Annotated in this window: 48 protein-coding genes (1 of these 48 running past the window's edge); 24 read left to right on the top strand and 24 right to left on the bottom strand. The window is 60.6% G+C overall.

Translation table 11 applies throughout. The annotated features are described in order from the left end of the window. Positions 1–606: the 3' end of a guanine deaminase gene (gene guaD, locus DYL61_RS18265; RefSeq protein WP_420825077.1), read on the top strand. It extends 693 nt beyond the left edge of the window; only the last 606 of its 1,299 coding nucleotides appear in the window; its start codon lies off the left edge, out of view; the stop codon is at positions 604–606. A gap of 140 nt (positions 607–746) precedes the next feature. On the opposite strand, the gene DYL61_RS18260 is transcribed toward guaD, so the two are convergent. Continuing rightward, positions 747–1,511: a GntR family transcriptional regulator gene (locus tag DYL61_RS18260; protein WP_105697566.1), complete on the bottom strand. Its 765-nt coding sequence runs from the start codon at positions 1,509–1,511 to the stop codon at positions 747–749. 215 nt (positions 1,512–1,726) lie between these two features. Here DYL61_RS18260 and DYL61_RS18255 point away from each other — a divergent pair, with 215 nt between their 5' ends. Next, positions 1,727–2,917, top strand: a complete 1,191-nt coding sequence (locus DYL61_RS18255; RefSeq protein ID WP_135288556.1) for a benzoate/H(+) symporter BenE family transporter — start codon at positions 1,727–1,729, stop codon at positions 2,915–2,917. 36 nt (positions 2,918–2,953) lie between these two features. Here the strand turns inward: DYL61_RS18255 and DYL61_RS18250 are convergent, their stop codons facing one another. Continuing rightward, on the bottom strand, positions 2,954–3,298 hold the full coding sequence (locus DYL61_RS18250) for a YggL family protein (protein ID WP_135309485.1): 345 nt from the start codon (positions 3,296–3,298) through the stop codon (positions 2,954–2,956). Positions 3,299–3,534: 236 nt separating this feature from the next. Between DYL61_RS18250 and dacB the strand changes: the two genes are divergently transcribed. Beyond that, entirely contained in the window at positions 3,535–4,995 is a 1,461-nt protein-coding gene (gene dacB, locus DYL61_RS18245; protein ID WP_135309484.1) for a D-alanyl-D-alanine carboxypeptidase/D-alanyl-D-alanine endopeptidase, read from the top strand. 127 nt (positions 4,996–5,122) lie between these two features. Here dacB and DYL61_RS18240 read toward each other — a convergent pair whose 3' ends face one another. Together DYL61_RS18240 and rlmKL are read right to left on the bottom strand one after the other, a co-directional pair. Continuing rightward, positions 5,123–7,504: a sensor domain-containing diguanylate cyclase gene (locus tag DYL61_RS18240; protein WP_135309483.1), complete on the bottom strand. Its 2,382-nt coding sequence runs from the start codon at positions 7,502–7,504 to the stop codon at positions 5,123–5,125. A 220-nt stretch (positions 7,505–7,724) separates the two neighbouring features. After that, complete coding sequence (gene rlmKL, locus DYL61_RS18235; RefSeq protein ID WP_135309482.1) at positions 7,725–9,989, bottom strand: bifunctional 23S rRNA (guanine(2069)-N(7))-methyltransferase RlmK/23S rRNA (guanine(2445)-N(2))-methyltransferase RlmL; 2,265 nt, start codon at positions 9,987–9,989, stop codon at positions 7,725–7,727. Between the two features lie 532 nt (positions 9,990–10,521). Here rlmKL and rmf point away from each other — a divergent pair. Continuing rightward, positions 10,522–10,737: a ribosome modulation factor gene (gene rmf, locus DYL61_RS18230; protein ID WP_074702867.1), complete on the top strand. Its 216-nt coding sequence runs from the start codon at positions 10,522–10,524 to the stop codon at positions 10,735–10,737. Positions 10,738–10,861: 124 nt separating this feature from the next. On the opposite strand, the gene DYL61_RS18225 is transcribed toward rmf, so the two are convergent. The 4 genes from DYL61_RS18225 to sctC all read right to left on the bottom strand — a co-directional run bounded on the left by DYL61_RS18225 (position 10,862) and on the right by sctC (position 14,441). Next, positions 10,862–11,887, bottom strand: coding sequence for a quinone-dependent dihydroorotate dehydrogenase (locus DYL61_RS18225; protein WP_135309481.1), 1,026 nt, complete (start codon positions 11,885–11,887; stop codon positions 10,862–10,864). Positions 11,888–11,973: 86 nt separating this feature from the next. Further along, positions 11,974–12,435 carry a transglycosylase SLT domain-containing protein gene (locus tag DYL61_RS18220; RefSeq protein ID WP_135309480.1) on the bottom strand — a complete coding sequence of 154 codons (462 nt, stop codon included), beginning with the start codon at positions 12,433–12,435 and terminating at the stop codon, positions 11,974–11,976. Continuing rightward, positions 12,428–12,826 (bottom strand): winged helix-turn-helix domain-containing protein, encoded by a 399-nt coding sequence (locus DYL61_RS18215; protein WP_135309479.1) that lies wholly within the window; start codon positions 12,824–12,826, stop codon positions 12,428–12,430. The genes DYL61_RS18220 and DYL61_RS18215 overlap by 8 nt, the downstream gene beginning before the upstream one ends. 166 nt (positions 12,827–12,992) lie before the next feature. Continuing rightward, a complete protein-coding gene (sctC, locus tag DYL61_RS18210) occupies positions 12,993–14,441 on the bottom strand; it encodes a type III secretion system outer membrane ring subunit SctC (protein ID WP_135309478.1) in 1,449 nt (482 codons plus the stop codon). Between the two features lie 248 nt (positions 14,442–14,689). Between sctC and DYL61_RS18205 the strand changes: the two genes are divergently transcribed. The 5 genes from DYL61_RS18205 (at position 14,690) to cobA (ending at position 20,314) form a co-directional block, all read left to right on the top strand. Continuing rightward, the gene (locus DYL61_RS18205) at positions 14,690–15,916 is read left to right on the top strand and encodes a CmpA/NrtA family ABC transporter substrate-binding protein (protein WP_135309477.1); all 1,227 of its coding nucleotides are present in this window, start codon (positions 14,690–14,692) and stop codon (positions 15,914–15,916) included. 13 nt (positions 15,917–15,929) lie between these two features. Then, a complete protein-coding gene (locus DYL61_RS18200) occupies positions 15,930–16,505 on the top strand; it encodes an ANTAR domain-containing response regulator (protein ID WP_135309476.1) in 576 nt (191 codons plus the stop codon). 158 nt (positions 16,506–16,663) lie between these two features. After that, positions 16,664–17,875 (top strand): nitrate/nitrite transporter, encoded by a 1,212-nt coding sequence (locus tag DYL61_RS18195; protein WP_105697579.1) that lies wholly within the window; start codon positions 16,664–16,666, stop codon positions 17,873–17,875. After that, a complete protein-coding gene (locus DYL61_RS18190) occupies positions 17,875–19,545 on the top strand; it encodes a bifunctional protein-serine/threonine kinase/phosphatase (protein ID WP_135309475.1) in 1,671 nt (556 codons plus the stop codon). Before DYL61_RS18195 ends, DYL61_RS18190 begins: the two co-directional genes overlap by 1 nt. 25 nt (positions 19,546–19,570) lie before the next feature. Next, positions 19,571–20,314 carry a uroporphyrinogen-III C-methyltransferase gene (gene cobA, locus DYL61_RS18185; RefSeq protein ID WP_135309474.1) on the top strand — a complete coding sequence of 248 codons (744 nt, stop codon included), beginning with the start codon at positions 19,571–19,573 and terminating at the stop codon, positions 20,312–20,314. Between the two features lie 60 nt (positions 20,315–20,374). On the opposite strand, the gene DYL61_RS18180 is transcribed toward cobA, so the two are convergent. The 8 genes from DYL61_RS18180 to ppsA all read right to left on the bottom strand — a co-directional run bounded on the left by DYL61_RS18180 (position 20,375) and on the right by ppsA (position 28,473). Next, positions 20,375–21,358 carry an OmpA family protein gene (locus DYL61_RS18180; RefSeq protein ID WP_135309473.1) on the bottom strand — a complete coding sequence of 328 codons (984 nt, stop codon included), beginning with the start codon at positions 21,356–21,358 and terminating at the stop codon, positions 20,375–20,377. Positions 21,359–21,465: 107 nt separating this feature from the next. Then, positions 21,466–22,056: an RNA polymerase sigma factor SigX gene (gene sigX / locus DYL61_RS18175; RefSeq protein ID WP_046382425.1), complete on the bottom strand. Its 591-nt coding sequence runs from the start codon at positions 22,054–22,056 to the stop codon at positions 21,466–21,468. 88 nt (positions 22,057–22,144) lie between these two features. Next, on the bottom strand, positions 22,145–22,969 hold the full coding sequence (locus DYL61_RS18170) for a mechanosensitive ion channel family protein (RefSeq protein ID WP_003175519.1): 825 nt from the start codon (positions 22,967–22,969) through the stop codon (positions 22,145–22,147). 2 nt (positions 22,970–22,971) lie between these two features. Beyond that, positions 22,972–23,217, bottom strand: a complete 246-nt coding sequence (locus DYL61_RS18165) for a hypothetical protein (RefSeq protein ID WP_005790375.1) — start codon at positions 23,215–23,217, stop codon at positions 22,972–22,974. An 86-nt stretch (positions 23,218–23,303) separates the two neighbouring features. Then, complete coding sequence (locus DYL61_RS18160) at positions 23,304–24,299, bottom strand: zinc transporter ZntB (protein WP_135309472.1); 996 nt, start codon at positions 24,297–24,299, stop codon at positions 23,304–23,306. Positions 24,300–24,323: 24 nt separating this feature from the next. After that, positions 24,324–24,815, bottom strand: a complete 492-nt coding sequence (gene rraA, locus DYL61_RS18155; RefSeq protein ID WP_135309471.1) for a ribonuclease E activity regulator RraA — start codon at positions 24,813–24,815, stop codon at positions 24,324–24,326. A gap of 186 nt (positions 24,816–25,001) precedes the next feature. Next, entirely contained in the window at positions 25,002–25,991 is a 990-nt protein-coding gene (locus tag DYL61_RS18150; protein ID WP_135309470.1) for an alpha/beta fold hydrolase, read from the bottom strand. A 106-nt stretch (positions 25,992–26,097) separates the two neighbouring features. Next, a complete protein-coding gene (ppsA, locus tag DYL61_RS18145) occupies positions 26,098–28,473 on the bottom strand; it encodes a phosphoenolpyruvate synthase (protein WP_135309469.1) in 2,376 nt (791 codons plus the stop codon). Between the two features lie 177 nt (positions 28,474–28,650). Here ppsA and ppsR point away from each other — a divergent pair, with 177 nt between their 5' ends. Beyond that, entirely contained in the window at positions 28,651–29,469 is an 819-nt protein-coding gene (ppsR, locus tag DYL61_RS18140) for a posphoenolpyruvate synthetase regulatory kinase/phosphorylase PpsR (protein WP_003193298.1), read from the top strand. A 125-nt stretch (positions 29,470–29,594) separates the two neighbouring features. Here ppsR and DYL61_RS18135 read toward each other — a convergent pair whose 3' ends face one another. Next, entirely contained in the window at positions 29,595–31,019 is a 1,425-nt protein-coding gene (locus tag DYL61_RS18135; RefSeq protein WP_135309468.1) for an aminotransferase-like domain-containing protein, read from the bottom strand. A gap of 160 nt (positions 31,020–31,179) precedes the next feature. Here DYL61_RS18135 and DYL61_RS18130 point away from each other — a divergent pair, with 160 nt between their 5' ends. The 7 genes from DYL61_RS18130 (at position 31,180) to DYL61_RS18100 (ending at position 39,972) form a co-directional block, all read left to right on the top strand. Further along, entirely contained in the window at positions 31,180–32,073 is an 894-nt protein-coding gene (locus DYL61_RS18130; RefSeq protein WP_167497979.1) for a DMT family transporter, read from the top strand. Between the two features lie 26 nt (positions 32,074–32,099). Beyond that, complete coding sequence (gene moeB, locus DYL61_RS18125; RefSeq protein ID WP_135309466.1) at positions 32,100–33,962, top strand: molybdopterin-synthase adenylyltransferase MoeB; 1,863 nt, start codon at positions 32,100–32,102, stop codon at positions 33,960–33,962. A gap of 24 nt (positions 33,963–33,986) precedes the next feature. Next, entirely contained in the window at positions 33,987–34,901 is a 915-nt protein-coding gene (locus tag DYL61_RS18120; RefSeq protein ID WP_135309465.1) for a PLP-dependent cysteine synthase family protein, read from the top strand. A gap of 37 nt (positions 34,902–34,938) precedes the next feature. Further along, positions 34,939–35,931: a serine O-acetyltransferase gene (locus tag DYL61_RS18115; protein WP_135309464.1), complete on the top strand. Its 993-nt coding sequence runs from the start codon at positions 34,939–34,941 to the stop codon at positions 35,929–35,931. Positions 35,932–35,933: 2 nt separating this feature from the next. Beyond that, positions 35,934–36,662 carry an alanyl-tRNA editing protein gene (locus DYL61_RS18110; protein WP_135309463.1) on the top strand — a complete coding sequence of 243 codons (729 nt, stop codon included), beginning with the start codon at positions 35,934–35,936 and terminating at the stop codon, positions 36,660–36,662. Positions 36,663–36,889: 227 nt separating this feature from the next. Next, positions 36,890–38,635 carry an ABC transporter permease gene (locus DYL61_RS18105; protein ID WP_135309462.1) on the top strand — a complete coding sequence of 582 codons (1,746 nt, stop codon included), beginning with the start codon at positions 36,890–36,892 and terminating at the stop codon, positions 38,633–38,635. A 14-nt stretch (positions 38,636–38,649) separates the two neighbouring features. Then, the gene (locus tag DYL61_RS18100; protein ID WP_135309461.1) at positions 38,650–39,972 is read left to right on the top strand and encodes an ABC transporter ATP-binding protein; all 1,323 of its coding nucleotides are present in this window, start codon (positions 38,650–38,652) and stop codon (positions 39,970–39,972) included. Positions 39,973–40,086: 114 nt separating this feature from the next. On the opposite strand, the gene prpD is transcribed toward DYL61_RS18100, so the two are convergent. The 6 genes from prpD to DYL61_RS18070 form a co-directional block, all read right to left on the bottom strand. Continuing rightward, positions 40,087–41,571, bottom strand: a complete 1,485-nt coding sequence (gene prpD / locus DYL61_RS18095) for a 2-methylcitrate dehydratase (protein ID WP_135309460.1) — start codon at positions 41,569–41,571, stop codon at positions 40,087–40,089. Between the two features lie 198 nt (positions 41,572–41,769). Next, the gene (gene prpF, locus DYL61_RS18090; RefSeq protein WP_135309459.1) at positions 41,770–42,960 is read right to left on the bottom strand and encodes a 2-methylaconitate cis-trans isomerase PrpF; all 1,191 of its coding nucleotides are present in this window, start codon (positions 42,958–42,960) and stop codon (positions 41,770–41,772) included. 10 nt (positions 42,961–42,970) lie between these two features. Further along, on the bottom strand, positions 42,971–45,565 hold the full coding sequence (acnD, locus tag DYL61_RS18085) for a Fe/S-dependent 2-methylisocitrate dehydratase AcnD (protein ID WP_135309458.1): 2,595 nt from the start codon (positions 45,563–45,565) through the stop codon (positions 42,971–42,973). 199 nt (positions 45,566–45,764) lie between these two features. Beyond that, positions 45,765–46,892, bottom strand: a complete 1,128-nt coding sequence (prpC, locus tag DYL61_RS18080; protein WP_135309457.1) for a bifunctional 2-methylcitrate synthase/citrate synthase — start codon at positions 46,890–46,892, stop codon at positions 45,765–45,767. A gap of 40 nt (positions 46,893–46,932) precedes the next feature. Beyond that, positions 46,933–47,826, bottom strand: coding sequence for a methylisocitrate lyase (prpB, locus tag DYL61_RS18075; RefSeq protein WP_021491517.1), 894 nt, complete (start codon positions 47,824–47,826; stop codon positions 46,933–46,935). Continuing rightward, positions 47,823–48,533, bottom strand: coding sequence for a GntR family transcriptional regulator (locus DYL61_RS18070; protein WP_135309456.1), 711 nt, complete (start codon positions 48,531–48,533; stop codon positions 47,823–47,825). Before DYL61_RS18070 ends, prpB begins: the two co-directional genes overlap by 4 nt. Before the next feature lie 272 nt (positions 48,534–48,805). Here DYL61_RS18070 and rloA point away from each other — a divergent pair, with 272 nt between their 5' ends. Genes rloA through pabB form a run of 4 tightly spaced genes read left to right on the top strand, consistent with a single transcriptional unit; the run spans position 48,806 to position 53,210 of the window. Then, positions 48,806–49,342 (top strand): retropepsin-like aspartic peptidase RloA, encoded by a 537-nt coding sequence (rloA, locus tag DYL61_RS18065; protein ID WP_105697600.1) that lies wholly within the window; start codon positions 48,806–48,808, stop codon positions 49,340–49,342. 5 nt (positions 49,343–49,347) lie between these two features. After that, a complete protein-coding gene (gene rloB / locus DYL61_RS18060) occupies positions 49,348–50,880 on the top strand; it encodes an osmotic stress tolerance membrane protein RloB (protein ID WP_135309455.1) in 1,533 nt (510 codons plus the stop codon). Next, entirely contained in the window at positions 50,880–51,866 is a 987-nt protein-coding gene (locus DYL61_RS18055) for an alpha-L-glutamate ligase-like protein (protein ID WP_135309454.1), read from the top strand. The genes rloB and DYL61_RS18055 overlap by 1 nt, the downstream gene beginning before the upstream one ends. Further along, the gene (gene pabB / locus DYL61_RS18050; protein WP_135309453.1) at positions 51,867–53,210 is read left to right on the top strand and encodes an aminodeoxychorismate synthase component I; all 1,344 of its coding nucleotides are present in this window, start codon (positions 51,867–51,869) and stop codon (positions 53,208–53,210) included. A 123-nt stretch (positions 53,211–53,333) separates the two neighbouring features. On the opposite strand, the gene thrH is transcribed toward pabB, so the two are convergent. Continuing rightward, positions 53,334–53,951 carry a bifunctional phosphoserine phosphatase/homoserine phosphotransferase ThrH gene (gene thrH, locus DYL61_RS18045; protein WP_135309452.1) on the bottom strand — a complete coding sequence of 206 codons (618 nt, stop codon included), beginning with the start codon at positions 53,949–53,951 and terminating at the stop codon, positions 53,334–53,336. Positions 53,952–54,104: 153 nt separating this feature from the next. Between thrH and DYL61_RS18040 the strand changes: the two genes are divergently transcribed. The 3 genes from DYL61_RS18040 to DYL61_RS18030 all read left to right on the top strand — a co-directional run bounded on the left by DYL61_RS18040 (position 54,105) and on the right by DYL61_RS18030 (position 57,603). Beyond that, on the top strand, positions 54,105–54,839 hold the full coding sequence (locus tag DYL61_RS18040; protein WP_135309451.1) for a phosphoadenylyl-sulfate reductase: 735 nt from the start codon (positions 54,105–54,107) through the stop codon (positions 54,837–54,839). 496 nt (positions 54,840–55,335) lie between these two features. Further along, the gene (locus tag DYL61_RS18035) at positions 55,336–56,862 is read left to right on the top strand and encodes an NCS1 family nucleobase:cation symporter-1 (RefSeq protein WP_135309450.1); all 1,527 of its coding nucleotides are present in this window, start codon (positions 55,336–55,338) and stop codon (positions 56,860–56,862) included. 12 nt (positions 56,863–56,874) lie between these two features. Further along, positions 56,875–57,603: an aspartate/glutamate racemase family protein gene (locus DYL61_RS18030; protein WP_135309449.1), complete on the top strand. Its 729-nt coding sequence runs from the start codon at positions 56,875–56,877 to the stop codon at positions 57,601–57,603. Positions 57,604–57,671 lie beyond the last annotated feature (68 nt).

The following is a 57,671-nucleotide window of genomic DNA, read 5'->3' as shown; positions in this document are numbered from 1 at the left end:
ATCAGCGAGAACAAGCAGGAAGTCGAATGGGTGAAGGAGCTATTCCCGGAGCGCAGCGGCTACCTGGATGTGTACGACCACTACAAGCTGCTGGGCGAGCGCTCGGTGTTTGCCCATGGCGTGCACCTGTGTGACGACGAGTGCGCGCGGCTGGCGGAAACCGGATCGGCGGTGGCGTTCTGCCCGACGTCGAACTTCTTCTTGGGCAGTGGGTTGTTCAACCTGCCGATGGCCGAGAAGCACAAATTGAACGTGGGCCTGGGCACCGACGTGGGCGGCGGCACCAGTTTCTCGTTGCTGCAAACCCTGAACGAAGCCTACAAGGTGATGCAGTTGCAGGGTGCGCGCTTGAGTCCGTTCAAGTCGTTGTACCTGGCGACCCTGGGTGGTGCGCGGGCGCTGCGGCTGGAAGACAAGATCGGCACGTTGCAGCCGGGGACGGATGCGGATTTCCTGGTACTGGATTACAACGCTACGCCGCTGCTGAGCTATCGCTTGAAGCAGGCCAATAACATTGCCGAGACGTTGTTTGTGTTGATGACGCTGGGGGATGATCGGACGGTGTTGCAGACCTATGCGGCGGGCAACCTGGTGCACCAGCGCTGATCTTAAGTCACTGAAAATCAAAATGTGGGAGGGGGCTTGCCCCCGATTGCAGGGTGTCAGTCACTGAACTAGCTGGCTGACCCACCGCTATCGGGGGCAAGCCCCCTCCCACATTTTTAGCCCCCGGCGCCTCAGGAAAATTACAGCTTGATCGACGAACGCCCCGGCTTCTTGGTCTGCAACAAATGCGAAAATACCGCATGCAAATCATCCGAAGCACTCTCTTCATCGAGGTTGAGCTTGCTGTCGATGTGATCCATGTGATGCATCATCAAATCCACCGCCAGCGCCGCGTCACGCGCTTCGATCGCGTCGATCAACTGGGTGTGTTCGTCATACGAGCAGTGCGAGCGGTTGCCGCTTTCGTACTGGGCGATGATCAATGAGGTCTGGGACACCAGGCTGCGCTGGAAGCTGATCAGCGGCGCGTTTTTCGCGGCCTCGGCCAGCTTGAGGTGGAACTCGCCGGAGAGGCGGATGCCGGCACCACGGTCCCCACGGGAGAAACTGTCGCGCTCGTCGTTGACCATCTGGCGCAACTCGGCCAGTTGCTCAGCGGTGGCGTGCTGCACCGCCAGTTCAGTGATCGCCCGTTCCACCAGGCGCCGCGCCATAAACACTTGGCGGGCCTCCTCGACGCTCGGGCTGGCCACCACGGCGCCGCGATTGGGCCGCAGCAACACCACCCCTTCATGGGCCAGGCGCGAGAGTGCGCGGCGAATGATGGTGCGGCTGACGCCGAAGATTTCGCCCAGGGCCTCTTCACTCAATTTGGTACCGGGTGCCAGGCGTTGTTCGAGGATCGCCTCGAAGATATGCGCGTAGACGATATCGTCCTGGGTACCGCTGCGCCCGGCTTTGCCGGCTCGCGGTGTTTTCTTGAGAGGTTGCAACTGTTCGTTCATGGGCACTCGGGTTTGGAGAACGGCGGCGAATTAACGGTAATACGGCAAGCGCGTGTCGCTGGCAAGTATTGCCTAAAAACAGGGCACATTGTACACAACCGATTGCGCCAACACACTGTACGGCTGAATGCGGTGTCGGCTGTATTGCAATGAGTGGTCACGTTTGAGTTTAGGCTTGAATCCGCAATTTCTCTGGCAATAAGGAACACCGCTCCATGACCGATGCCACCCAAGCGCCGCTGCGCCCGTTGGCCGACACCTCTCCATCGGCTATCGTCGCCGGTTTCATTGCCATGATGACCGGCTACACCAGTTCCCTGGTGCTGATGTTCCAGGCTGGCCAGGCTGCCGGTTTGACCACGGCGCAAATTTCCTCGTGGATCTGGGCGATTTCCATCGGCATGGCGGTGTGCAGCATCGGCCTGTCTCTGCGCTATCGCACGCCGATTACCATCGCCTGGTCGACCCCCGGCGCGGCGCTGCTGATCACCAGCCTCGGCGGGGTGAGTTACGGCGAAGCCATCGGCGCCTACATCACCTGCGCAGTACTGGTGACGATTTGCGGCTTGACCGGCAGCTTTGAAAAACTGGTCAAGCGCATTCCGGCGTCGCTGGCGGCGGCGTTGCTGGCGGGGATTCTGTTCAAGATCGGCAGCGAGATTTTCGTTGCTGCGCAGCATCGAACCGGCCTGGTGCTGGGAATGTTCTTTACCTACCTGATCATCAAGCGCCTGTCGCCGCGTTATGCGGTGCTGGCCGCGCTGGTGATCGGCACGGCGTTGTCCGGGCTGATGGGGTTGCTGGATTTCAGCGGCTTTCATCTGGAAGTGGCGACACCGGTATGGACCACACCGCACTTCTCGCTGGCGGCGACCATCAGCATCGGCATCCCGCTGTTCGTGGTGGCGATGACCTCGCAGAACATGCCGGGCGTCGCGGTTCTGCGGGCCGATGGCTACAACGTACCGGCTTCGCCGCTGATCACTGCCACGGGGCTCGCGTCCCTGGTGCTGTCGCCGTTCGGCTCCCACGGTATCAACCTGGCAGCGATCAGCGCGGCCATTTGCACCGGGCCCCACGCCCATGAAGACCGCAACAAGCGCTATACGGCAGCCGTGTGGTGTGGGGTGTTCTACGGAATTGCCGGGGTGTTCGGCGCGACCTTGGCGGCGCTGTTTGCAGCCTTGCCCAAGGAGCTGGTGCTGTCGATTGCCGCCTTGGCGTTGTTTGGCTCGATCATCAATGGCTTGAGCATCGCCATGAATGAGCCCAAGGAGCGGGAAGCGGCGCTGATCACCTTTATGGTCACCGCGTCCGGCTTGACGCTGTTTTCCATCGGCTCGGCATTCTGGGGAATTGTGGCGGGGGTGTTGACGCTGCTGATTCTGAATTGGCGCAAGGCATAAAAAAACGGCGACCCTTGGGTCGCCGTTTTTTCAGTATCACTTAGCCGCGTTGATCGGCTTATCCGGATACCACACGTCCAGCAACGGGCTGACTTCAGCGCTTTTCAGTTCGCTGCGGCCTTTGAGCCAGCTTTCAACAGCAGCACGCTGTTCTTCGCTGACCGAGCCACGCTTCTGCAGGCAAACCAGACCGTAGTCATCGCCGCCAACGTAGCCGAGGCCATTGGCCTCCATGGCTTCTTTCAGGAATGCGTCGAGGAAAGCGTCGATAGCTTCTTCACTCAGGCCTTCTTTGAAGTCCAGGTTCAGTTCGAAACCCAGCTCTTGAAATTCATCAACGCACAGTTTTTTGCGCAGACGCTGGGAACGGTTAGTCGCCATGGAACAATCCTCTTAAGTAATAACGGGCGGCACTTTAGCAGTTTAAGCAGGCGAATGCCCGACTCTCTGGGACAGGCGGCACTTTGCAGGTAAAAAAACCGCGAATACCGGCTATCGTTCAGCTACAACTGGCCCCACCTTGGGGCATAATGCCGACACTTTCATGACCAATGAGGGATTTTCCTACATACCCCTCGCCTTTTTTCACCCTCCTCAGTAGTAGGGTCTTATCACTTATGATCAAATCTTTGCGCTCCGTACTACTCGCCGGTCTTATTCTGCCACTGGCTTTCTCCGCTACCGCTGCCCCTGTCAACAACAGCCTGCCACCCAATGTTCAGCAGGCGCTCACCAAAGCCAAGCTGCAAAACACTGCCCTTTCCCTGGTGATGATTCCTCTGAACGGCCCAGGTACGCCTACCGTTTTCAACGCTGACGTCTCGGTGAACCCGGCGTCCACCATGAAACTGGTGACCACATATGCGGCCCTGGAGATGCTCGGCCCCAATCACCAGTGGAAAACCGAGTTCTACACCGACGGCACCCTCAGCGGCGGCGTGTTGCATGGCAACCTGTACCTCAAGGGCGGCGGCGATCCCAAGCTGAACATGGAAAAACTCTGGCTGCTGATGCGCGACCTGCGCGCCAACGGCGTGCAACAAGTGACCGGGGATCTGGTGCTGGACCGTGGTTTCTTCAACCAACCGCTGTTGCCGGAATTCAATGACGACGGTAACGACGAGAACAAGCCGTTCCTGGTCAAGCCCGATGCCCTGCTGGTCAACCTCAAGGCCCTGCGCTTCGTGACCCGCAACGATTCCGGCCGCGTGCTGGTGTCGGTGGAGCCGCCAATTGCCAGCATCCGCATCGACAACCAGGTGAAGGTCTCCAACGCCAAGCAATGCACCGGCGATGTGCGCTACAACCCGGTCACCGCCGCCGATGGCAGCGTGACCGTGACTGTCAGCGGCCAACTGGCCGATGGCTGCAGTTCACAGACCTATCTGTCGCTGCTCGACCACGCCACCTACACCGCCGGTGCCGTGCGGGCAATCTGGCAGGAATTGGGCGGCACCATTCAGGGCCGTGATATCCAGGCGCCGGTGCCCAAGGATGCCAAGGTCTTGGCCCGGGCGTTCTCGCCGGACCTGGCGGAGATCATCCGCGACATCAACAAATACAGTAACAACACCATGGCCCAGCAACTGTTCCTGAGCCTGGGCGCGCAATTTCGCAACGATGCTGACGGCGACGACGCCAAGGCGGCGCAACGTGTAGTGCGCCAGTGGCTGGCGAAAAAAGGCATCACCGCACCGCACCTGGTGATGGAGAACGGCTCCGGGCTGTCCCGTGCCGAACGAGTCAGCGCCCGCGAGATGGCGGCCATGTTGCAAGCCGCGTGGAAAAGTCCCTATGCCGCGGAATACATCAGCTCGCTGCCGATTGCCGGCACCGACGGCACCATGCGCAAACGCCTGAAGACCACGGCCATGCGCGGAGAAGCCCACGTCAAGACCGGCACCTTGAATACCGTGCGGGCTATCGCCGGGTTCAGCCGTGACAATAACGGTAACACCTGGGCGGTGGTGGCGATTCTTAATGATCCGAAGCCGTGGGGAGCTTCGTCGGTGTTGGATCAGGTGCTCTTGGATTTGTATCGCCAGCCGAAAGTCGTGGCTGCTGCGCCCGCGCTCTAGGTGCAACGGCGGTCCCCTGTGGGAGGGGGCTTGCCCCCGATTGCAGAGTGTCAGTCACTGAATAAGTTGACTGACACTCTGCAATCGGGGGGCAAGCCCCCTCCCACATTGGGTTCAGTGCAAGCCATCAAGCTTGCACTCGCTCCGCCTCCACCCGATCCCGCCCGGCCTGCTTGGCCACATACACCGCCGAGTCGGCGCGCAACAGCAGCCCATCAATCCCTTCACCCACCCGCCAACTGGCCACGCCAAAACTGGCAGTGACAATGCCCACCGGGGCCATCGTCGCGCTGCGCAGGGCCTGCCACAACTCCATCGCCAGGCTGTAGGCCTGTTCACCCTCAGTGTTGGGGCACAGCACCATGAACTCCTCGCCTCCCAGCCGGCAAAACACGTCGGTACGGCGCAGGCGCTCACGGATACGTTTACACACTTCCTGCAACACGCTGTCGCCCACGGCGTGCCCATGTTGGTCGTTGATGCGCTTGAAGTGGTCGATGTCGAGCATGATCAACGACAACGCCCCAGACGTTCGGTTAAGCCGCACCATCTCGGCCTTGAGTCGGTCCTGGAAATACCGACGGTTGTGGATCCCGGTCAGAGAGTCAGTGATGGTCAGCGCGCGCAGCTCTTCTTCCACCCGCTTCAAATCGGAAATGTCCGACACGTAGCCGTGCCACAAGGTGCCGCCGCCGGGTAACTCCTCTGGCGTGGCCTCACCGCGAATCCAGCGCAGGCCACGTTGCGGCAATTGCACCCGATACTCTTCGCGCCAATGGCTTAGCTGCAACGCCGACAAGCGAATCGAGGCGCGTACTCGCTCTACGTCCAGTGGATGAATGCGCTCGAACGCCTTTTTTGCGTCCTGCTGCAAGACCCCAGGCTCAATCTCATAGATGTCACGCATGCCGTCGCTGGCGTAGATAAAACGCCAGTTGTCCTGGGGTTCGAGGGTGAACTGGAAGATGCCGCCGGGCACGTGGGCACTGAGTTTTTTCAGCAAGCGATCCCGGGCAGCCAACGCCTCATAGGCGCGTTTTTGCTCGGTGACGTCCAAATAAATCGCCAAGTGGCCGACCCACAACCCATGGTCATCCAGCAAGACGGTGGCCAGCATGTTCACCGTCAGGTGAGTGCCATCCTGGCGAGTCAAACTCCATTCACGGGCCTCGTGCAGGGTGTCCGGATTCTCCACCAGCATCGCCTGGCCCGCCGGAATGCGTTTGCCCAGGGCCACACTCAGGCTGGCGGAGCGCGCTTCCAGCTCAGACGCCAGGTGCAGGCTTTCCAGGGTCAACTTGCCCACGACCTGTTCCGCCTTGAACCCCAGCATCTGCTCGGCACCGGCATTGAAGGTATTGATAACGCCACGCAGGTCGGTGGCAATGATCGCCACCTGAGTCGCGGCATTCAGCACACTGCGCAATTGACCGTGGGCGCCGCGCAGCTCCTGCTCGCGCTGGCGTAGTTGAGCGGTGCGTTGTTCCACCAGCGCCAGGGCGCGCTGGCGTTGGCTGACCAGCATATAGAGCAAGGCGGCAAGCAGAAGGCTGAGCAGGCCGCCCATGGTCAAGACCGTGGCCAGGGAAGAATGATTGGCTTGGTCGAACACCTGGCTGGGGCGCAGGCTCAAGGCATAGACATGATCGCCCAGGGTCAGGCGGCGTGCGGCGGTCAGATCACTTGTGCCCACCGCATTACTGGACTCGTAGAGCACACGCTGTTGCGTGTCAGAGGTGTCGACGATCTGCATCACCAGATTGTCCCGATCCGGCTTGGGAAAACCGTCAGCCACCAGTTGGCGCATGCTGATCACCGCCATCACGTAGCCGTAAGGCTCAGCAGACAGACTGCTGACCGGCGCCACCAACAACACCCCGGTGGCATACGCCGGTTCTACGCCGACCAGTTGCATCGGTTGGGACACTGCCAGCTTGCCGCTCTTTTGTGCGCGTTCAAGGGTCGCGCGCCGCAACGGCTGGGCCAGCAGATCAAAGCCCACGGGGGCGCCCAGCAGGCTTTGGGTCTGGCTGTACAAAACAGGGACATATTCATCACGCTCGGGCGCAGGCGCCAGCTCACCGGCGGCATTCAGCTCGCGGATAACAAAGGGTGTGCCCCTCTGGCGGGAAACCGCTTGTTCAAACTGGCTGCGTTGGTCGCGAAACACCCGGGGCGCCCAGGAGTAAGCGCGAGTACGCTGCAACAGGGGTTGGGCAAAACCGTCGAACTCTTCACGGGAGACGTCTTTGGAGTTGACGAAAAATCGCCGCAGGCTGTTCAGGCGCTGTTCCTGGTCTTCAAAACGTTCCTGCAAGCGGGAATAACGCTCGTTGACCAGCAACTGAAAGCGCTGGCGCACCTGTTGTTCATAAAGATCGGAAGCAGCCCAGGCGATGATGACCGTAAGGGAACACCCCGCCAGCACCACCACCAACGCCACCAGCCAAGCCGACGCCTGCTCACTGATAAAGCCTAGGATCTTGGGGCGAACAGCTTGTAACGGCATAGGCAACACTCACAACGCCAGCGTGCGGGGGGTGTCACTTTGGCTAGGCCTTAAGTTATAGCCATCAGCCGGGTGTTTGACCAGCGTAAAAGCCGGCTATCTGTGGCGAGGGAGCTTGCTCCCGCCGGGGTGCGCAGCGCCCCCAATATCGGGGGACTGCTGCGCAGTCCAGCGGGAGCAAGCTCCCTCGCCACAGAAGCTCACTCAATGGAAGCTGCGATCAACGCGCGGTGATTTTCCACGCCCGGTGGATCTTCGCGTTGCGCGCAAAATCCGGGTCGATGGTCTTGTCACTGATTTCTTCAACCGCATAGCGTTCGCTGAGGTTGTCCTCCAGCTGGAACTTGCGGAAGTTGTTCGAGAAGTACAACACGCCGCCCGGTGCCAGGCGGGCCATCGCCAGGTCGAGCAACTGCACGTGGTCACGCTGCACGTCGAAGATGCCTTCCATTCGCTTGGAGTTGGAGAAGGTCGGCGGGTCGATGAAGATCAGATCGAACTCATCACGGCTCGCCTCCAGCCACGCCATCACGTCACCCTGCTCCAGGCGGTTCTTGTCAGAGAAACCGTTGAGGGAGAAGTTGCGGCGGGCCCAATCCAGGTAGGTCTTGGACAGGTCGACACTGGTGGTGCTGCGGGCGCCGCCCTTGGCTGCGTGCACACTCGCGGTGGCGGTGTAGCAATACAGGTTGAGGAAGCGCTTGCCGGCCGCTTCTTTCTGGATGCGCATGCGCATGGGGCGGTGGTCGAGGAACAGGCCGGTGTCCAGGTAGTCGGTGAGGTTGACCAGCAACTTCACACCGCCTTCACTGACTTCGGTGAACTTGCCCTGGGCACTCTGACGCTCGTACTGCTTGGTGCCGCTCTGGCGCTCACGACGCTTGACCACCACGCGGCTCTTGTCGATGTTCAGCGCCTGGGGAATGGCCGCCAGGGCATCGAACATGCGTGCGGAGGCTTTCTCCGGGTCGATGGATTTGGGCGCAGCATATTCCTGCACGTGGACCCAATCGTGGTACAGGTCGATCGCCATGGAGTATTCCGGCATATCGGCGTCGTACACACGGTAGCAATCCACGCCTTCGCGCTTGGCCCACTTACCCAGCAACTTCAAGTTCTTTTGCAGGCGGTTGGCGAACATCTGCCCGCCTTCGCTCAAGCGCGCCTGCTCGACCACCGGGGCCGGCGCGGGTTTGATCGGGTTGCCGTTCTTGTTGTACTGGCGCTCTTGCGGCGCAGCCGGGGCTTGATCGTAGGCGGCTTGCTCACGTTCAGCCTGGCGTTGCTCTGGCGTACGACGTTCGCCGGTGACGAACTGGTCCGGGGTGACCTTGATCAACAGCAGTTTGCACGGCAACGCGCCGTTCCAGAACGAATACTGCTTGTGGCTACGGATACCCATGCGCTTGCCCAGGTCCGGCGCACCGGTGAACACCGCCGCTTCCCAGCCCATGCAGGCCTGGCGCAGACGCTCGCCGAGATTCTGGTAGAGGTACAACAGGCTGGCTTCGTCACCCAAACGCTCGCCGTACGGCGGGTTGCAGATGACCAGGCCTTTCTGGTTCTGGTCCGGGCGCGGCTCGAAGGTGCCGACTTCGCCTTGGTACACCTTGATCCAGTGGCTCAGGCCGGCACGTTCGATGTTGTTGCGGGCCGGTTGGATCAGGCGTGGATCGGCTTCATAACCACGAATCCACAGCGGCGGCTTGTTCATGCCAATCGAGGCGCGCTCAGTCGCATCGGCGTGGAGTTTTTTCCACAGCGCCGGGACGTGGCCGAGCCAGGTGGTGAACCCCCACAGTTCACGGTTGAGGTTGGGCGCCATGTCGGCGGCGATCATCGCGCCTTCCACCAGGAAGGTGCCCACGCCGCACATCGGGTCGCTCAGCGCGCCGCCTTCGGCAGCGATGCGTGGCCAGCCGGCACGAATCAGCACGGCGGCCGCGAGGTTTTCCTTCAACGGTGCCGCGCCCTGCTGCAAGCGATAGCCGCGCTGGTGCAGGCTATGGCCAGACAGGTCGAGGGAGAGGATGGCTTCGCCACGGTCCAGGCGCAGGTGGATGCGCAGGTCCGGGTTGATCTTGTCGATGGACGGGCGTTCGCCAGTCGGGGTGCGCAGCTTGTCGACAATTGCATCCTTGACCTTCAGCGCACCGAAGTGGGTGTTGTCGATGCCCGAGCCATGGCCGCTGAACTCAACGGCCAGGGTGCCGTCGGGGACCATGTGGTCAGCCCATTCGATATCCAGCACGCCGTGGTAGAGGTCTTCGGCGTCTTTCATCGGGAAGCGCTTGAGCACCAGCAACACGCGGTTGGCCAGGCGCGACCACAGGCACAGGCGGTAGGCGGTTTCCATGTCGGCCATGCCGCGCACGGCCGAGGTGTGCTCGCGGGCTTCCTCAAGGCCAAGCCCGACGGCTTCCTCGATCAGCAGGCCTTCGAGGCCCTTGGGGCAGGTGAGGAAGAGTTCAAAACGGTCCGACATGGGGCATTCCAGGCTTTTCAGCAATAAATGAACGGGCGACGCATCGCCGGCTCGGTTTTCAATCAAGCACTTTTCTTGAAGAGTGCTCGCGTGGCACGAATGTGCCGTCCCGCCCCGTCTGCTGGGCCTTGCGGCCGTTATCGATGGGGCAGATGAATAATCGGGTGCAACAAAAAGAAATATTCCGACCCTTCGTCGAATAATAACCGACTGCAACGAGCGGACATTCTCACTAAAGGATTAAACCGATCCTCTTGGCAGGGTGCATCATAGCTGGCTTTGCCCCATAAATGGGGCGAAAAGCCATCCCAGCTTATGGCTATAGCATCGTTATCGTTACGTGCTTATGACAAAACGATCATTGAATCCATGTGACCTATTGGTTAGAACTCATCACAGGTTGGCGCCGTAACGACGCCGACACATTGGCCCGCCACGCCGGCAGCGGGCCCACCAACGGCAGAAAAACTCTGCCCGGCCTCGGACGAGGCCGAAGGATATCAAGACAGTCAACAAGTGAGGGAAACACCCTATGAGAAGACTTAAGCGTGATCCGTTGGAAAGAGCATTTTTACGCGGATATCAATATGGCGTTCATGGCAAATCCCGTGAGCTTTGCCCATTTACTCTACCGTCGGTACGTCAAGCCTGGATCAACGGCTGGCGAGAAGGACGCGGCGACAACTGGGACGGTATGACAGGCACTGCGGGCATCCACAGACTCAACGAACTTCGCGCGGTCGGCTAAAACAGGGCACTTAATTCCGACACACACCTCTGAATATGTAACGACTTAACCACGCACGTCCTATCCGGGCGGCGGGCTTCGGCCCAGGGGGCTCCTTTATGGAGCCCTTTTTAATGGGCGACGTTCAGGCCTTGGGCAGTGCAGCGATCGCGTCCACCGACTGACGAATCAGCGCTGGGCCCTTGTAGATAAACCCTGAATACAGCTGCACCAGGCTGGCGCCCGCGGCGATTTTCTCGGCCGCATGCTTGCCTTCGGTAATCCCGCCTGCGGCGATAATCGGCAAGCGACCCGCCAGCTCAGCAGCCAATACCTTAACAATATGAGTACTCTGCTCGCGCACCGGTGCACCCGACAGACCGCCCGCCTCGTCGCCATGGGCCAGGCCCTCGACACCCACACGGCTGAGGGTGGTGTTGGTGGCAATCACCGCGTCCATCCCCGAGTCCACCAAAGCCTGGGCCACCAGGATGGTTTCCTCATCACTCATGTCCGGGGCAATCTTGATTGCCAGCGGTACACGCTTGCCATGGCGCACAGCCAGGTCTTCCTGACGCAGGCGCAAGGCTTCGAGCAATTGCTTGAGGGAGTCACCGAACTGCAGGCTGCGCAGGCCCGGGGTGTTGGGCGAGCTGACATTGACGGTGACATAGCTGGCATGGGCATAGACCTTGTCCAGGCAGATCAGGTAGTCGTCTACCGCGCGCTCAACCGGGGTGTCGACGTTCTTGCCGATATTGATACCCAGGATGCCCTTGTACTTTGCCGCCTGAACCCGCGACAGCAAATGATCGACACCGAGGTTGTTGAAGCCCATACGGTTGATGATCGCCTCGGCTTCCGGTAGGCGGAAGATACGCGGTTTGGGGTTACCCGGCTGTGGGCGCGGAGTCACGGTGCCGATTTCGACAAAACCGAAACCCAATTGCGAAAAGCCGTCGATGGCCGCACCGTTCTTGTCCAGGCCTGCCGCCAAACCCACCGGGTTGGGGAAGTCGAGCCCCATCACCGACACCGGCATTTTCGCAGGCGCCTTGCATACCAAGCCATTGAGCCCCAGGCGGCCACCGGCGCCGATCAAGTCCAGGGACAGATCGTGGGAGGTTTCCGGGGAGAGTTTGAACAACAGCTGGCGGGCCAGGGTATACATGGGCGGGCTAGACTCGGATGGCGGCGGAAAGTGACGGCGATTATAGCCGGGGTAACGAGCTGGGTGCGAGGCGTGCCGTCCAATCATCATTCACGATTCGAAACCAGTTCCTCATAACGCCGCCATATTTTCTGAGCATATTGCATGCGCAATGCTTCCTGCTGCGGGCCGGACCCAAGCCCCACATTGTAGGAACCGACCGCCGTCCAGTTGTAGCCAAAGCGCTGGATAAACTCGTGGAGAATCGACGCACCCACTTCGACGGATAGGCATGGCTCGGCCAATAGACGCTCTTCGGTAATACCCAGTTTGAGCAAGCGAGGCAGATGCAGGCTATTGATCTGCATCAGGCCAATATCCCAGGTGCCGTTACGGTTGGCACGGTTCATCGCATCGGCCCGATACCCCGACTCCACCGCAGCAATGGCCTGCAGCAGCTCCGGCTCGATGTCATAGCGACTGCCAACCTCTGCCCAGCAATAGGCCTGTGCCCGGCTAGCGCCTATCAAAACGCCCAGCAACAGGCAGGTGCTCCAGAGCCTAACCATGACGAACCTGGCCACAGGCCGAACACACGTGCTCCACGTGATCAATGCAACCCAGCCCTTGCCGCCGGGCCTTGACCGGGCAGGTGAAGCGGTATCCCCTCCCGTAGATCGTCTTGATAAACCCTTTGTCGCCCCTCAGGTGCCTACGCAACCAATAGATGCAACGGGTCAATGACTCTTCAGCCACCTCCCCTTGGGGCCAGACCCTGTCCAACAAACGATCCTTAGTCATCAACGCCCCCCCAGACTCCAGCAACAGGCGCAACACATGCCACTCCTTGGGCGGCAGTTGAACATCCGCGCCGTCACCGGTCAGTCGACCGTCTCCATGCAGGGTCCAATGGGAAAATTCCAGGGAGGTCGCCGTGTCCTTATCACTCACGACGGCCATACACACCTCTGCATCCGGCTACCGACATTGAAATTCTTCTTCCCAGTACTGTTCGCACACCAACGGCAGGACTATAAAAAACCACCCTGCTCCCCACACCAGGAGAAAGCCTGTGTCTCCTGTTTGTTTGCACGCATCCCTGTCGGATATTTCTTTAACGTCTTAATCACGGAGAAACCGCGTGACCCGGTCGTCTGAACGCGCGTTGCACACGCTCGTATTGCGCCGCAGTCAGCGGTGGTGGCCCGATACCGCCGGCCACGGTTTTCAATTCGTCGCCCACAGCCCGAGCCTGGACGACAAACAAGCGAACCTTTTGCGAGCCACGCGGAGTTGCAGAACGTCCCGCCCGCTCCTCCCGCTGGAACGGCCCCAGCCACAACCGCTTGCCCTGAGGTACACGCACCACGCTGCCGAGACTCACACGACCTACGCCAGTGGGTTTTCCATGCCGACCGGCCTCCGTCACTTGGCGACCGTCCTCGATATTGATCAACATCTCGATCTGATTGCTCTCGGCCAACCGTGGTAGCACGCTGACCTGTGCGCCGTAACCCACAGGCTTCCATTCAACGGAGTCGTCTTCGGGGCCGGGCAGATAAAAAGTGTGGTTGTCCTCGATCACCGCCGGCACATTCTCCTGGGTGAGCATCACCGGCATCGCAATGACCTTCGCCCGCCGACGGCGCTCCAGCGCGGCGATTTGCATCATCAGGCGGCTATCCTCCAACGGTTCCATGATTCGCGTCGTCGACGCCTTTGCCTCCTCGTCCCACTCCAGGCCAAGCGCTTTCAAATCACCACGTTCCACGTCCACCCTCCACAGCGAGACCTCGACCGGTCGCTTGGGCAGGTCCAGTTCCGCCACCAGTTGCTCAATGAACTTCACCTGCTCCGGCGGCCCCTTGAGCAACAGGCTATTGGTATCCGGGTACGCGATGACCGCCAGGCTCCTGTCGGCCAACGGCCCCTGCCGCTCAGCGGCAAGCAGGGTTTCAATCATCGAGGCCATCCCCGGCACTGTGACCAGGTCGCCGCCCATGCGGTATTGACGGTCCGCCACATGGGTATTGAGCACCTGCACCACGCCAAAGGCCTGGTTACCCACACGCAGGTCAGCCATCTGCCGGTCCATCAGTTGTGCCAGGCGCAGCACCTGGTCGACGTAGTTCGGCGGGCCTGACACGTAGAAGGTCTGCCCGCCGGCCTCACGCAAGGGATAGCGCGACTCATCGATCCCCGCGCGACGCATGAGGTCACGAAACCGGTCGACGGAAATATGATGCAAGGCCACGGCCGAGTTTTTTGCCTCGCTGGCGTCATAGACGTAAAGCGCTTGTCCGTTGCTGTATCCGATCAAGTCCTGCTGCGAGATAACGGCCTCCAGGGCTTGTTGTGGCGCCTCAAGATCCACCCCCCCACTAAATCGCTTGAGTGCTACCAAGCGGCTGACCACGACGGGAACCCCTAGTGGAATCGACAGGGCGGTAAAGACCGTATGCAGACTTTCGTCCTGCGCTTGATAAATCTCACCCCAGGCAGGCGCGCCTCCCAGCAGCAGCGCGAGGCACAGCAGCCAAAAACGGCAGATCGTAGCGGGGAATTCAGCGTACACCGTGGGTTTCCTGGGCAGCCTGGCAAAGAGAAGCGGTCATACTGAGAGGCTGTTCGCTTTCAATCTTGATGGAAAGTTGACGGCGGCAGTCGCGTGCCCATCCATGGCATGTGCCTTGCTACGATCTCCCTACAAGGGCACGCGCCAACGACGGAGCGGACCTACAGACAAAGGCGTCGTTACCCACAATGGCTTGCATCGCCATCTGAGGAAACGGCGCTTTTTTTTGAACGAAAAGGTAGGTATTGATGAACGATTCGGTAGGCAACAGCCCGATTAATGACCCACTTGCCTGGGTCAACGGCAGTGATGCCCCGGAGAAAAGCAGCCTCGACCTGGGTTTCATGGCCTTGACCGATTGCGCTTCAGTGGTAGTGGCCGCCACTCAAGGTTTCGCCCAGCCCTATGGCTTGACCCTGAACCTCAAGCGCCAGTCCTCATGGGCCACCCTGCGCGACAAACTGGCCAGTGGCGAACTGGACGCGGCCCACAGCCTGTATGGGCTGATCTATGCGGTGCACCTTGGCATCGGCGGCGTCGCCCCTATCGACATGACGGTGTTGATGGGACTGAACCAGAACGGCCAAAGCATCAACCTGTCCCATGGCCTGCAACAGCAGGGCGTGATCACTCCTGAGGCACTGGACCGCCACGTGCACCAAAGCCGAACAAAACTGACGTTCGCCCAGACCTTTCCTACCGGCACTCACGCCATGTGGCTGTATTACTGGCTGGCGAGCCAAGGTATCCACCCATTGCAGGATGTGGACAGCGTGGTGGTGCCACCACCGCAAATGGTTGCGCACCTGCAAGCCAACCGTATCGATGGCTTTTGCGTCGGCGAGCCCTGGTGCGCGAGCGCCGTCAAGCAGAACCAAGGCTTCACCCTGGCAACGACCCAGGCAATCTGGCCCAACCATCCGGAAAAAGTGCTGGGCTGTACCCAGGCCTTTGTCGATCAATACCCAAACACCGCTCGTGTCCTGGTGATGGCGATCCTGGAAGCCAGCCGCTTTATAGAAGAAAGCACCGAGAACCGACGTTCCACCGCGCAATTGCTCAGCAGCCGCGAATACCTCGATGCCCCGCTGGACTGCATCGAACCGCGTTTGCTCGGTGCTTATGACGACGGCCTGGGCAACCAATGGCAAGACCCCCACGCGCTGCGGTTTTTTGCCGAGGGTGAAGTTAACCTGCCCTACCTCTCCGATGGGATGTGGTTCATGACCCAGTTCCGCCGTTGGGGCCTGCTGCGTGAAGACCCGGACTATCTGGGCGTCGCCCGCCAGGTGCAGCAATTGGCGCTGTATCGTCAGGCGGCCGAGGCCACCGGCGTCATGACCAGTGCCAACGACATGCGCAGCAGCCAGTTGATCGACGGCAAGGTCTGGGACGGCTCCGACCCGGTTGGCTATGCCCGTAGCTTCCGCTTGCACGCCATGGCTGAGTACGCCAGCCATCAAGCCTTGCGCTGACAGGAGCCCGGATATGCTGCGAATCCTGTTGATCAACGACACCCCACGCAAGGTCGGCCGCCTCCGGTCCGCCCTGATCGAAGCCGGTTTCGAGGTGATCGATGAGTCCGGTCTGATCATCGACCTGCCCGCACGCGTCGAAACGGTGCGCCCGGATGTGATCCTGATCGATACCGAGTCACCGGGCCGCGATGTCATGGAGCAAGTGGTGTTGGTCAGCCGCGATCAGCCCCGCCCCATTGTGATGTTCACCGATGAACACGACCCGAATGTGATGCGCCAGGCCATCAAGTCCGGCGTCAGCGCGTACATCGTCGAAGGCATCCAGGCCCAGCGCCTGCAACCGATTCTGGACGTGGCCATGGCCCGTTTCGAAAGTGACCAGGCCTTGCGCGCTCAACTGCAGGCACGAGACCAGCAACTGCTAGAACGCAAACGCATCGAACTGGCCAAGGGCTTGTTGATGAAAATGAAGCACTGCAATGAGGAAGAGGCCTACACCCTGATGCGCCGTCAGGCCATGAGCCGCCAACAGAAATTGATTCAGGTGGCGGAGCAGATTATCGCTATGAGCGAATTGCTCAGCTGATATGGCTCAGCTCTTGCTAAAGGATATTCACAGGTAACCAACGGCGGTTGCCCCCTTCCCGACAAAGACGTCGCACATCCGGTTTGCTCTCGCGAACCCGGTGGCGGCGTTTTTTCGTTTTGGCCTTCTTGCAAGACTCCCAACCGTTGAGGTGCGTGATGAAATCAAGCTTCTGGAAATCCGGGCACACCCCGACCCTGTTTGCCGCGTTCCTGTATTTCGACCTGAGCTTCATGGTCTGGTACCTGCTGGGCCCACTGGCGGTGCAGATTGCCGCCGACCTGCACCTGACCACCCAACAACGTGGCCTGGTGGTCGCCACACCGATCCTGGCGGGTGCGGTGCTGCGCTTTTTAATGGGCATGCTGGCGGACAAGCTGTCGCCCAAAACGGCCGGGCTGATCGGCCAAGTGATCGTGATTGCCGCCTTGTTTGGCGCCTGGAAACTCGGTATCCACAGTTACGAACAGGCGTTGCTGCTGGGGGTATTCCTCGGCATGGCTGGCGCATCGTTTGCTGTGGCATTGCCGCTCGCTTCCCAATGGTACCCAGCGGAACACCAGGGCAAGGCCATGGGCATCGCCGGCGCAGGCAACTCGGGCACGGTGTTCGCTGCGCTGCTGGCACCTGTACTGGCCGCTGCATTTGGTTGGAGCAACGTATTTGGCTTTGCGTTGATTCCCTTGGTGCTGACCCTGATTGTCTTTGCCTGGCTGGCGCGCAATGCCCCTGAACGGCCAAAAGCCAAATCCATGGCCGACTACTTCAAGGCCCTGGGTGACCGCGATAGCTGGTGGTTTATGTTTTTCTACAGCGTGACCTTTGGCGGTTTCATTGGCCTGGCCAGCGCCCTGCCCGGCTATTTCAACGACCAATACGGCCTGAGCCCGGTGACTGCCGGCTACTACACCGCCGCCTGCGTGTTCGGCGGCAGCTTGATGCGGCCACTGGGCGGCGCCCTGGCGGATCGGTTCGGCGGGATTCGTACCCTGCTGGGCATGTACAGCGTGGCGGCGATCTGTATCGCAGCAGTCGGTTTCAACCTGCCAAGCTCCTACGCGGCATTGGCGCTTTTCGTCTGCACCATGCTTGGCCTTGGTGCAGGAAACGGTGCGGTGTTCCAACTGGTGCCGCAACGTTTCCGTCGCGAAATCGGCGTGATGACCGGGCTGATCGGCATGGCCGGCGGTATCGGAGGTTTCGCGCTGGCGGCGGGCATGGGCGCCATCAAACAAAGCACTGGCAGCTATCAGATGGCCCTGTGGCTGTTCGCAAGCCTGGGTGTGCTGGCCTGGTTCGGCCTGCATGGCGTCAAGCGTCGCTGGAGAACCACTTGGGGCTCGGCTGCCGTGACGGCTGCGCGGGTCTGATGAGCCTGCAACTGAGCATCGCCCACGCCAGCGCGATCGGCCCGCGCGCGGAAAACCAGGATGCCGTGCGCGTGGTGACCCCCGTGGCCGAACTGGCCGCGAGCAAAGGCTACCTGTGCGCCATGGCCGACGGCGTCAGCCAATGCGCCGACGGTGGCCTGGCGGCGCGCTCGACCTTGCAGGCCCTGGCGCTGGACTACTACGCCACGCCGCAAACCTGGGGCGTGGCCCAGGCCTTGGAGCGTTTGCTGTTGGCGCAGAATCGCTGGTTGCAGGCCAATGGCGGTGGCCAGCCATTGCTCACCACCCTCAGTGCCCTGGTGTTTCGCGGCCAGCGTTTCACCCTGGCACATGTCGGTGATTGCCGGGCGTATCGCTGGCTGGATGGCGAATTGCAGCGCATCAGCGAGGATCATGTGTGGGAGCAACCGGGCATGCAGCATGTGCTCAAGCGTGCCCTCGGATTGGATCAACACCTGGTTGTGGACTTTCTGGATGGCGAGCTGCGCGCGGGCGAATGCTTCCTGCTGCTTAGCGATGGGGTGTGGGCAACACTGGGCGAGCACAGCATCAAGGCGATCCTGCGGGAACAAACCGACCTGGATTTGGCGGTCGCTACCCTGGTGAATGCCGCACATCTGGCAGGGAGCCAGGACAACGCCAGCGCCCTGCTGGTGCGTGTCGAAAGCCTTGGCGCGGCGACCCTCGGCGATGCGCTGGTGCAGTTGCAGCAATGGCCACTGCCGCCGCCCCTGAAGCCCGGCCAGTCGTTTGAAGGTTGGCAGGTTGAAACGGTTTTGGCCCAAAGCAGGCAGTCGTTGCTATATCGGGTGCGCGATGCCCAGCAGCAACCCTGGCTGCTGAAAACCCTGCCATTGCATCACGATGATGACCACGACGCAGGCCAGGCCTTGCTGTCGGAGGAATGGTTTCTGCGGCGGGTTGCCGGGCGGGCGTTTCCTGAAGTCCACGCCGCCAGCGGGCGTCAGCATTTGTACTACGTGATGCGCGAATATCCCGGAAAAACCCTGGCCGAACTGTTCCAGCAACAAGGTCCGCTGCCCCTGGCGCAATGGCAGTCGATTGCCGAGCGCTTATTGCGGGCGGTGGGCATGCTGCATCGGCGGCAGATCCTGCATCGTGATATCAAGCCGGAAAACCTGCTGCTCGGGGACGACGGCGAACTGCGTGTGCTGGATTTCGGCCTGGCGTATTGCCCTGGACTTTCGGAAGACGGCGCACACACGCTACCAGGCACCCCGAGTTTTATCGCCCCCGAGGGGTTCAAGGGTGATCGTCCTACGCCTCAACAGGATCTATTCAGCGTCGGCGTAACGCTTTATTACCTGCTGACAGGGCATTACCCCTACGGCGAGATCGAAGCCTTCCAACGGCCAAGGTTTACCCAACCTGTCAGCGCCAATCGCTATCGCCCTGACTTGCCGGACTGGTTGCCCCGTTGTCTGGAACGGGGTGTGGCGGCACAACCTGAACATCGTTTTGAAACCGCCGAAGAGTGGTTGCGGGTATTGGAACAGGCTGACCGACAGGAATTGAACATCCGCCCAAGGCCTTTGCTGGAGCGCGAGCCGTTGAAAGTCTGGCGCACCCTTGGACTGGTCTCGCTGCTGATCAATCTGGTGTTGCTCTACTCACTTTTTCACCACTGACGTCATCCCTGGACGAGGAAAACACATGAACGCAAAGGTCTGGTTGGTGGGCGCGGGCCCTGGTGACCCGGAGTTGTTGACGCTTAAGGCTGTGCGAGCCCTGAATGAAGCCGATGTGGTGCTGATTGATGACCTGGTCAACCCGGCAGTGCTGGAACACTGCAGCGAAGCACGGGTGATCACGGTGGGTAAGCGCGGTGGTTGCCGCTCGACGCCGCAGGACTTTATCCATCGTTTGATGCTGCGTTATGCACGGCAGGGTAAATGCGTGGTGCGGCTCAAAGGCGGTGACCCATGCATTTTTGGCCGGGGCGGCGAAGAAGCCGTGCGGCTGCGCGAACACGGGATCGAAGTGGAGTTGGTCAATGGCATTACCGCAGGACTGGCTGGAGCAACCAATTGCGCTATTCCACTGACCTTGCGGGGTGTCAGCCGTGGCGTGACGCTGGTCACGGCGCACACACAGGACGACAGTCGCTTGAACTGGCGTGCATTGGCCGAGGGCGGGACAACGCTGGTGGTTTATATGGGCGTTGCGAAGCTCGAAGAGATTCGCCAGCAATTGCTGGAGGGGGGTATGGCTGCGGACATGCCGGTGGCGATGATCGAAAATGCCTCGCTCCCGCAGCAGCGCGAGTGTCGCAGTGAGCTGTCGCGCATGCATGAGGACGCTCAGGTATTCGCCCTTAAGAGTCCGGCAATCCTGGTTATCGGCAATGTGGTGGGTGCCGCCCAAGCAGCGTGGGTTGCAGCAGCGGCCAGCGCCTGAGGCAAATCCCAGGCGAAAAAAAGCCCGGCCTGAGCCGGGCTTTTTTCGACTACTCAGTAATTACTGAGCAGCTTGAGCTTCAACCGAGGCTTCTACGCGACGGTTAACAGCACGGCCTGCTTCAGTTGCGTTGTCGGCAACTGGACGGGACTCACCGTAGCCAACCGAGCTAACGCGGCTAGCGTCGATACCGTCTTTGACCAGAACTTGCTTGACCGCGTCAGCACGACGCTGGGACAGCTTCTGGTTGTAAGCGTCTGGACCGATGGAGTCAGTGTGACCTTCAACCACGGTGGTGGTTTGTGGGTACTGCTTCATGAAGTCGGCCAGGTTTTTCACGTCGCCGTAGCTGTTAGGCTTAACAACGGACTTGTCGAAGTCGAACTTAACGTCCAGCTCAACACGAACAACCTGAGCAACTGGAGCTTCTGGCTCTGGAGTTGGCTCTGGAGCTGGTGCTGGGGTAGGAGCTGGAGCAACTGCGCCAGCGTTACCGCCGAAGTTCACACCCAGGCCGACCAGTGCGGAGTAGTCCCACTTGCCGTTGTCCAGACCGTAGTCAGCTTCAACACCGGCACGAGCGTACAGGTTGTTGGTGAAGTAGTACTTAACACCGGTACCTACGATAGCTTGAGTGGTCTGATCGCGACCGCTGTGGCCGTCAGCCAGCACGTTGGTGCGGCTCTGGTGACCGAAACCGCCTTCTACGTATGGACGCAGGCTGTCAACGCCAGCCTGACCGAAGTGGTACTGAGCAGTCAGGCTGCCAGTGTCACCTTTGATCTTCTGGTTACCAGTACCGTCGTTCGAACGGGTGTGGTTGGTTTTGTCGTAGGACAGGTTCAGCGACAGGTCGTCGGTCAGGAAGTAACCAATGCGAGCGCCTGGGTTGAAGCCGTCTTCGATGTGCTTGACGCTATCGTTGTACTGCTTCTTGTAGAACAGCTCGCCTTCAACTGCGCCTTGGCCTTGTGCCAGAACGCCGAAAGAAGTAGCGGCAATAAGAGAACCAATGGCCAAGCCCAAGGTGTTTTTCAGTTTCATCCGTTAAATCCCCATCTGGTGATTGTAAAGCAGTCCCACAAACCGGGGGACAACTCGGCGACAAGTCTAACAGAACTTGCCTACACGTAAGAGATATTTGCCACGCACTAAGTTTCAGTCTCGCCCGCAAATTTCTCACGTAATTTATCAAGAGCACGTTTGTAACGCATTTTTGTAGCACTCAAACCCATATGCATAATGTCAGCGATTTCCTGAAATTCCAGTTCTGCGACAAAACGTAGCACCAGAATTTCCCGGTCAATCGGGTTCACATGCACCAACCAGCGATCGAGTCCACCCTTCTCCTCGGGGGCCGGCGTCTTTTCTTCCGACGCTTCCTCAAGGGGGTCCAGACTCAAAGCGTCCATCAAGCGACGCTTTCGCCGTTCCTTACGATACTGCGTGATGCACTCGTTGTACGTGATGCTATATAGCCATGTCTTGAACTTCGATTTGCCCTCGAAGTTCTTCAGGCCATACAGCACCTTGAGCATCACTTCCTGACAGACATCATCCGCATCTCTATCGTTCCCTAAATACCTTGAACAAACGTTGAACAGAGTGCGTTGATATCTGCGCATCAATTCTTCGTACGCGCGTGTTACGTGAAACAGCTCCGTGTGCGAGCGCGCGACCAACTCCTCATCAGAGAGCTCACGGGGGTCATAGCGCGTGGACAGCGTTTGGGCTTTATTCAAAACAAGTCGTGCCGACAGTCAGGTCAATGTCCGCCACAGCCCGGTCAGCCGGGATTGCGGCGGCGTACATTAGCAGGGTTTTGCCGGATTAGCGGCTACTGACCTGCTGCTCCAGGAGAATCCGATTGGACAACGACACCAGGTCGCCGTCATCGGTCAGCACCGTCGTCTTGACTGTGCCGATCTCCTCGATCTGCCCTTCGACCTCGCCTACACGCACCTGTTGCCCAACCTGATACAGCTCGCGCACATAGATTCCCGCAAGAATCTGACCGGCAATTTCCCGGCTCCCCAACCCCATGGCCAACGCAACGGCCAGACCAACGGTAATCAAAACAATCACAATCACGTGGTTCAGCAGGTCAGTCTTGACCTCCAACTGGCTGATCGCGACCGAAATACTGATGATGATGACCAGCCCCTGGGCAATTCGCCCCAAGCCGGCAGCATAGTCCAGCCCCACGCCTTCAGCGGCGCCGCGCACCAGGCCATTGGCCAGTTGCGCCAGCAGAACACCTACCAGCAGTACCAGCGCGCCGCCGAAAACTTTCGGCAAATACAGCGCCAGCATGTCGAGCGTAGCTGAAACTCGCTCAAGTCCAAGGGATTGAGCCGCAGAAACCAGAAAAATAAGCAGAACGAACCAATAAACGATCTTGCCGATCAGCGTAGAGATCGGTACTTGCAGCCCGGCGCGCCCCAACAGTTTGGTCAGGCCGGTGCCCGCCATCAATCGGTCGAGGCCCAATTTGGCGAGCAGTTTGGACAGCAGGGTGTCGAGCAACTTGGCCACGACAAAACCCAGCAACACCAGGACCAGCGCACCAAACAGGTTGGGAATGAAATTCGCCACCTTGGTCCACAATGCGGTCATCGCGGTGACCAGGCTCTGGGTCCAGAGATCAAGTTCCATATTCAATCAGCCTTATCAGCAGTGCGAGCAAGAGGTTTACGGCGGGAAACCGGTGAGACGTGGGCCGAACCGTTGTTCAGGGCCATCATCAACGCCGGCAACCAGCGCCCGAGCAGGCCGAACAGATCGCCCGCCCCTACCTGGCGGTTGGCGGTTTTCAACACGCGGCCCAGGCAGGCATCGTCGTCACGGTTGGACGGCGAAGCATTGAGCATGTCACGCAAAGACTGTTCGAACGGATCGTGCATAAAGACCTCTCGCAAGTGTTTTAAAAGACGAGGGTTAAATTCTTGGGGTCACATAGGACCCTTCCTACGTTCAGCTCATATTCAGGTCAAACCCAGCGCAATCGTCGAAAAAGCCACCATTGTCCCAGCGCCACCACCACCATCATCAGGCAGGCAATCGCGAACCCGTAGGGGTCGCCGGAGAACGGAATCCCGCCGACGTTTATACCCAGCAGGCCGGTAAGAAAACTCATCGGCAGGAAGATCCCGGTAATGATCCCGAAGCGGTACATGGTGCGATTCATGCGCACGCTCAAGCGCCGGTCTTCGGCCTCAAGCACAAGCCCCACGCGCTCCCGAGTCAATTCGAGCTCTTCCAGGTAGCGGGTCAGGCTGTTGTTCAATTCGTTCCAATAGTCCGCATCGTCATCGCAAAACCACGGCAACTTGATCCGCGTGAGCTGGGCAAAAATATCCCGCTGTGGCGCCAAAAATCGCTTGAGCCCAGCCGCCCGCCGACGGATCTGCAGGACGCTGCCATGTTCTGGGGTATACCGTTCGTCGGCGTCGAGTTTTTCTTCTTCGCCGTCGACGATTTCAGACAGGTCGGTGACCAGATCCTGCACTTTATTGGTCAGGTACTGCGCCATATAAAGGATAAGTTCTGACGCGGTTTTCGGCCCTTTGCCATCCGCCAACTGCACCAGCAGTTCATCAGTGGCGCGCAGCGGACGTAAACGCAAGGAGATCACCCGGCTGGCAGCGGCGAAAATGCGCACCGAGACCATGTCTTCCGGCTCCGCCCCCGGGTTGAGGTTGACCCCACGCAGGAACAGCAGCAGTTCCGAATCCGGCAGTGGCAACAAGCGTGGGCGGGTGTTCTCCTCCAGCAGCAGGTCACAGGCGAATTCGCTCAGCCCACTGGATTTGCGCAGCCAGGTCTGGGTTTGCGGGTGGCTGCGATCCCAATGCAGCCACAGGCTTTCCTGGGGCTGCAGTTGCAAGTCGTCGAGCTCAGTTCGGGCAATCGAACGCGCACCGCCTTTACCGTCCAGCACCAGGGCATGCACCAGCCCCCATTGCGCGTTTTCTTCCTCGAACATCCTCACCCCGTCGGTTATTGCGGTTTATTCAGGCATTTTCAGTGGGCTGGGCGACACGATCACGCCGTTATTGTCGGCGTAGATGTATTCACCTGGGCGGAAGGTCACGCCGGCAAAGGTGACCACCACGTTCAGGTCGCCGATGCCGCGCTTGTCGGTCTTCATCGGGTGGGTCGCCAGGGCCTGCACCCCCAGGTCGGTCTGGGCGATGACGTCGACATCACGGATACACCCGTAGATCACCAGCCCTTCCCAACCGTTTTTTGCGGCCTTCTCGGCGATCATGTCGCCCAGCAAGGCGCGTCGCAGGGAACCACCACCGTCGACCACCAGCACCTTGCCGGCGCCCGGCTGGTCGGCTTGTTCCTTGACCAGCGAGTTATCCTCGAAGCACTTGATGGTGACAATCTCGCCACCAAAGGAGTCTCGGCCACCGAAGTTGCTGAACATCGGCTCGAGCACCTGCACGAGTTCCGGGTAGGCGTCGCACAGGTCGGGGGTCACGTAATGGTTCATCGAAAAATTCCTTTCTGGCAAAGAAGTGTCTTTCAAGAAGTACCGGTCGCAGCAGGCGAGCAACATCCCACTCACTGCGCCGCAACGCAATAACCACTGCGCGACTGAATATGACCAGAAGCGCTCAGCGCGTCATATCTTAGCCGCAACCCGCCATGAGCGAAACGCCCTTGGCAGAGCGCTCCGTCAAACCGTGGCCAACCCCTCGGCCGGCGCGCCGAACAAAGGTGTGAGCGGGTCCTTCAACCATTGCGCCACCAGCGGCCACACTTCGGCCTGGGCAGGTTTGCTGACCAGCATTTCCACATGCCCGAAGTCCCCGGTGAAACCTTGCTGACGTCCGAGGCACAGGTACTGGCGATGCTCGGAACCGACCTGCTCGAACAGCTTGCGACAGGCCCAATCCGGATCTTGATGATCACCCGCTGCACCCACCGCCAACAGCGGCACATCAACATCTGCCAAGCCCTTCCACCAATCGTGCTTGCCTTCGCCAAAACGTCCGAACAGGCCATTCCAGCGCATGGCTTCGATCAACACGCCCGCCGGCTCATCCTCCGGACCGCGCTTGAAGCGGGAACCGGAAAGCTCGCCGAAGCGCTTCAACAGCAAGCGCCCCGTCCACTCCACCGGCGGCAGTTTCAACGGCCAGTGCGTGCGGCTGACTTGAGAGCCAAACAATGCCACCGACGCTGCTGCGGACGCGCCCAGGTAGTGCCCACCCAGCGCAGCAGCCAAACTGATGCCCCCCAGGGAATGGCCAATCCAGTGGGGAATCTGACCACTTTGCTCACGTACAAACGCGCCAATCGCCGGCAAGTCGTAGCGCGCATAGTCGGCGACGCGGTTTTTGGCGTAGTCATGATTGCGCTTGGATAAGCCATGTCCACGCATTTCCGGGATCCACACATCAAAACCCTGGCGCGCCAGGTAAGCGCCCAGGCCAATGCCCTTGGGCGAATACCAGAAGCGTCGGTTGGAAAAACTGCCATGCAACAAAATAACCGGGATGCCCCGGTTTTCCGGGACATCGGCCAGGCCCAAACGGGTAACCGCCAGCTCGACCGTGTGGTCGGGGCTGTTACCGGGTTTAAGGCGGTACACATCTTCACTCAGATCGCCCCGACGTTCAGCGCTGATCAGGGCGACAGGAAACAGGTTGCTGCTGCTTTGCATAATGCTCTTGCACAAAAAAGGGCGGCGTCCGCGGGGATTGCCGCCCTGTACAGATAAGAATGCCGACCACCCTCGAGGAGTGATCGGCACTTTTGACGTAACGGCCTTAGGCGGACGCTTGGCCTTCCGCCAGGAAGAACCAGGTTTCCAGCACGGAGTCCGGGTTCAGCGAGACGCTTTCGATGCCCTGCTCCATCAACCATTTGGCCAGGTCAGGGTGATCGGAAGGGCCTTGGCCGCAGATACCGATGTACTTGCCGGCCTTGTTACAGGCCTGGATGGCGTTGGCCAGCAGCTTCTTGACTGCCGGGTTACGCTCGTCGAACAGGTGCGCGATGATCCCGGAGTCACGGTCCAGGCCCAGGGTGAGCTGGGTCAGGTCGTTGGAGCCGATGGAGAAGCCGTCGAAGAACTCCAGGAACTCTTCGGCCAGGATCGCGTTGGACGGCAGTTCGCACATCATGATGACGCGCAGGCCGTTTTCGCCACGGGACAGGCCGTTTTCCGCCAGCAAGTCGATGACCTGGCTCGCTTCGCCCAAGGTGCGCACGAACGGCACCATGATCTCGACGTTATCCAGGCCCATCTCGTTGCGCACGCGCTTGAGGGCACGGCATTCGAGCTCGAAGCAGTCACGGAACGCTTCGCTGATGTAACGCGAGGCGCCACGGAAGCCCAGCATCGGGTTTTCTTCTTCCGGCTCGTAAAGCTTGCCGCCGATCAGGTTCGCGTATTCGTTGGACTTGAAGTCCGACAGGCGCACGATGACCTTTTTCGGGTAGAACGCCGCCGCCAGGGTGCTGATGCCTTCCACCAGCTTCTCGACGTAGAAGCCCACCGGGTCGTTGTAGCCAGCGATGCGCTTGTCGACGCTTTCCTTGATGTCCAGCGGCAGACCGTCGTAGTTCAACAAGGCCTTGGGGTGCACGCCGATCATGCGGTTGATGATGAACTCGAGGCGGGCCAGACCCACACCGGCATTCGGCAACTGCGCGAAGTCAAAGGCACGGTCCGGGTTGCCGACGTTCATCATGATCTTGAACGGCAGGTCGGGCATGGCATCGATGGAGTTTTGCTTGATATCGAAGCCCAGCTCGCCTTCGAAGATGAAGCCGGTGTCGCCTTCGGCACAGGACACGGTCACGCCCTGGCCGTCTTTCAACAGCTGGGTCGCGTTGCCGCAGCCCACGACTGCCGGGATGCCCAGCTCACGGGCGATGATCGCCGCGTGGCAGGTACGCCCGCCACGGTTGGTGACGATGGCGCTGGCGCGCTTCATCACCGGTTCCCAGTCCGGGTCGGTCATGTCGGAGACCAGTACGTCACCTGGCTGGACTTTGTCCATTTCGGACACGTCTTTGATGATCCGCACCTTGCCGGCGCCGATGCGCTGGCCGATGGCACGGCCTTCCACCAGCACGGTGCCGGTTTCTTTCAGCAGGTAGCGTTCCATGACATTGGCCGAAGTGCGGCTCTTCACGGTTTCCGGACGGGCCTGCACGATGTACAGCTTGCCGTCGTCGCCGTCTTTGGCCCACTCGATGTCCATCGGGCACTTGTAGTGCTTTTCGATGATCATCGCTTGCTTGGCCAACTCGCTGACTTCTGCGTCGGTGAGGCAGAAGCGCGCGCGCTCGGCCTTGTCGACTTCAACGGTTTTCACCGAGCGACCGGCCTTGGCCTCGTCGCCGTAGATCATCTTGATGGCCTTGCTGCCCAGGTTACGGCGCAGGATGGCCGGGCGACCCGCTTCGAGGGTGCCCTTGTGCACATAGAATTCGTCGGGGTTGACCGCGCCTTGTACAACGGTTTCGCCCAGGCCGTAGGCGCCGGTGATAAACACCACGTCACGGAAACCGGATTCGGTGTCCAGGGTGAACATCACGCCGGCGGTGCCGGTTTCCGAGCGCACCATGCGCTGCACACCGGCAGACAGGGCCACCAGCTTGTGGTCGAAACCCTGGTGCACGCGGTAGGAAATGGCGCGGTCGTTGAACAGCGAAGCGAACACTTCCTTGGCCGCACGGATCACGTTTTCCACGCCGCGGATGTTCAGGAAGGTCTCTTGCTGACCGGCGAAGGAAGCGTCCGGCAAGTCTTCGGCGGTGGCCGAGGAACGCACGGCCACCGCGACGTCCGGGTTACCGGCCGACAACGCGGCAAACGCGGTACGGATTTCTTCGTTGAGTTGCTCGGGGAACTCGGCTTCCATGATCCATTGGCGGATCTGGGCACCGGTCTTGGCCAGGGCGTTGACGTCGTCGACGTCCAGTGCGTCCAGCGCGGCGTGGATCTGAGCGTTGAGGCCGCTCAGTTCGAGGAAATCGCGGTAAGCCTGGGCCGTGGTGGCGAAACCACCGGGCACCGAGACACCAGCGCCTGCAAGATTACTGATCATCTCGCCGAGGGATGCGTTCTTGCCCCCTACGTGCTCTACATCATGGACGCCGAGCTTATCGAGGGAAACTACGTACTCTACCAAGGTGATCTCTCCACTAACTGTGTTGGAAAAGCTCAGGACGCGGCGGCTCAGTAGGAGCGAACGCCAGCGCTTGTGGCCTGGACCTGGAAAATAAGTGAGAATGCGGCCCACTGCGGGACGGCAAAATCGCGCCTATCATATCCAAGATTCGCCATCAGCTTAAGGCCCAGGGCTCAAATGAAACGATCTGCTTTCTTTATCTCCGACGGCACCGGCATCACCGCCGAAACATTGGGTCAAAGCCTGCTCGCGCAGTTCGAAAACATTACCTTCGCCAAATTCACGCGGCCCTATATCGACAGCGTGGATAAAGCGCGGGCCATGGTACAACAAATCAATCTGGCGGCTGAAAAAGACGGTTTTCGGCCGATCATTTTCGACACCATCGTCAATCAAGACATCCGTGAGATCCTCGCAACTTCGAATGGTTTCATGATCGACATCTTCTCCACGTTCCTGGCGCCGCTGGAACAAGAGCTGAGCGAGCATTCCTCGTACTCCGTAGGAAAGTCCCATTCCATTGGCCACAACTCCAACTATATGGAGCGGATCGAGGCGGTGAACTTCGCCCTCGACAACGACGACGGCGCCCGCACCCACTACTACGACAAGGCCGATTTGATCCTGGTGGGCGTGTCCCGCTGCGGCAAGACCCCGACCTGTCTGTACATGGCGATGCAATTCGGTATCCGCGCGGCCAACTACCCGCTGACCGAAGACGACATGGAGCACCTGACGCTGCCCGCCGCCCTGCGCGCCCATTCCCACAAGCTGTTCGGCCTGACCATTGACCCGGACCGCCTCACCGCGATCCGCAATGAGCGCAAGCCCAACAGCCGCTATTCCAGCTATGCGCAGTGCGAGTTCGAAGTGCGCGAAGTGGAAAATCTGTTCCGTCGCGAGAATATTGCGCACATCAATTCCACGCATTTTTCGGTGGAAGAGATTTCGGCGAAGATCCTCGTGGAGAAGGGTGTGGAGCGTCGGTTCAAATAGTGAGTTGTCTGGGCGGGCGCCATCGGGGGTAAGCCCCCTCCCACTTTTGACCGAGTTCCAACTCTGGAATGCGGCCAATGTGGGAGGGGGCTTGCCCCCGATGAACGATAACGCGGTAAACCTGCCTACAACTGAAACCTGCCCCCACCCTGCCCCAACGCCGTCGCCAACGCATCAAACCCCGCCCGCAACAACTGGTCATCCCCCGACGTATTGCAAATACTCGCCCGAATAAACTGCGGCACCGCCGTCTGCCCCACGGCAAACGCCTCGGCGGTGGCGATCAGGTAATTATTCTGCTTGAGCTCCGCCTCGATTTCCGACGCACGCCACGGCTCCGGTACTTCAATCCAGAAATGCGGGCTGTTGAGGTGGGTGCGGTATTCCAGGCCGCTCAGCAAGTCACTCACCAGCGCCTTGCGCCGGCTGATCTCGTTGATCTGCTGACGCAGCAGGTATTCCGCCGTGCCGTTTTCGATCCACTGGGTCGCCAACTCCAAGGTGACCGGCGTGGCCATCCAGCAGGTCGAACGCAGCGCCGCCGAAATACGGCTGACCAACGCCGGCGGTGCGTGTACGTAACCCACACGCAACCCGGCCGACACGGCCTTGCTCAAGCTGCTGATCAAGATCGTACGTTCAGGCGCGAAATAACTGAGGGGTGGCGGACGGTCTTCTACCAGAACGCCATGGGCTTCATCTTCAAGAATCAACAGGTTGTGTTCGCGGCAGACCTTAGCCAGCGCCTCTCGGCGAGGAATCGATAAAACCGCCGTTGTAGGGTTCTGGATGGTTGGCGTGCAATACAACGCCGAAACCCGGTGATTACGACAGACTTCATCCAGCGCCCCCGGCAGCACGCCTTCTTCGTCCATTTCCAGGCCGATCAGCCGAATGCCGAGCATGCGGGCAGCCGTGATAAGGCCGGGATAGGTCAGTTGCTCGGTCACCACGGTATCGCCCGCCCGCAGCAACGCCATCATCGCGCAGAGCAAACCATGCTGGCCGCCATTGACGCAGATGACCTGCTCGGGAATCGGGTGAAAATCGCGCTGCACCAGCCATTGCGCACCCGCATCGCGGTATCGCGGCAGGCCGGCGTCCGGGGTGTAGGCGCTGATGTCCTGGAGGAACTTGGCGTTGGTCGACAGGGTTTGGAAGCTCTGGGCCAGGAACGCGGTTTCCTGCCCTGGGATATGCATGTTGCGGCTCATGTCGAAATACTGGCGCGGTTCCTCGCTGAAGTTACGAAAACCTTCATCGCGCTGGCGCTCCATCCCACGCTTGCGCACGAACGTTCCGTCCCCCACCCGTGCCACTACCAACCCCAGGCGTTCCAATTCGCCGTAGGCCCGGCTGATGGTGCCGATCGTGACGCCAAGATTGTCGGAAAGCACCCGATGGGGCGGCAGTTTTCTTCCCGGTTCAATCAAGCCTTCGAGGATGCCCCGTTCCATGACATCGGACAGGCGCTTGTACTTCACGCCCTGCCCGTTGGACAACCCCTCACGCATAATTGACACCATGTCAATATTTGTTTTGACAGCCATCTTTCGCCCTAATAGTGTGCTTTTACGGGTTCAATCGCCGAATTTTACAACTCATTACAAGCTCAATATAGAGTTCAATTCCGGCTCAGGGAAGCAATAAACGATGCCAATGTCCGCCGTTCTCGAAAACACCGCCAAGGCCAAACAGCAAAAACAGTGGCTGGCCGGCCTGCTCACCAGCGTGATGTTCCTGATCGTGTGCCTGAGCTGGGGCACCACCTGGCTTGGGATCAAGATCGCCGTGGAGAGCGTGCCGCCCCTGACCTCCGCCGGCCTGCGCTTTCTGATCGCGTTCCCGCTGTTCCTGTGTTTTGCCATGGTGCGTCGCGAGCCGATCCTGTTTCCGCGTGAAAGCCGCTGGTTCTTTGTGTTCGTGACCCTGTCCTACTTCAGCGTTCCTTATTACTTGCTCAATTACGGTGAGATGCACGTGTCGTCCGGCCTCACCGCCCTGCTGTTCAGCTGCATGCCGGTGTTCATCCTGATTTTCTCCGCGCTGTTCCTGCGCGAACGTATCTACTTCTCCCAGGTGGTCGGGATCGGCATCGGCTTCGGCAGCCTCTACATGATCATCAAGAGCCAGGGCCTGCACCTGGACCACGCCGAGTTCTTCGGGGTAGTGGCGATCCTCACCGCCGCGATCATGCACGCGCTGTGCTACGTGATTACCAAGCAAAAAGGCAGCGCCATCAGCGTGATCACCTACAACACCCTGCCCATCGGCATTGCCGGGTTGATGCTGTTCGTGGCCGGCCTGTTGTTTGAAACGCCAACCTTCGATGCCATCACCCTGCGATCCTGGGGCGCCCTGTTCTATCTGGGGCTGGTGGCCTCGGTGGGCGGGTTCATCGTGTACTTCATGCTGCTCAAGCGCTTGAGCCCGATCATCCTGTCGTTCGTGTTCATCATCTTCCCGGTGTTCGCGGTGATCATCGGCGCCTGGTACGAAGGCGTGGCGATTTCCCGCGACCTGATGCTGTATTCGGCCATCCTGCTGGCCGGTTTTGCGATCACCAAATTGCCGGTTGAAAAACTGCTGGCCAAGAAAAATTGACCCTCCAACCACCACGCGAGAGAAACATGGACGTCCTCCGCCCAAAAGCCCTGGAACAGATCTACGCCCACGCCAGCCAAAGCTACCCCGAAGAATGCTGCGGCTTCGTCTTCGCCGACGGCAGCGTGTACCTGGGCAGCAATATCCAGAATGAGCTGCACCACAAGAACCCCGAGATGTACCCGCGCAGCGCGGCCAACGGCTACACGTTTTCGGTGGCCGACACCCTGCTGATGAACAAAGCGTTTCGCAGCGACAACCCGGTGGTGGTGATCTACCACTCCCACCCGGATGTCGGTGCCTATTTCAGTGATGAAGACCAGGACAAGGCCCTGTTCATGGGCGAACCGATCTACCCCGTCAGTTACCTGGTGGTCGACGTTCGCCAGGGCCAGGCCCTGGGTTCCAAGCTGTTTGCCTGGGATGGCAAGCATTTCGCCCTCAATCCTTTCAACGACCTGCACACGGAGTTGTCCATGAACGCTGTCTCTTTCCCCGACATTCTGGTCCGCGTGGCCAAGCTGCCGGAATCGACCCTCGAGGGCACCGGATCGACATTGCGCGAAGTCATTGAAAACCTTTGCAGCAGCCACCCGCAGCTGCGTCCGCATCTGTTCCACGAAAAAAACAACCAACTCAAGGAGCACTTCCTGTTTACCGCCGAGGAAGCGCTGATCGATGCGGATGAAAAACTCCCGGAAAAGGCCAGGATCGAAGTCCTGCTGGCGACGTCCGGCGGCATGGATGTCGATTCCCTCAGCAATGAAGAAGTGCAGCGCTACGTGCGTCATATCACCCTGCCCGGCGTCGGTCGCGAAGGCCAATTGAACTTGAAAAAAGCCAAGGTGCTGATCATCGGCACCGGTGGCCTGGGCTCGCCCGTCAGCCTGTACCTGGCTGCGGCCGGCATCGGCACCCTGGGGCTGGTGGATTTCGACGTGGTGGAAAGCAGCAACCTGCAACGCCAGATCGTGCACGGCAACAGCACCCTGGGCCTGCCCAAGGTGGTGTCCGCCAAACATCGCTTGCAAGACCTCAATCGGCATATCCAGATCAACGCCCACGACACGGCCCTGAACGCCGACAACGCCCTGGAGCTGATTGGCGCCTACGACCTGGTGATCGACGGCACCGATAATTTCGACACCCGCTACCTGGTCAACGACGCCTGCGTACAGTTGGGCAAACCCTTGGTGTACGGCGCCATCTACCGTTTCGACGGGCAGATCAGCGTGCTCAACTACAAAGGCGGGCCGTGCTACCGCTGCCTGTTCCCCAAGGCGCCGCCCGCTGAATTGGCACCCAATTGCAGTGCCGGCGGCGTGATCGGCGTGCTGCCGGGTGTGGTCGGGATGATTCAGGCGACCGAGGCAATCAAGTTGCTGATCGGCATTGGCGAGCCGTTGTCCGGCCGCTTGATGCGCTTCGATGCACTGGCGATGAAATTCAGCGAGATCCGCTTCAAGCGCCGCGCCGATTGCCCGTGCTGCTCCGAACGGCGTCACAGCGAAGTCCAGGCGCCAGCGGTCTGCGCCGACGCCATGCCAAGCCAACCGTCCCTCGCCGAAGAACGCTACATCAAGCCCCGGGTACTCAAGCAACTGCTCGAACACCCGCGCAGCGCCGACGTACTGCTGGACGTGCGCGACGCCAGCGAACTGGAAGTGTGCAAATTGCCGGGCGTGGTGCATATCCCCCTGGCCGAACTGGATGGGCAACTCGACAGCCTCAGCCGCGACAACACCCATTACCTGATCTGCTACGCCGGCACCCGCGCCGAGCAGGCCGCCAGCACGTTGCTGGCGGCGGGCTTTGCCAATACCAAAGTCCTGCAAGGCGGCATGAAACACTGGGTTCGCGACGTCGAACCCGACATGCCTTTGTACTGACCTCCGGCCATGGGCTCCTACCTGATGTTGCATAACTCTATTCTCGACGCCATCGGCCATACGCCGATCGTGCGCCTGGCGCAGTTTTCCGAAGACCTCGGCATCGAGGTCTACGCCAAGCTGGAATCCCTTAACCCCGGTGGCAGCCACAAGGCGCGTATCGCCCTGGGCATGATCCTCGATGCCGAGCGTCGTGGCGTGCTGATCCGCGATTCCGGGCAAACCATCATCGAACCCAGCGGCGGCAATACCGGCATCGGCCTGGTAATGGCCGGCAACGTGCTGGGCTACAAGGTGGTGCTGGTGATCCCCGACAACTACAGCCCCGAAAAGCAAAAGCTGTTGCGTCTGTACGGGGCCAAGGTAGTGCTGTCAGACAGCCGTCGCGGCAACAATTCCCATGGCGAAAAGTGCATGGAATTACAGCTGGAAAACCCCAGCTACGTGATGCTCAACCAGCAACGCAACGTCGCCAACCCGCAGACCCACCGCGACACCACCGCCCGGGAAATCATCCGCGCCTTTGGCGAGCGCCACGTGGACTATTTCGTCAGTGGCATCGGCACCGGCGGGCATATCACCGGCATTGGCGAAACCCTGAAAACCACCTGGCCGGCCATACGCGTGATGGGCGTGGAACCGGAGGAATGCGACCTGCTGACAGACCAGCACGCGCCGCACCATATCCAGGGCCTGTCCATCGGACTGATCCCGAGCATCCTCAACCTCGAGGTGATCGACGGCATGCTCAAGGTCTCGCGCCAGGCCTGCATCGACATGATGAAACGCATCATGCGCACCGATGCCATCAGCCTGGGCCTGTCGTCCGCCGCCAACATGGTGGCCATCGCCAAGCTCGCCCCCGAACTGCCGCCCGAAACGGTGGTGTTGACCATGGTCTACGACAATGCCGACAGCTACCTGCCCAGCTTTGAATAAGCGCTGTTCCAACCAACCAGACGACGGGGGTGCCTCAATGGGCGGTTTTATCGACATGCAACAGCTTCACGATGAGTTGCTCACCCACCTCATCAAGACCCTCACGCCTGCGCAGATGAAGCAGTTGGAACCGCACCTCGCGCCGCTGATCCAGAACGCGGCGCAGGCGGTGGCCGAAGACCTGATCGCCTACGCCTACCGTGACCCGGCGTCCCGTGGGCGGGGCGAGTTGATCCTGGAGTCCTATGCCTCGTTCAAGGCGGTGCTGTATTACCGGCTGGCGCACCTGATGTGGAATTTCCCCGACAAGGCCAACGGGGTGTTCTCGCGCATGGCGCTCAAGCTGAGCAACCAGGGCAAGATCCTCTCCGGTGCCGAGATCCACCCGGCGGCACGCATTGGCCGGCGGTTTGTGCTCGACCACGGCTACGGCACGGTGATCGGCGAAACCTGCGAGATCGGCAACGACTGCTACATCCTCTGCGGCGTGACCCTCGGTGCCCGTGGCATCGCCAACAACCCCGACGGCAAGCGCCACCCACGCCTGGGCAACAACGTCGAGGTCGGCTCCGGCGCGCGCGTGCTGGGTTATGTGCTGATCGGCGACAACGTGTTTATCAGCCCGTCCTGCGTGATCACCCAGGACGTACCGGCCGGCACCAAGGTCAAGGTGGTCAACCAGGTGCAGTTGCAGAAGAACGACGAGTCGGACCACAGCAACTACCTCGGTGCCTTCGCCCTGGATGAACGCCTGCACGTGGTCGGCGAGATCAACGCCAGCCACAAGGTCACGGTGCTGGACGCCGACTTCCACCCTTTGCACGGGCTGATGCTCGAACCTACGGTGAAAGAGCGTCACCACCTGCAATTTCGCCTGCACCGCGTCGACGCAGGTAACCCGCTGCCGCGCCTGCCGTTGAACCTGAAGGTCTGCGGCCCGGAATTTGAAATCACCCTGTTATCCCCCCCTGGCTTGAGTGCAATGGTGCGTTCCCTGTTGCAAGCCAGCCCACTGATCGTCGGAGGTTGAACATGTCCGTGCACACCATGGAAACCCTGGCGCTGTTCGACAGCGCGCCCTACCAGAACGCGTTCAGCGCCCGGGTGATTGCCGTCAGCGAACACGGCGTCGCCCTGGAGCACACGTTGTTCTACCCCACCGGCGGCGGGCAGCCGGGCGACACCGGCCACTTCATCCTGGCCGACGGCACACGGGTCGACGTGACCGGCACCGTTCGCGACCCGGTGCTGCGCTCGATCATCTGGCATCAGGTGGAACAGTGCCCTGCCCAGTTGGCCGCCGGGGCGCAAGTCGATGCAGCCATTGATTGGGAACGGCGCTACCAGCACATGAAGATGCACACCTGCCTGCACCTGCTGTGCTCGATCATCGACGCCCCGGTCACCGGTTGCAGCATCAGCGCCGACAAAGGCCGCCTGGATTTCGACCTGCCGGAAATGACCCTCGACAAAGACAGCATCACCCGCGACCTCAACGCCCTGATCGAACAGGCCCACCCGGTCAAGATGCTGTCGATGCCCGCCACGGAATATTCCACCCTGTTACAGATCACCCGCACCCAGGCGGTGGCGCCGCCGGTGGTCCAGGGTTCGGTGCGCGTTATCGAGATTGCCGGCATCGATATCCAGCCCTGCGGCGGCACCCACGTCACCAATACCGAGGAAATCGGCCGGGTGTTCTGCGAAAAAATCGAGAAGAAAAGCAAGCACAACCGCCGGGTGATCCTGCGCTTTGAATGACCGCCGAGCGGCGACCGGGGCACCCGCGCCCAGGTCGCTGTTCGTACAGCTAACTGACAGCAAATTTACGCCCTTGTAACATTCAGAAACGTACAATCCCGCCTACATCCTCTCGATGTCCCTGACGCACGAAAACAGCGCCCGCCCATCCTCGGTGGGGCATTCGTGCAGAAGCTAAGCTCTCACCCACCGGCCCCTCTGCCTGAACGCTGCAGGAAAGACTGCCTATGAACAAAGTGTTCCGCCACTACCTCCCGGCGTCCACGCTGCGCCTGCTGCCCAACCGCTGGGACCTGGTCGCCCTGCCGCTGGTGATCGGCTTCCTGTTGTTCTTTTCGATGACCGCCCGGGAAACCTGGGCGCCCATCGATACCTTGCAGAGTGAAATCATCTCCCTCGACCCGGCCAACCTGCCGGAATACGCAATGCGCACCACCTTGCGCATGCTCGCGGCAATGGTGGCGGCGCTGGTGTTCACCCTGCTCTACGGCACCCTGGCGGCCAAAAGTCGGCGCGCCGAAAAACTGCTGGTGCCGGTGCTCGATATCCTGCAATCGGTGCCGGTGCTCGGTTACATCTCGTTTACCGTGACCTTCTTCCTTTTACTCTTCCCTGGGCGCGTGCTCGGTGCCGAGTTCGCGGCGATCTTTGCGATCTTCACCAGCCAGGCCTGGAACATGACGTTCAGCTTCTACCAGTCGCTGCGCATGCTGCCCCATGACTTGGTGGAAGTGTCCACCAACCTGCGCCTGTCCGGCTGGCAGAAGTTCTGGAAACTCGACGTGCCCTTCGCCATGCCCGGCCTGGTGTGGAACATGATGATGAGCATGTCCGGTGGCTGGTTCTTCGTGGTCGCGTCCGAAGCCATTACCGTGGGTGACAAAACCATCACCTTGCCCGGCGTGGGTTCGTACCTGGCCCTGGCCATTGCGCAAAAAGACCTGCACGCCGTGGGCTACGTGATCCTGGCGATGATCGCGGTGATCCTGATCTACGACCAGTTCCTGTTCCGCCCGCTGGTGGCCTGGGCGGATAAATTTCGCATGGAAACCACCGCGTCCCAGGGTGCGGCGCCGCAGTCCTGGGTGCTGAACCTGATCCAGCGCACCCGTATCGTGCAGCGCATCCTGCGCCCGATCACCCGCACCTTCAGCCGCATCGGCAATAAACGCTTTAGCCTCACCAGCACTGTGTTCAAGGCCTTGCCGGTGGAAACTCCGGGCGCCTCGAAGGTGATCGATTGGGCCTGGGGCACGCTGATTGCCTTGATGGCCGCCTATGCGCTGTACCACATCGTGCTGTATGTCGGCACCGAAGTAGGCCTTGCCGAAGTCGGCCATGTGTTTGTGCTGGGGCTGATTACCCTGCTGCGGGTGGCCGGGCTGATCCTGATCGCGTCGCTGATCTGGGTGCCGCTGGGGGTGATGATCGGCCTGCGTCCAAAATTGGCGGAGAAAATCCAGCCATTGGCGCAGTTCCTCGCGGCGTTCCCGGCCAACCTGCTGTTTCCCGTGTTCGTGATCGTGATCCTGCACTACCACCTCAACCCGGATATCTGGCTAAGCCCGCTGATCGTGCTGGGCACCCAGTGGTACATCCTGTTCAACGTGGTGGCCGGCGCCAGCGCGTTTCCCAACGACTTCAAGGAAGCCGCCGCCAACTTCCGCATTCGCGGCTGGCTGTGGTGGCGCAAGGTGATGCTGCCGGGAATCTTCCCGTACTACGTCACCGGTGCGATCACCGCGTCGGGCGGTGCGTGGAACGCCAGCATCGTCTCCGAATACGTGTCATGGGGCCAGGACACCGTGGCTGCCCACGGCCTGGGGGCCTACATCGCGCAGACCACCGCCGCGGGCGACTTCCCCAAAATCGCCCTGGGCGTGGTGGTGATGTCGATCTTTGTGGTGGCGTTCAACCGTGCGGTCTGGCGCCCGATGTACGCCCTGGCTGAAAACAAACTGCGTCTGAATTGAGGGGACCTGCCGCGATGACCACCTACACCGAACACACCGCCGACACCCCGCAAATCTACGCGCTGAAAAACGTCAACCGCGTGTTCGGCAAGGGCAAGGACGAGTTGCAAGTGCTCAGCGGCGTCGACCTGAGCCTGCGCGAAGGCGAGATCGTCGGCATGCTCGGCCGCTCTGGCTCCGGCAAGTCGACCTTGCTGCGCATCATCGCCGGGCTGATCCAGCCGTCTTCGGGCGATGTGCTTTACCACGGCCAACCGCTGACCGGCCCGGCGGAAGGTGTGGCCATGGTGTTCCAGACCTTTGCCTTGTTCCCCTGGCTGACCGTGCTGGAAAACGTCGAAGCCGGCCTGCAAGCCTTGCAGGTCGAACGCAAGGAAGCCCGCCGCCGCGCCCTGGCCGCCATCGACCTGATCGGCCTGGACGGGTTTGAAAACGCCTACCCGCGCGAACTGTCCGGCGGCATGCGCCAACGCGTGGGTTTCGCCCGTGGGCTGGTGGTCAACCCGACCTTGCTGCTGATGGACGAACCGTTCTCCGCCCTCGACGTGCTCACCGCCGAAACCCTGCGCACCGACCTGCTGGATTTGTGGAGCGGCAAGCAATTGCCGATCAAGTCGATCCTGATCGTGACTCACAACATCGAAGAAGCGGTGCTGATGTGCGACCGTATCCTGGTGCTGTCGTCCAATCCCGGTCGCGTGGTTGCCGAAATCAAGGTGCCGTTTGCCCACCCGCGCAACCGCCTGGACCCGACGTTCCGGCAAATGGTCGATGACATCTATGCGCTGATGACCGACCGGCGCAGCGCCGATGCCAACGCCGGCAAACCCGAGTTGAAAATGGGCAGCCTGCTGCCGGAAGTCTCCACCAACCTGATGGCCGGCCTGATCGAAACCCTCGCGGCCGAGCCGTATAACGGCCACGCCGGTTTGCCGGACGTGGCCGAACGGCGCCTGCTGGAAGTGGACGACCTGTTTCCGGTGGCCGAGATGCTTGAGCACTTGGGTTTCGCCGAACTCAAGGGTGCCGACATTACCCTCACCGATGCGGGCAAGCTGTTCGCTGACTACGGCACCCAGGAACGCAAGACGCTGTTCGCCGAGCATTTGATCCAGCATGTGCCGCTGGCGGCGCGCATTCACCAGGTGCTGCTGGAACGCAGCGGGCATCGGGCGCCACGGGTGCGCTTCGAGCAGGAACTGGAAGACTCGATGACCGAGGCGTTCGTGGAGAAGACCCTGGAAAGCGTGGTGGCGTGGGGACGGTATGCGGAGATTTTCTCGTATGACGACCACACTGAGACATTCAGCCTGGAGGATGTTGAGGGCAGTATGTAAAACCAAATGTGGGAGGGGGCTTGCCCCCGATAGCAGTGTGTCAGCCAATACATCAAGTACTGACATATCGCCATCGGGGGCAAGCCCCCTCCCACAGTTGATCTCCAGTGGTTTTTAGATCACGAACAGGTCGACGAACCGATTGACCGGGGTTGCCTCAAGCCGCTCCTGATCCTTGCACAACGCCAAAATCTCCCCACTGCGCTGCGCGGTAAACCGCGTAGCCAGGTTGGCCTTGAACTTGTCTTCCAGCAACGGAATACCCTCCACCCGGCGACGGCGGTGGCCGATCGGGTATTCCACCGCCACTGGCTCGGTGCTGGAGCCGTCGTTGAAGAACACCTGCACCGCATTGGCGATGGAGCGCTTGTCCGCTTCCAGGTATTCACGGCTGTAGCGCGGGTCTTCAACGATGACCATCTTGTCGCGCAGTTCGTCGATGATCGGATGGGCCGCGTGGAACTCATCCTCGTATTGCTCAGCCACGAGGTTGCCGAAGGCCAAGGGCACGGCGGTCATGTATTGCAGGCAGTGATCACGGTCGGCAGCGTTGGCCAGTTGGCCGACCTTGGAGATGATGCGAATCGCCGACTCATGGGTGGTGATCACGATGCGCTCGATGTCATGCAGGCGGTCTTTCACCAGCGGGTGCAAGGCCACCGCCGCTTCGCAGGCGGTTTGCGCGTGGAACTCGGCGGGGAAGCTGATCTTGAACAGCACGTTTTCCATCACATAGGTGCCATAGGGCTGGGACAGTCTGAACGTGCGCTGGTCTTCGGGTTTGAGCGCCAGGTCTTTGTTGGTGTGGCTGAACAGCACGTCGTAGAACCCCCATTGCGGCGCGCTTAAAACGCCGGGAATGCCCATCTCGCCACGCATGGCGATATCCGCCAGGCGCACGCCACGACTGGACGCATCCCCTGCCGCCCAGGATTTGCGTGAGCCGGCATTCGGTGCATGGCGATAAGTGCGCAACGCCTGCCCATCGACAAACGCATGGGACAACGCCGCCAGCAACTGCTCACGGCTGGCGCCCATCAGTTTGGCGGTGACCGCCGTGGAGGCGACTTTCACCAACAGCACATGGTCGAGGCCGACGCGGTTGAAGGAGTTCTCCAAGGCAATTACGCCCTGGATCTCATGGGCCATGATCATCGCTTCCAGCACGGCGCGGACGGTCAGCGGCGCGTCGCCATTGGCCACGCGTTTTTGCGACAGGTGATCGGCCACGGCAAGGATGCCGCCGAGGTTATCCGAAGGGTGGCCCCATTCGGCGGCGAGCCAGGTGTCGTTGTAGTCGAGCCAGCGCACGATGCAACCGATGTCCCACGCGGCCTTGACCGGGTCCAGGCGGAACGAGGTGCCCGGCACGCGCGCGCCGAACGGCACCACCGTGCCCTCGACCATCGGCCCCAGGTGCTTGGTGCACTCAGGAAAGCGCAGGGCCAGCAGGCCGCAACCCAGGGTGTCCATCAGGCAGTTGCGGGCGGTGTCGAGGGCGGCCGGGGAGTCGATGCAGTAGTTGAGGACGTAATCGGCGATGTCCTGCAACACCGGGTCGTAGTCGGGGCGGTTGTTCTGGTCGACGTTGGCGCTCATGGCAGTGCTCCAAAAAAGGGTTGGGGTAATCCTCGGGCTCACGGTTTTTAGGTGACAGGTCTTCAATGCCTGCCTTGGAATAAAGATCCCATGTGGGAGGGGGCTTGCCCCCGATAGCGGTGGTCCAGTGACTGCTATATCAACTGACAGACTGCAATCGGGGGCAAGCCCCCTCCCACATTGGATAGAGGGTGACCTTTAGAAAGCGTCGCCGGGAATGCGCACGAAACCTTCCATCAGCACCCGCGCACTGCGGCTCATGATGGCTTTCTTCACCACCCATTCACCGTTCACCTCACTGGCTTCGGCACCCACGCGCAACATGCCGGACGGATGCCCGAAGCGCACCGCGTTGCGCTCCACACCCCCGGCCGCCAGGTTGACCAACGTGCCGGAAATCGCCGCCGCCGTGCCAATCGCCACCGCCGCCGTGCCCATCATCGCGTGGTGCAGCTTGCCCATGGACAGTGCACGCACCAGCAGGTCGACATCACCCGCCTTGATCGCCTTGCCGCTGGACGCCACGTAATCCGCAGGCTTGGCCACGAACGCCACTTTCGGCGTGTGCTGGCGCTGGGCGGCTTCGTCCAGGTGTTTGATCAAACCCATGCGCAATGCGCCGTAGGCCCGCACGGTTTCGAACATCGCCAGGGCTTTCGGGTCGCTGTTGATTGCGCCTTGCAGCTCGGTGCCGGTGTAGCCGAGGTCTTCGGCGTTGATGAAGATGGTCGGGATGCCGGCGTTGATCAGCGTGGCCTTGAAGGTGCCGACACCGGGCACTTCCAGGTCGTCCACCAGGTTGCCGGTGGGAAACATCGAACCGCCGCCGCCCTCTTCTTCCGCCGCCGGGTCCATGAACTCCAACTGCACTTCGGCCGCTGGAAAGGTCACGCCGTCCAGTTCGAAGTCGCCGGTTTCCTGCACCGCGCCGTCGGTGATCGGCACGTGGGCGATGATGGTCTTGCCGATATTGGCCTGCCACACGCGCACCACGGCCACGCCGTTGTGGGGCACGCGGCTGGGGTCTACCAGCCCGGCGCTGACGGCGAACGAGCCGACTGCCGCCGACAGGTTGCCGCAGTTGCCGCTCCAGTCCACGAACGGCTTGTCGATGGAGACCTGGCCGAACAGGTAGTCCACGTCATGCTCGGCGCGGGTGCTCTTGGCCAGGATCACGGTTTTGCTGGTGCTGGACGTGGCGCCGCCCATGCCGTCGATTTGCTTGTCGTAGGGGTCGGGGCTGCCGATCACCCGCAGCAACAGGGCGTCGCGCGCGGCGCCCGGCACCTGCGCCGATGCGGGCAGGTCGGTGAGGCTGAAAAACACGCCCTTGCTGGTGCCGCCACGCATGTAGGTGGCGGGGATCTTGATTTGCGCTACGTGTGCCATGGTCGTCCTCTTAAGCCGTCGCCGCCGATTCCAGGAAGTCCTGGGCAAAACGTTGCAACACGCCGCCCGCCTCGTAGATCGACACTTCTTCGGCGGTGTCCAGGCGGCAGGTCACCGGCACTTCGACACGTTCGCCATTCTTGCGGTTGATCACCAGGGTCAGTTGCGCACGCGGGGTGCGCTCGCCCACCACGTCATAGGTTTCACTGCCGTCGATGTTCAAGGTGTGACGGTCGGTGCCCGGCAGGAACTCCAGCGGCAACACGCCCATGCCCACCAGGTTGGTACGGTGGATGCGCTCGAACCCTTCAGCGGCAATCGCTTCCACACCGGCCAGGCGCACGCCCTTGGCCGCCCAGTCGCGGGACGAGCCCTGGCCGTAATCCGCGCCGGCAATAATGATCAGCGGCTGCTTGCGGTCCATGTAGGTTTCGATGGCTTCCCACATCCGCGTGACCTGCCCTTCGGGCTCGATGCGCGCCAGGGAACCCTGCTTGACCTTGCCGTTTTCCACCACCATTTCGTTGAACAGTTTCGGGTTGGCGAAGGTGGCACGCTGCGCGGTCAGGTGGTCGCCGCGGTGCGTCGCGTAGGAGTTGAAGTCGACTTCCGGCAGGCCCATTTTCGCCAGGTATTCGCCAGCGGCGCTGTCGAGCATGATCGCGTTGGACGGCGACAGGTGATCGGTGGTGATGTTGTCCGGCAGCACCGCCAGCGGGCGCATGCCCTTGAGTGGGCGCGCACCGGCCAGTGCGCCTTCCCAGTACGGCGGACGGCGGATATAGGTGCTTTGCGGGCGCCACTCGTACAGCGGCGCCACCTTCGGGCCGGTGTCTTCGTGGATGGCGAACATCGGGATATACACCTTGCGGAACTGCTCCGGTTTGACCGAGGCCGCTACCACGGCGTCGATCTCTTCGTCGCTTGGCCAGATGTCTTGCAGGCGGATTTCCTTGCCGTTGGCGTCCAGGCCCAACACGTCCTTTTCGATGTCGAAACGGATGGTGCCAGCAATCGCGTAAGCCACCACCAGCGGCGGCGAGGCGAGGAACGCTTGCTTGGCGTACGGGTGAATGCGCCCGTCGAAGTTGCGGTTACCCGACAGCACGGCAGTGGCGTACAGGTCGCGGTCGATGATCTCTTGCTGGATCACCGGGTCCAGCGCGCCGGACATGCCATTGCAGGTGGTGCAGGCGAACGCCACAACGCCGAAGCCGAGTTTTTCCAGCTCATGGTCCAGGCCGGCGTCTTCGAGGTACATGGCCACGGTTTTCGAACCCGGCGCCAACGAGGACTTGACCCACGGCTTGCGCTCCAGCCCCAGCTTGTTGGCATTGCGCGCCAAGAGGCCGGCGGCAATCACGTTGCGCGGGTTGCTGGTATTGGTGCAACTGGTGATGGCCGCGATGATCACCGCGCCGTCAGGCATTTGGCCGGGCACTTCTTCCCACTGGCCGCTGATGCCTTTCGACGCCAGGTCGCTGGTCGCCACGCGGGCGTGAGGGTTGCTCGGGCCTGCCATGTTGCGCACGACACTGGACAGGTCGAAACTCAGGCCGCGCTCGTATTGCGCGCCCTTGAGGTCATCGGCCCACAGGCCGGTGTGACGGGCGTATTGCTCCACCAGGGTGACTTGTTCGTCTTCGCGGCCGGTGAGTTTCAGGTACGCAATGGTTTGCTGATCGATGTAAAACATCGCAGCGGTGGCGCCGTATTCCGGGGCCATGTTGGAGATGGTTGCGCGGTCGCCCAGGGTCAATGCCGATGCGCCTTCGCCGAAGAACTCCAGCCACGCGCCGACCACTTTTTGCTTGCGCAGGAACTCGGTGAGCGCCAGCACCATATCGGTGGCGGTGATGCCCGGTTGCAGCTTGCCGGTCAGCTCCACGCCGACGCTTTCCGGCAGGCGCATCCACGAGGCGCGGCCGAGCATCACGCTCTCGGCTTCAAGGCCGCCGACGCCAATGGCGATCACGCCCAACGCGTCCACGTGGGGGGTGTGGCTGTCGGTGCCGACGCAGGTATCGGGGAAGGCCACACCGTCACGCACCTGGATCACCGGGGACATTTTCTCCAGGTTGATCTGGTGCATGATGCCGTTGCCCGGCGGGATCACGTCGACGTTCTTGAAGGCCTTTTTGGTCCACTCGATAAAGTGGAAACGGTCTTCGTTGCGACGGTCTTCGATGGCGCGGTTTTTCTCGAATGCCTGGGGGTCGAAACCACCGGCTTCGACGGCCAGGGAGTGATCGACGATCAGTTGGGTCGGCACCACCGGGTTGACCTGGGCCGGGTCACCGCCTTGCTGGGCGATGGCGTCACGCAGGCCGGCGAGGTCGACCAGGGCGGTCTGGCCGAGGATGTCATGGCACACCACGCGGGCCGGGAACCACGGGAAGTCGAGGTCGCGCTTGCGTTCGATCAACTGGCTCAGGGAAGCATTGAGGGTGGCCGGGTCGCAGCGGCGCACCAGGTTCTCGGCGAGCACGCGGGAGGTATAGGGCAACGTGGCGTAGGCGCCGGGGGTGATCGCTTCGACCGCCGCACGGGCGTCGAAGAAATCCAGGCGGCTGCCGGGGAGCGGTTTGCGAAATTCAGTGTTCATCGTCAGGACTCGGTCACGGTAGTTGCAAAAGGAAGACCTGTACCAATCCAGAATTGAAATGCGATCCAAGTGTGGGAGGGGGCTTGCCCCCGATAGCGGTGGTCCAGTGACTGCTATATCAACTGACAGACTGCAATCGGGGGCAAGCCCCCTCCCACATTTGATCCGGTTTCCACTTCGGGATCGGCGGTCTTCTTACTCAGCGACGTTCGATTGGCACGAACTTGCGCTGCTCGACGCCGATGTACTCGGCGCTTGGACGGATGATGCGGTTGTTGGCACGTTGCTCGAACACATGCGCGGCCCAGCCAGTCAGGCGCGAACACACGAAGATCGGCGTGAACAGCTTGGTCGGGATACCCATGAAGTGATACGCCGAGGCATGGTAGAAGTCGGCGTTGGGGAAGAGTTTCTTCTGCTCCCACATGGTTTTGTCGATGGCCTCGGAGACCGGGAACAACACCTTGTCGCCCACTTCGTCAGCGAGTTTTTTCGACCAGCCCTTGATCACTTCATTGCGCGGGTCGCTGTCTTTGTAGATCGCGTGGCCGAAGCCCATGATCTTGTCCTTGCGCGCCAGCATGCCGAGGGTGCCTTCCACGGCGTCTTCGGCGGACGAGAACTTCTCGATCATCTCCATCGCCGCTTCGTTGGCACCGCCATGCAACGGGCCACGCAGCGAGCCGATGGCGGCGGTGACGCAGGAGTACAGATCGGACAGGGTCGAGGCACACACACGTGCGGTGAAGGTCGAGGCGTTGAATTCGTGTTCCGCATAAAGGATCAGCGACACGTTCATCACCTTGACGTGCAACTCGCTCGGCTGCTTGCCGTGCAGCAGGTGCAGGAAGTGGCCGCCGAGGGTGGGCTCGTCGGTCACGCAGTCGATCTTTTTGCCATCGTGGCTGAAGCGGTACCAGTAGCACATGATCGCTGGGAACGCGGCGAGCAGGCGGTCGGTCACGTCGCGCTGGGCGCTGAAATCTTTCTCGGGCTCGATATTGCCGAGGAACGAGCAACCGGTGCGCATCACGTCCATCGGGTGGGCGTCGGCCGGGATGCGCTCCAGCACTTCTTTCAGCGCTTGGGGCAGGTCGCGCAGCTTGCTCAGCTTGGCGCTGTAGGCGGCCAGCTCGGTTTGGGTCGGCAGTTCGCCGTACAGCAGCAGGTAGGCCACTTCTTCGAAATGCGCATCCGCCGCCAGTTCGCGCACGTCGTAGCCGCGATAAGTCAGGCCGGCACCGGCCTGGCCCACGGTGGACAGTGCGGTCTGCCCGGCCACCTGGCCACGCAGGCCGGCACCACTCAGTACTTTTGCTTCAGCCATGTCGGTTCTCCAATCTTGAATTTATTAGGGAGGCTGTTCTTTACTTCTTGGCTGCGAACAGCGCGTCGAGCTTCTGCTCGAAGGTGTGGTAGTCGATGCGATCGTAAAGCTCCATGCGGGTTTGCATGGTGTCGATCACGTTCTGTTGGGTGCCGTCGCGACGGATCGCGGTGTAGACGTTCTCGGCTGCCTTGTTCATGGCACGGAACGCCGAGAGCGGGTACAGCACGATGGAAACATCGGCCGATTTCAATTGTTCGGTGGTGTACAGCGGTGTGGCGCCGAACTCGGTGATGTTGGCCAGGATCGGGGCCTTCACGCGGGAGGCGAACAGCTTGTACATCTCAAGTTCGGTAATGGCTTCCGGGAACACCATGTCGGCGCCGGCCTCGATGCAGGCGGCGGCACGTTCCAGGGCGGACTCCAGGCCTTCGACCGCCAGCGCGTCGGTACGCGCCATGATCACGAAGCTGTCATCGGTGCGCGCATCCACGGCGGCCTTGATACGGTCGACCATTTCCTGTTGGGACACGATTTCTTTATTCGGGCGATGACCGCAGCGCTTGGCGCCGACCTGGTCTTCGATATGGATCGCGGCGGCGCCGAACTTGATCATCGACTTGACCGTGCGCGCCACGTTGAACGCCGAGGAGCCGAAACCGGTGTCCACGTCCACCAGCAGCGGCAGGTCGCAGACGTCGGTGATACGGCGCACGTCGGTGAGCACGTCATCCAGGCCGGTGATGCCCAGGTCCGGCACGCCCAGGGAGCCCGCGGCGACACCGCCACCCGACAGATAAATCGCCTTGAACCCGGCGCGCTTGGCCAGCAACGCATGGTTGGCATTGATCGCGCCGACCACCTGCAAGGGATGCTCGCTGGCGACGGCGTCACGGAAACGCTGGCCGGGCGTGGTTTTATTATTCGAACTCATGACTCACCTCTATCAGGGGCGCCGTCGGGGAAGTGACGGGCAATGTTGCGTTTGGACGCGCCGATATGGCGGCGCATCAGCAGTTCGGCCAGCTCACCGTCGCGGTCGGCAATCGCATCGAGGATGCGGTGATGCTCGGCGAAGGCCTGGTGTGGACGATTGGGTGTGGCAGAAAACTGGATGCGGTACATGCGCACCAATTGGTACAGCTCGCCGCAGAGCATTTGGGTCAGGGTGCGGTTTCCGGCGCCTTGAATTATCCGGTAATGAAAATCGAAGTCGCCTTCCTGCTGGTAGTAGCCAAGGCCGGCCTGGAAGGCTTCGTCGCGCTCATGGGTGTGCAGCACTTGGCGCAGTTCTTCGATCTCCCCATCGGTCATGCGCTCGGCGGCCAGGCGACAGGCCATGCCTTCGAGGGACTCGCGGATTTCGTAGAGTTCGATCAGCTCGGCATGGCTCAAGGACACGACCCGCGCGCCTACGTGGGGCACGCGCACCAGCAGGCGCTGGCCTTCCAGGCGGTGGATCGCCTCGCGCAACGGGCCACGGCTGATGCCATAGGTGCGCGCCAATTCCGGCTCGGAGATCTTGCTGCCGGGGGCGATCTCACCCTTGACGATGGCGGCCTGGATACGGCGGAAGACGTTCTCAGACATGGTCTGGGATTCGTCTGTCACCGCCACCAAGGCCTCCGCTTGATCCAGCATATTGTCGACACCTTTAAAAGCAATGCCGCAAAAACTAGCCAATAAGCCTCAAGGAGTCAAAGAATAAATCAACATTGTCGACAATCGTCTAATAACCCGATCTACCTTCAGTAAGCGCATGGCCGCCTGCCAGCGCTGGCGCCAAAAAAGCATCATGTTAGAATGCCCGCCGCTTTTGCCTGACATCATTGGATGAAACGGCGTACGAGGGAGTTTGCGCAGCAATGCCAGTCGCCTTGAATTGAACATCGCACTGCACCGCCTCGGGATCTATGAGACTCAAGCCCTTCCTTTTATTGTGTTGCCTACTGTGGCTACCCGGCCTTGGCATTGCCGCCGAGAAGACCGTGTATGGCCTCAACGAATACGCCCAATTGGCCGGTATCGACCTTGAAGTCGCCGCCAAACTCGACACCGGTGCCAAGACTGCCTCCCTCAGTGCCCGTGATATCAAGCGCTTCAAGCGCAACGGCGAATCCTGGGTGCGCTTCTACCTGGCCATCGACACCGCCCATTCCCACCCCATCGAACGCCCCCTGGCTCGCGTCAGCAAGATCAAGCGCCGCGCCGGCGACTACGACCCCGATGAGGACAAGAACTACACCGCCCGCCCAGTCATTGCGCTGGAGATCTGCATGGGCACTGCTTTACGCAGCATCGAAGTGAACTTGACTGACCGCAGCGCTTTCCAATTCCCGCTGCTGATCGGCTCCGAAGCGCTGAAACGCTTTGATGCGCTGGTCGACCCCAGTCTTAAATACGCAGCAGGCAAACCCGCCTGTGCCGCCGACGCTCATACCGCCGAGTAAACCGAATGCGCTCTCTGACCCTGCACCTGAAAATCCTCATCACCATCCTGGTGGTACTGGGTATTTCGGTCACCGCCTACCAGATTTTCGTGCTGGGGATCCCCGTCACCGAGGACGCCACCGACGACCTGTGGAATATCGACGCCAAGGTCGAGTTCGTCGCCAACCCGAAAGACCCGGTAAAGATCCAGATGTTCGTGCCGCCGCTGAGCCGCGACTTCGTGAGCCTCAACGAGAGTTTTATCTCGAACAACTATGGCGTGAGCGTCAACCGCACCGATGGCAACCGCAAGGTCACCTGGTCGGCGCGCCGCGCTACCGGCAAGCAGACCCTGTATTACCGCCTGGTGTTGACCAAGCGCTACAGCGGCGAAAAAGCCAAGATCAAGGGCCCTACTTTCCGCGACAGCATCGCCGTGGACGGCCCGGAAAAAATCGCCGCCGAAGCCCTGCTGGCACCGATCCGCCAGCACTCGGCCGACGTCGAGACCTTTATCGGCGAAGCCATCAAGCGCACCAACAACCTCAACGACGACAACGTGAAGCTGCTGCTGGCGGGCGACCCGTCCACGCCGAACAAGGCCAAGATCGTCGAGTTGCTGCTGTCCATCGCCCACGTGCCGATAGAAAAGGTCCACACCATTCGCCTGGTGGCCGACCAGCCGCAAACACCCGAACTGTGGCTGCGCAGTTTCAATGGCAATGACTGGTTGTACTTCAACCCGGAAACCGGCGAACAAGGCCTGCCGGCCGACCGCCTGCTGTGGTGGACCGGCGATGAAAACCTGATCACCGTCGATGGCGGCAAGAAAGCCATGGTGACCTTCAGTCTGAACAACAGCGAGATGAACGCCATCCGCCTGGCCAAGCTGACGGATGAAAACACCGACGCCAACTTCCTCGAATACTCGCTGTACGGCCTGCCGCTGCAAACCCAGCAGACGTTCATGATCATGGTGATGATCCCGATTGGCGTGCTGGTGATTTTGATCCTGCGCAACCTGATCGGCCTGCAGACGCTGGGCACGTTCACACCGGTGCTGATCGCCCTGGCGTTCCGAGAGACGCAACTGGGCTTCGGTATTGCGCTGTTCACCGTGATTACGGCGCTGGGGCTGTCCCTCAGGTCGTACCTTGAACACTTGAAATTGCAGATGCTGCCAAGGCTGTCGGTGGTGCTGACCTTCGTGGTGGTGCTGATCGCGGCCATCAGCTTGTTCAGCCATAAACTGGGGTTGGAGCGCGGATTGTCGGTAGCGCTGTTCCCGATGGTGATTCTGACCATGACCATCGAACGCCTGTCGATCACCTGGGAAGAACGTGGCGCCAACCATGCGCTGAAAGTGGCGATTGGTACGCTGTTCGCGGCGTCCCTGGCGCACCTGATCATGAGCGTGCCGGAACTGGTCTACTTCGTGTTTACCTTCCCGGCGATCCTGCTGATTCTGGTGGGTTTCATGCTGGCCATGGGTCGTTATCGCGGTTATCGCCTGACCGAGCTGGTGCGTTTCAAGGCGTTCTTGAAGGCTGATAAGTAATGTTCGGTTTCTGGAAGACCTGGAAGGCCCTGGAAGCGCGGGGGATCATGGGCATCAACCGGCGTAACGCCGACTACGTGCTCAAGTACAACAAGCGCAGCCTGTACCCGATCGTGGATGACAAGATCATCACCAAGGAACGGGCCCTGGCTGCCGGCATCCACGTGCCGGAAATGTACGGGGTGATCTCCACCGAGAAGGAAATCGACAAGCTCGACGAGATCATCGGTGGGCGCAGTGACTTCGTGATCAAGCCAGCCCAGGGCGCTGGCGGTGACGGCATCCTGGTGGTGGCGGACCGCTTTGAGGGACGATATCGCACGGTGTCCGGCAAGATCATCAGCCATGAAGAGATCGAGCATCAGGTCTCCAGCATTCTCACCGGCCTGTATTCCCTGGGCGGCCACCGCGACCGCGCACTGATCGAATACCGTGTGGTACCCGACCAGATCTTCAAGAGCATCAGCTACGAAGGCGTGCCGGATATCCGCATCATCGTGCTGATGGGCTACCCGGTGATGGCCATGCTGCGCTTGCCGACGCGTCAGTCCGGCGGCAAGGCCAACCTGCACCAGGGCGCGATTGGCGTGGGGGTCGACCTGGCCACCGGCCTGACCCTGCGCGGCACCTGGCTGAACAACATCATCACCAAACACCCCGACACCACCAACGCGGTGGATGGCGTGCAACTGCCCAACTGGGATGGTTTCATGAAGCTCGCGGCCGGCTGCTATGAGCTGTGCGGCCTGGGCTATATCGGCGTGGACATGGTGCTCGACCAGGAAAAAGGCCCGCTGATCCTGGAGCTGAATGCGCGGCCAGGGTTGAATATCCAGATTGCCAACGATTGCGGGCTGACCTTGCGTACCCATGCGGTGGAAGCGAGGTTGGAAGCGTTGAAAGCGGCGGGTATAAGCGAAACTCCGGAAGAACGGGTGAAATTCGTGCAGGAAATGTTTGGGCATATTCCACCGGTTGAAGGCTAAATGTTGACCTGCTCTGTACATCCACTGCCCTACCGGGCCAACCCCGCCGAGTATTTTGCGGTGATTCGCCATGCCCCCGGCGCGGTGCTGCTGGACAGCGGCCGCCCGGCTGCCGAGCGCGGGCGCTATGACCTGCTGAGCGCTTGGCCCGAGGCGACGTTGACGGTTTTGCCGGACGAAAGCGGCAGCGATTTCCTGCAACGCCTGCGGGCAAACCTCAAGCAATTGGGCGAAGCGCGTTTGCCAGCGGGTTACGAACTGCCCTTTGCCGGCGGTTTGATCGGTTACCTGAGTTATGACTTTGGCCGGCACCTTGAGCAGATGCCCAACGTGGCCGCCGATGACTTGCATCTGCCGGACGCACGTTTCGGGTTATATGCCTGGGCGCTGGTCAGTGATCACCGGGCGCAAACCACCCAGCTTGTGTTTCACCCCGCGCTGGCCGACGCCGAACGCCAACGGTTGGTTGCCTTGTTCCATCAACCTGCCACTGAATCAGCGTCCAGCTTCAAGCTCAACGGCCCCATGGCCCCGGACCTCACCGCCGAGGCTTACCGGCAGGCCATCGTGCGCATCCAGGACTACATCCAGGCGGGCGACTGCTACCAGGTCAACTTTGCCCAGCGCTTTCGTGCACCGTGCGTCGGTGATCCATGGATGGCCTATTGCGCCTTGCGCGAAGCCTGCCCTACCCCGTTCTCGGGCTTCCAAAGCCTGCCGGATGACGGCGCCGTGTTGAGCCTGTCGCCCGAGCGCTTCGTGCACATCAGCGAAGGCCGCGTCGAAACCCGCCCGATCAAGGGCACTCGTCCACGCGGTCAAACGCCCGAGGCAGACGCCGCCAACGCTGCCGAACTGCTGGCCAGCCCCAAGGACCGCGCCGAAAACCTGATGATCGTCGACCTGCTGCGCAACGACCTCGGCCGCACCTGCCGCACCGGCTCGGTCAGCGTGCCGGAGCTGTTCAGCCTGGAAAGCTACCCCAATGTGCATCACCTGGTGAGCAGCGTCATCGGCGAACTGGCCGACGACAAGGACGCCCTCGACCTGATCGCCGGCAGCTTCCCCGGCGGCTCCATTACGGGCGCACCGAAGATCCGCGCGATGCAGATCATCGATGAACTGGAGCCCACGCGACGCGGGCTGTACTGCGGCTCACTGGTGTACCTGGACGTGCGCGGCGAAATGGATAGCTCCATCGCCATCCGCAGTCTGCTGGTCAAGGATGGGCAGGTGTGCTGCTGGGGCGGCGGCGGGATCGTCGCGGACTCGGAGTGGGAGGCGGAGTATCAGGAGTCGCTGACGAAGGTGCGGGTGCTGTTGGAGACACTGGAAGGTTTGTAGTGTTTGGACTGGCCCCATCGCGGGCAAGCCCGCTCCCACACTTGACCGAGTACATCCTTTGGAATGCGGTCGAATGTGGGAGGGGGCTTGCCCCCGATGAGGCCATCAGCCGCGCCACATAACCTACAGGCTCAACGCCCGATTCGACGCCTTGATAAATTCCTGCTTCAAATCCTCAAATGTATGCACCGCCGGAAACTGCGGGAACTCGCGGATCACATTCTCCGGCGCATGGAACAGAATCCCACGGTCGGCTTCGCCCAGCATGGTGGTGTCATTGTAGGAATCACCGGCGGCAATCACGCGGTAGTACAGGCTCTTGAAGGCCAGCACCGACTGACGCTTGGGGTCTTTCTGGCGCAGTTGGTAACTCACCACCCGGTCAGTCTCATCAGTAATCAAGCGGTGGCACAGCAGCGTCGGAAAACCCAGTTGGCGCATCAGCGGCTGGGAGAACTCGTAGAAGGTGTCGGAGAGGATCACCACCTGGAAGCGCTCACGCAGCCAGTTGACGAACTCGATGGCGCCATCCAGCGGCTTGAGGGTGGCGATGACTGTCTGGATGTCGGCGAGCTTGAGCCCGTGCTCGTCGAGGATGCGCAGGCGCTGCTTCATCAGCACGTCATAGTCGGGAATGTCCCGGGTGGTGGCCCGCAGGGATTCAATACCGGTTTTTTCGGCGAAGGCGATCCAGATTTCCGGAACCAGCACCCCTTCCAGGTCGAGACAGGCAATTTCCACAAGACACTCCCATGTTGATGTTGTTGGTTGAGCGAGCAAAAGGACTGCCGAACTCTAGCGATTCAAGCGCGCCGCCGCAACGCAGAGCGGATTTTGATACCATCGCCCCCCTATAGAGCGCATAGCGCCACTGACCTTGTAGGAACCGTCCTGATGAACCAAGCCTTCGACGTCGCTGAACTCACCGCGACTTATGCCAACAAATCCGCCCAGGACATTCTCAAGCTGGCATTCAGCCAGTTCGGTGATGACCTGTGGATTTCCTTCAGCGGTGCCGAGGACGTGGTGCTGGTGGACATGGCCTGGAAGCTGAACAAGAACGTCAAGGTGTTCAGCCTCGACACCGGCCGCCTGCACCCGGAGACCTACCGGTTTATCGAGCAGGTGCGTGAGTTCTACAAGATCGACATCGAACTGATCTCGCCGGACCAGAGCAAGCTGGAACCCTTCGTCAAAGAGAAGGGCCTGTTCAGCTTCTACAAAGATGGCCATGGCGAATGCTGCGGCGTGCGCAAGATCGAGCCGTTGCGCCGCAAACTCTCCGGCGTGAGCGCCTGGGCCACCGGCCAGCGCCGCGACCAGAGCCCCGGCACCCGTAGCCAGGTGGCGGCGCTGGAGATCGACTCGGCGTTCTCCACGCCGGAGCGCACGCTGTACAAGTTCAACCCCCTGGCGCAGATGACCAGCGAAGAGATCTGGGGCTACATCCGCATGCTGGAGCTGCCGTACAACAGCCTGCATGAGCGCGGTTTTATCAGCATCGGTTGCGAGCCGTGCACCCGTCCGGTATTGCCGAACCAGCATGAGCGCGAAGGCCGCTGGTGGTGGGAAGAAGCCACGCAGAAGGAATGCGGGCTGCATGCGGGGAATATCATCAGCAAGGCTTGAAGCTGATGAAGTAACAATGTGAATGGGCTTGTGTGGGAGGGGACTTGCCCCCGATGGCGGTAGTTCAGTGAGACATGTGCTGACTGACACACCGCTATCGGGGGCAAGTCGAATCGTCGCACCGCCCCTCCCACATTTGTTATGAGGTGACCGCTAGAGATGTACACACACATGTAACCATCGGTGCCATTTATGTGTGCAGTTTTTCTTCAAGCGCACCATTACGTAACATCTTTCCCGGCCTGTCTTTTCATCTCTCTAATCAACCTTCTCCCAAGCAAAAATAAATACCTGTTCAATCGGTCAATTTATATTTGTTCTAATTCATATAGTTATAAAACACTCAGATAAAAACGAAATTACCCACAGTTTTCATAGATCGAAAACTGGCACGCATGTGGCTTAAGGTGAAAAGAGCTTTGTATACAATCAATACAAAACCTACATACACTTTGCCATCCGCGGCTTGCACGCAGATGTGCTGGAGCCTGCCGGAATGCGTACAAGCCTCTCGAATAACATCGCACTGGATCTGCCCTCCTCCCTGAACCCCGAGGCCACCGGGCCCGGCCCTTTGGTACTTAGCCCGCGCCTGCACAACAAGGACCTGGCGCCGACCAAGGTCGAAGGCCGGCGCTGGGGGCGCTACAGCATCTTTGCGTTGTGGACCAATGACGTGCACAACATCGCCAACTATTCCTTCGCTATCGGCCTGTACGCACTGGGCCTGGGCGGCTGGCAGATTTTGCTGTCCCTCGGCATCGGCGCCGCGTTGGTGTACTTCTTCATGAACCTGTCGGGCTATATGGGCCAGAAGACCGGCGTACCGTTCCCGGTGATCAGCCGAATCAGCTTCGGCATCCATGGCGCGCAGATTCCGGCGCTGATCCGCGCAGTGATTGCGATTGCCTGGTTTGGTATCCAGACCTACCTGGCCTCGGTGGTTTTCCGCGTGTTGCTGACGGCGATTCATCCAGGCTTTGCCGAATATGACCACAACTCGATCCTGGGTCTGTCGTCCCTCGGCTGGGCATGTTTCGTGGCGATCTGGCTGGTGCAGCTGGTGATCCTCGCTTACGGCATGGAGATGGTGCGTCGCTATGAGGGCTTCGCCGGGCCGGTGATCTTGCTGACCGTGGCGTCGCTGGCCGGTTGGATGTACTTCCAAACCGGCGGCAACATTGCCTGGTCGATCCGCGAACCGCTGAGCGGCGGTGAGATGTGGCGCAATATCTTCGCCGGCGGTGCGCTGTGGTTGGCGATCTACGGCACGTTGATCCTTAACTTCTGCGACTTTGCCCGCTCCTCGCCGTGCCGCAAGACCATCCAGGTCGGCAACTTCTGGGGCCTGCCGGTGAATATCCTGGTGTTTGCCGCGATCACCGTGCTGCTGTGCGGCGGGCAGTTCCAGCTTGATGGCCGGGTGATCGAGAGCCCGACCGAGATCATCGCGGCCATCCCCAACACCTTCTTCCTGGTGCTGGGCTGCCTGGCCTTCCTGATCGTCACCGTGGCGGTGAACATCATGGCCAACTTCGTCGCACCGGCGTTTGTGCTGAGCAACCTGGCGCCCAAGTACCTGAACTTCCGCCGCGCCGGGCTGATCAGCGCCACCGTGGCGGTGCTGATCCTGCCGTGGAACCTCTATAACAGCCCACTGGTGATCGTGTATTTCCTCTCTGGCCTGGGCGCACTGCTGGGGCCGTTGTACGGGGTGATCATGGTCGATTACTGGCTGATCCGTAAAAGCCAGGTGGACGTGCTGCAGCTGTATAGCGAAGACCCGAACGGCGTTTATTACTACAGCCGTGGGGTCAATTTGCGCGCAGTCGCGGCGTTTATTCCCGCCGCCGTGATCGCCATTCTCCTGGCCTTGCTGCCCGGTTTCGCCAGCGTCTCACCGTTTTCCTGGATGTTTGGTGCCGGTATTGCGGGGCTGTTGTACCTGCTGATCGCCAAGCGCCAGCCGTTCTACGCCGATGTCAGTGGCGAAAGCATTGCCGTCGATAACGTCAGTCATTAATAAGGACCTTCCATGCGTATCCTCGTGGTCAACGTCAACACCACCGAATCCATCACCGACACGATTGCCCAGCAAGCGCGGGCCGTGGCGGCGCCGGGCACCGAGATTGTCGGGCTAACACCTTACTTTGGCGCGGAGTCGGTGGAGGGCAACTTCGAAAGCTACCTGGCGGCCATCGCCGTGATGGACCGGGTGATGGCCTACGACCAACCGTTCGACGCGGTGATCCAGGCTGGCTACGGCGAGCACGGCCGCGAAGGCTTGCAGGAACTGCTCAATGTGCCGGTGGTGGACATCACCGAAGCCGCCGCCAGCACGGCGATGTTCCTGGGCCATGCCTATTCGGTGGTGACCACGCTGGACCGCACTGTGCCGCTGATCGAGGACCGCTTGAAACTGGCCGGTTTGTATCAGCGCTGCGCGTCGGTACGGGCAAGCGGCATGGCGGTGCTTGAACTGGAAGAAGACCCGCTGGCGGCCATGGAAGCCATCGTGCGCCAGGCCGAACTGGCCATCAGCGAAGACAAGGCTGAGGTGATCTGCCTGGGTTGCGGCGGCATGGCCGGGCTGGATGAGCAGATTCGCCAACGCACCGGTGTCCCTGTGGTGGATGGGGTGACGGCGGCGGTGACCATTGCCGAATCGCTGGTGCGGTTGGGGTTGTCGACGTCGAAGATTCGGACGTATGCGACGCCAAGGCCAAAGAAGGTCATTGGCTGGCCGGGGCAGTTCGGCCGCTAAAGATCCAATGTGGGAGGGGGCTTGCCCTAATGCCAGTCAGTTAAGGAAACAGCAGATGAGCGGCTTTC

The sequence above is a fragment of the Pseudomonas nabeulensis genome, from assembly GCF_004682045.1.
In the GTDB taxonomy this organism is placed as follows: Bacteria; Pseudomonadota; Gammaproteobacteria; order Pseudomonadales; family Pseudomonadaceae; genus Aquipseudomonas; species Aquipseudomonas nabeulensis.
The sequence above is the reverse complement of the archived record's forward strand: the minus strand, read 5'-3'. Positions and strand labels throughout refer to the sequence as shown.

Bases quoted from the DNA above. Each gene is read 5' to 3' on its own strand.
- DYL61_RS18260 (WP_105697566.1), bottom strand. From the start codon at position 1,511: ATGAACGAACAGTTGCAACCTCTCAAGAAAACACCGCGAGCCGGCAAA.
- DYL61_RS18255 (WP_135288556.1), top strand. From the start codon at position 1,727: ATGACCGATGCCACCCAAGCGCCGCTGCGCCCGTTGGCCGACACCTCT.
- DYL61_RS18250 (WP_135309485.1), bottom strand. From the start codon at position 3,298: ATGGCGACTAACCGTTCCCAGCGTCTGCGCAAAAAACTGTGCGTTGAT.
- dacB (WP_135309484.1), top strand. From the start codon at position 3,535: ATGATCAAATCTTTGCGCTCCGTACTACTCGCCGGTCTTATTCTGCCA.
- DYL61_RS18240 (WP_135309483.1), bottom strand. From the start codon at position 7,504: ATGCCGTTACAAGCTGTTCGCCCCAAGATCCTAGGCTTTATCAGTGAG.
- rlmKL (WP_135309482.1), bottom strand. From the start codon at position 9,989: ATGTCGGACCGTTTTGAACTCTTCCTCACCTGCCCCAAGGGCCTCGAA.
- rmf (WP_074702867.1), top strand. From the start codon at position 10,522: ATGAGAAGACTTAAGCGTGATCCGTTGGAAAGAGCATTTTTACGCGGA.
- DYL61_RS18225 (WP_135309481.1), bottom strand. From the start codon at position 11,887: ATGTATACCCTGGCCCGCCAGCTGTTGTTCAAACTCTCCCCGGAAACC.
- DYL61_RS18220 (WP_135309480.1), bottom strand. From the start codon at position 12,435: ATGGTTAGGCTCTGGAGCACCTGCCTGTTGCTGGGCGTTTTGATAGGC.
- DYL61_RS18215 (WP_135309479.1), bottom strand. From the start codon at position 12,826: ATGGCCGTCGTGAGTGATAAGGACACGGCGACCTCCCTGGAATTTTCC.
- DYL61_RS18205 (WP_135309477.1), top strand. From the start codon at position 14,690: ATGAACGATTCGGTAGGCAACAGCCCGATTAATGACCCACTTGCCTGG.
- DYL61_RS18200 (WP_135309476.1), top strand. From the start codon at position 15,930: ATGCTGCGAATCCTGTTGATCAACGACACCCCACGCAAGGTCGGCCGC.
- DYL61_RS18195 (WP_105697579.1), top strand. From the start codon at position 16,664: ATGAAATCAAGCTTCTGGAAATCCGGGCACACCCCGACCCTGTTTGCC.
- DYL61_RS18190 (WP_135309475.1), top strand. From the start codon at position 17,875: ATGAGCCTGCAACTGAGCATCGCCCACGCCAGCGCGATCGGCCCGCGC.
- cobA (WP_135309474.1), top strand. From the start codon at position 19,571: ATGAACGCAAAGGTCTGGTTGGTGGGCGCGGGCCCTGGTGACCCGGAG.
- DYL61_RS18180 (WP_135309473.1), bottom strand. From the start codon at position 21,358: ATGAAACTGAAAAACACCTTGGGCTTGGCCATTGGTTCTCTTATTGCC.
- DYL61_RS18170 (WP_003175519.1), bottom strand. From the start codon at position 22,969: ATGGAACTTGATCTCTGGACCCAGAGCCTGGTCACCGCGATGACCGCA.
- DYL61_RS18165 (WP_005790375.1), bottom strand. From the start codon at position 23,217: ATGCACGATCCGTTCGAACAGTCTTTGCGTGACATGCTCAATGCTTCG.
- DYL61_RS18160 (WP_135309472.1), bottom strand. From the start codon at position 24,299: ATGTTCGAGGAAGAAAACGCGCAATGGGGGCTGGTGCATGCCCTGGTG.
- rraA (WP_135309471.1), bottom strand. From the start codon at position 24,815: ATGAACCATTACGTGACCCCCGACCTGTGCGACGCCTACCCGGAACTC.
- DYL61_RS18150 (WP_135309470.1), bottom strand. From the start codon at position 25,991: ATGCAAAGCAGCAGCAACCTGTTTCCTGTCGCCCTGATCAGCGCTGAA.
- ppsR (WP_003193298.1), top strand. From the start codon at position 28,651: ATGAAACGATCTGCTTTCTTTATCTCCGACGGCACCGGCATCACCGCC.
- DYL61_RS18135 (WP_135309468.1), bottom strand. From the start codon at position 31,019: ATGGCTGTCAAAACAAATATTGACATGGTGTCAATTATGCGTGAGGGG.
- moeB (WP_135309466.1), top strand. From the start codon at position 32,100: ATGGACGTCCTCCGCCCAAAAGCCCTGGAACAGATCTACGCCCACGCC.
- DYL61_RS18120 (WP_135309465.1), top strand. From the start codon at position 33,987: ATGTTGCATAACTCTATTCTCGACGCCATCGGCCATACGCCGATCGTG.
- DYL61_RS18115 (WP_135309464.1), top strand. From the start codon at position 34,939: ATGGGCGGTTTTATCGACATGCAACAGCTTCACGATGAGTTGCTCACC.
- DYL61_RS18110 (WP_135309463.1), top strand. From the start codon at position 35,934: ATGTCCGTGCACACCATGGAAACCCTGGCGCTGTTCGACAGCGCGCCC.
- DYL61_RS18105 (WP_135309462.1), top strand. From the start codon at position 36,890: ATGAACAAAGTGTTCCGCCACTACCTCCCGGCGTCCACGCTGCGCCTG.
- DYL61_RS18100 (WP_135309461.1), top strand. From the start codon at position 38,650: ATGACCACCTACACCGAACACACCGCCGACACCCCGCAAATCTACGCG.
- prpD (WP_135309460.1), bottom strand. From the start codon at position 41,571: ATGAGCGCCAACGTCGACCAGAACAACCGCCCCGACTACGACCCGGTG.
- prpF (WP_135309459.1), bottom strand. From the start codon at position 42,960: ATGGCACACGTAGCGCAAATCAAGATCCCCGCCACCTACATGCGTGGC.
- acnD (WP_135309458.1), bottom strand. From the start codon at position 45,565: ATGAACACTGAATTTCGCAAACCGCTCCCCGGCAGCCGCCTGGATTTC.
- prpC (WP_135309457.1), bottom strand. From the start codon at position 46,892: ATGGCTGAAGCAAAAGTACTGAGTGGTGCCGGCCTGCGTGGCCAGGTG.
- prpB (WP_021491517.1), bottom strand. From the start codon at position 47,826: ATGAGTTCGAATAATAAAACCACGCCCGGCCAGCGTTTCCGTGACGCC.
- DYL61_RS18070 (WP_135309456.1), bottom strand. From the start codon at position 48,533: ATGCTGGATCAAGCGGAGGCCTTGGTGGCGGTGACAGACGAATCCCAG.
- rloA (WP_105697600.1), top strand. From the start codon at position 48,806: ATGAGACTCAAGCCCTTCCTTTTATTGTGTTGCCTACTGTGGCTACCC.
- rloB (WP_135309455.1), top strand. From the start codon at position 49,348: ATGCGCTCTCTGACCCTGCACCTGAAAATCCTCATCACCATCCTGGTG.
- DYL61_RS18055 (WP_135309454.1), top strand. From the start codon at position 50,880: ATGTTCGGTTTCTGGAAGACCTGGAAGGCCCTGGAAGCGCGGGGGATC.
- pabB (WP_135309453.1), top strand. From the start codon at position 51,867: ATGTTGACCTGCTCTGTACATCCACTGCCCTACCGGGCCAACCCCGCC.
- DYL61_RS18040 (WP_135309451.1), top strand. From the start codon at position 54,105: ATGAACCAAGCCTTCGACGTCGCTGAACTCACCGCGACTTATGCCAAC.
- DYL61_RS18035 (WP_135309450.1), top strand. From the start codon at position 55,336: ATGCGTACAAGCCTCTCGAATAACATCGCACTGGATCTGCCCTCCTCC.
- DYL61_RS18030 (WP_135309449.1), top strand. From the start codon at position 56,875: ATGCGTATCCTCGTGGTCAACGTCAACACCACCGAATCCATCACCGAC.